Genomic DNA, 57671 nt, shown 5'->3' with positions numbered 1-57671 from the left:
AGTGGGGCGCGAAGGCCGAGCTGTCGCACGGCGGCGCGCTGTTCACCGCCGCCTACACCACCGCCGGCGGCGACACCAACATGCAGAACCCGTGGAGCGGTTATCCCGGTTTCACCAGCGTGCAGGTGGAGGACTTCAACCGCGACGGCGAATCGGCGTGGATGCTGCGCGCCGGCTACACCTTCCCGTGGATCAAGGGCGCGAGCGTGTATGCGCTGTACGTGGACGGCTCGGACCCGCAATCGCCCACCGAGTACGCGAAGGACGAATACGACGTCAACTTCCAGTGGGCCGTGCCCGACGGTTTCCTCAAGGGACTGCTGTTCCGCATGCGTTACGCGCACGTGCGCCAGGAAGGCCCGGTGGAAACGGACCTGGACGACTTCCGCCTGATGATCTTCTACGACCCGCCGGCGCTCTGAACCCCACGTTGCAGGAGGCAGCGCATGCAGTGGTTCGCCTCGACGCTGGCGCGGTATCCGGAGCTGGCGGTCTACCTCGCGCTGGGCATCGGCTACTGGATCGGCGGCATCCGCGTGCGCGGCTTCACGCTCGGCGGCGTCACCGGCTCGCTGCTGGCCGGCATGGTGCTGGGCTGGCTGTTCGCGGTGCCGGTCGCTGCGACGGCCAAATCGCTGGTCTTCCTCCTCTTCCTGTTCGGCATCGGTTACGAGGTTGGCCCGCGATTCCTGTCGGCGATGAAGGGCGACGGCTGGCGCTTCGCCGCGCTGGGCGTGTTCATGCCGGTGGTGGGACTCATCTCGGCGGTGATCGTCGCGAAGATGCTGCGTCTGGATCCCGGCCTCGCCGCCGGCATGATCTCCGGCGCGCTCACCGAATCGCCGGCGATGGGAACGGCCAGCGAGGCGATCCAGGCGCTGCCGATCGACGCCGCCACGCGCGAGCGCTACCTCGCACACATCGGCGTCGGCGATGCGCTGTGCTACGTCTCCGGCGCGCTCGGCGTGATCCTCACCTGCACCGTGTTCGGCCCGAAGCTGCTGCGCCTGGATCTCGCGGCGCATGCGCTGGAGGTCGAGAAGCGCTATGGCATCAGGCGCCAGCGCCACGGCGTCGCGCCCGCGTGGCAGCCGTTCGAAACGCGCGCCTACCGCGTTGCGCCCGCCGCGCCGATCGCCGGGCTGCCGGTCGCCGCCGCCGAGCGCCTGATCGTTGGCGCGCGGTTGTTCGTGCACCGCATCCGTCGCGACGGCGCGCTGGTCGAGGTCGACGCCGACAGCGTGATCCACGCCGGCGACGTCATCGCCGTGGGCGGGCGTCGCGACGTGCTGGTGCACGTGGTCGGCGAGCGCGGCGAGGAAGTCGACGACGCCGCGCTGCTCGACATCCCCATCGCCTCGCACGAGGTGTTCATCGGCAAATCGCGCTGGACCGGCCGCACGCTGGAGGAGATCGCCGCCAGCGACGAGGTGCATGCGGTGTTCCTGCGGCGCATCCGGCGCGGCAGCCAGGACATCCCCATCGGCACACGCACCACGCTCGAACGCGGCGACGTGCTGACGCTGGTCGGCCCGGAACCCGCCGTGCTGCGCGCGGCCGACGTGCTGGGCGAGATCGTGCACGCGAGCGACGCGACCGACTTCGTCGTGGTGGGCTTCGCGATCTTCCTTGGCGCGCTGTTCGGCATCGTCGCGTCGGTGCCGATCGGCGGCATCACGATTTCCGTCGGCACCAGCATCGGCGCGCTGCTGGCGGGCCTCGTCGTCGGCCACATCCGCGGACGACGCCCGCTGTTCGGCCGCGTGCCCGACGCCGCCGTGAAGCTGATGCAGTCCTTCGGCCTGGCCGCGTTCGTGGCGATGATCGGCATCGGCGCGGGGCCGCACTTCCTCGTCGCGCTGCGCGAATCCGGCATCGGCCTGTTCTTCGGCGGCCTGCTGGTGACGATGACGCCGCTGCTGCTGGGCCTGTGGTTCGGCCGCAAGGTGCTGCGGATCGACCCGCTCCTGCTGCTCGGCGCGATCTCCGGCGCGCAGACCTTCACCGCCGCCCTCGCCGCGGTCCAGGAGAAATCCGGCAGCCCCGTCGCCGTGATCGGCTACACCGGCGCGGTCGCCGTGGCGCACCTGTTCCTCACCACGTGGGGCACGGTGATGGTGATGGTGATGGTTTGAGCGTTCAGCCAGGCGGGCACGAAACCTGCCGGGCTTCGATGCCCCGCAGGTTGGGCCAAGGGCCAATTGAGCCGGCGCGCGATCGGCGTAGAAATCGGCGGTGGACGGGACGCATCGGACGAGCCGGGCGACCCACGCCGGAACCCACGAGGATCCATCGATGAACAAGCCGACGCTTCTGAAATCGCTGTCGCTCGCCGCCGCACTCGCCGCCGTCCTGGCGGCGTCGTCCGCCTCCGCCGCCGATGGCGACAAGAGCAAGATCAAGGGCCTCATCACGTCCGTGCAGGGCGACACCATCGTCGTCAAGGATGCGAACAACGCCGAGCAGACCATCACGCTCTCGCCCGCCACCACCTACAAGAAGACCAAGGGCCTCACCGGCGTGGTGCACGAGAAGGTGCAGCAGGGCGCGCTGATGCCCGGCCTGCCGGTGACCGTCGACGCGGTCGCCGCCGGCAGCGGTTTCAACGCGACGGAGGTGACCTTCAAGTCCGAGGACTTCCGCACCGCGCAGCAGGTCGAAGCCGGGCTCGCGCCCACCACCGCGCGCATGAACGAATTCGGCAAGTACGAGGCGCTGGCCACGGCCGAGGTGCTGTTCGATTCGGGCAGCGCGAAGATCAACGCCGCCGGCAAGTCGAGCCTGGACGAATTCGCCGCGAAGGCGAAGGAAACCCAGGACTACCAGGTCGTGCTGCAGGGCTTCACCGATTCAACCGGCAATGCCGAAGCCAACCAGAAGCTCAGCATGCGCCGCGCCAACGCGGTGGCCAGTTACCTGCAGCAGAACGCCGGGCTCCAGCCGGGCCGCGTGCGCGCCGGCGACGGCATGGGCGTGGCGACCGACGCGGGCACCGGCAGCAACGCGGGCGCGCGCAAGGTCGTGGTGAAGCTCATCGTCGACAAGGGCGTGCAGGCCGGCAAATGACGCAGCCGTCGCGAAGGCGGGCCACCTCCCCCACCCGCCTTCGCGCAGTGGAGGTTCCATGCGCATCCTGATGCTACGCGCGGCCATCGCCGCATTGTTGCTGGCGACACTCGACGTCGCCGCCTCGCCGCTGCAGGCGCCATCGACGCCATCGGCGGCGTCGAACACCGCGTCCTCCGGCACGTTCACCCGCGAGGAACTCGACCAGATGATGGCGCCGATCGCGCTGTATCCGGACGCATTGCTGGCGCAGATCCTGATGGCGTCCACCTACCCCGGCGACGTCAACGACGCGGTCGCCTGGTCGAAGGCGCACAAGGACGCCAAGGGCGAGGACGCGGTGAAGCAGGTCGCGTCGCAGCCGTGGGATCCGAGCGTGCAGTCGCTGGTGGCGTTCCCGCAGCTGCTGGCGGTGCTCGGGCAGGATCCCAAATGGGTGCAGCGCATGGGCGATGCATTCCTCGCGCAGCCTGATGCGGTGATGGAATCGGTGCAGCGACTGCGCCGCCAGGCCGATGCCGCCGGCAACCTCAAGTCGAACGAGCAGCAGAAGGTCACCAAGGAACCCGCGCCCGCCGGCAGCACGGCCGGCGCCGCGGCCCCGCAGACGATCGTGATCGAATCGGCGCAGCCGGACGTCGTCTACGTGCCCAGCTACAACCCGAGCGTCGTCTACGGCGCGTGGGCGTGGCCGTCGTATCCGCCGTATTACTACCCGCCGCCGGCGTACTACTACCCGGGCGGCGCGCTGATCAGCTTCGGCATCGGCATGGCCGTGGGCGGCGCGTTGTGGGGCGACCTGGACTGGGGCCACAGCGACATCGACATCGACGTGGACCGCTACAACGAGTTCAACCGCAACACCGAGCGCAACTCGAACCGCAACGTCAACCGCGATGGAACCGGTCGCGACCAGATCAGCCGCGACGGCAAGTGGCAGCACAACGCGGCCAATCGCGACGGCGTGCCGTATCGCGACAGCGCCAGTCGCGAACAGTTCGGCCGGCAGCTGGACGGCGCGGGACAGCGCGATGCGGCCCGTGGACGCGACCCGGCTCGCAATGCCGAGCGCGACCGCGCACGGCAGTCGATGGAGCAGCGCGGCTTCGAAGCGCCGGCGGCGAGCAACCGCGAGGCGCAGCAGCGCGCCGGCCAGGCCTCGCGCGATTTCTCCTCCGGCAACCGTGGCAGCGGCGACTTCCAGCGCCCGGGCAATACGGGCATGAACAACGCCTCCACCCGCCAGGCCGCGCGCGACCAGCACGCCGGTTCGCGAGGCGCGGGCAATTCCGGCGCCTTCGCCGGCGCCAGCAATCCCGCGATGTCCCGCAGCGATGCCGGCCGTGGCCAGCGCAGCATGCAGCAGTCGCAACGTCCGGCCGCCTCGCGCGGTGGCGGGCACCAGATGAGCCGTCCTTCGCGGCCGCCGATGCGCGGCGGTGGCGGACGTCGCCGTTGAGCAGGAGAACCCCATGAGCGCATCCGTCCGCTGGCTCCCGCTCGTCCTCGCGTTGTCGCTGGCGTGGCCGGCGAGCGCGCAGGAACCCTTCCCCACGCCCGATGCCGCCGCGCAAGCGCTGGTCGCCGCACTGGGCACGAAGACCGCCGACGAGGCGAAACTCACCGCGCTGCTCGGCCCGAGCTGGGAGCAGGTCGTGCCGCGTGGCAGCGTCGATCGCGAAGACGTCGATGCCTTCCTCGCGCGTTATCGCGAGAAGCACGCCTTCGTGCAGAAGGACGCCACGCACCAGATGCTGGCCGTCGGCAACGACGCGTGGACCCTGCCCGTGCCGCTGGTAAAGGGCGCAAGCGGGTGGACCTTCGACGTGAAAGCCGGCGAGCCGGAAATCCGTGCGCGCCGCATCGGCCGCAACGAACGCGAGGCAGAACAGGCCGTGCTCGCCTACCACGACGCGCAGGTCGATTACGCCTCCGCCGATCGCAACGGCAACGGCGTGCTGGAGTACGCGCAGAAGTTCGTCAGCAGCGACGGCCAGCACGACGGCCTGTACTGGGCGGACGACGACGGCGAGGAAAGCCCGCTCGGCCCGCTGTTCGGCGACGACACGCCCAACGGCGAATGGCACGGCTACCGTTACCGCATCCTCACCGCGCAGGGGCCGTCGGCGCCCGGCGGCGCGTACGACTACAAACTCGGCGATGCGATGAGCCGCGGTTTCGCGCTCGTCGCCTGGCCGGCGAAGTACGGCGACACCGGCGTGATGAGCTTCATGATCAGCCACGAGGGCGAGGTCTTCGAAAAGGACCTCGGCCCGCAGGGCGAGCAGGTCGCGCGATCGATGAAGGCCTTCGACCCCGACAGCAGCTGGGTCGAGGTGAAGGACGCCCAGACCGCGGGCACGTCCAGGTGATGCATGTGGAGAGCGCCATGAAGCTGCCCGCCCTCGCCTTCGCGCTGGCGCTCGCGCTGGCCGGAATGTCGCCCGCGCGTGCGCAGCAGGCGGCGGAAGTCGACCCCAAGGCCATCAGGGCGTTGTCGCAGATCGGCGAAAAACTGCGCGGCCTGCGCGAATACACCGTGTCCGCCGACGTGAAGACGCGCGCGCCGCTGGCGTCGGGGCAGTACAAGGATTTCGCCGGCACCGCGAAGTACCAGGTGCGCGCGCCGGACCACCTGCATGCGTCCATGCGCGGCATCGGGTTCGATCGCGACATCGTGTTCGACGGCCGCACCATCACCGTGTTCTCGCCGGCGCAGAAGCAGTACGCGCGCATCCAGGCGCCCGGCACGCTGTCCACGCTCGTGTCCACCGTCGAGCAGCGCACCGGTTTCCGCATGGTGCTGGCGCAGCTGTTCACCTGGGACGACCAGGCGCGGATGCTCGAAGGCGCCGAACGTGCGAGCTATTCCGGCGAAGCGCTCGTCGGCGGACGCCGCTGCGCCCATTACTCGTACAAGAAGGCGGGCATCGCGTGGGAGGTCTTCGCCGATGCGCAGCACCTGCCGTGCAAGCTCGCCTTCGTCGACACGCGCGACGCCGGCCTGCCCGGCTACACCGCCGAACTGTCGTGGGTGGAACGCGCGACGCTGCCGGATTCCACGTTCGTCTTCACGCCGCCCGCGGGGGCGAGCGAAGTCGGTTGGGACGCGTTCCGCGGGCGCTGAGCGCCGCTCTTCGCTGTTGCAGCTGTTGTAGCCCGGGTAAGCGAAGCGCACCCGGGGACCCGCGCGCCATCCCGGGTGCGCTGCGCTTACCCGGGCTACAAGAGCCACATGGGTGAAGCTCTAACACGACACCCTGAATCCGTCATCCCCGCGAAGGCGGGGATCCATGTGTCCGACGCGTCATGGCCGACGGCGAGTGGCGCGCATCCGGAGCAAGCTGTTGTAGCCCGGGTAAGCGAAGCGCACCCGGGGACCCGCACGCCATCCCGGGTGCGCTGCGCTTACCCGGGCTACAAGAGCCACAAGAAGCGTCACAGATCGCTACGACAGCAAGCGCCGCTCAATCATCGCCAGCCTCCGATTCCACCTCCGGATCGAACACCAGGATGTCGCCCGGCTGGCATTGCAGGTAGCTGCAGATCGCCGACAGCGTTTCGAAGCGGATGCCGCGCACTTTCCCCGACTTCAGCAGGGAGAGGTTCGACTCGGTGATGCCGATGTGCTGCGCGAGGTCCTTCGAGCGGACCTTGCGCAGGGCGAGCATGACGTCCAGGCGTACGATGATTCCCATGCCGCGCTCCTAGACGATGGACCGGCTGTCGTCTTCGAGCCGCGCGGCCTCGTCGAACAGGCGCGCCACCAGCCAGAACAACGCGGCGACCAGCAACGTCACCAGATCGCCGCCGTCCAGACGGAACCGCAACGCGCCCTGCGGAATCGACTGCGCCGCCATCGCCACGGCGGGCATCGCCGCGCGCGCCAGCGTGGCGAGCAGGAAGCACAGCGCGAAGCGTCGGAAATGCCGCGTGGCGTCGGCCGAGAACATGCGCTCGCGACCGACACGGCCGAGCATCCGCGCCAGTTCGAACATCGCCGCGCCGATCAGCAGCGCGATCGCGATGGCCGTGCACGCCGCCCAGGTCGTCGGCATGTCGCCGGCTTCCAGCGTCGCGGCCACGAAGCGCCCGCCCCAGCCATGCAGCGACAGCATCGCGGCGAAGGTCGCCATGACATAGAACGCGCCTGCCGCCAGCGCGGCGATGCGCAGCACGCGCGCATGCCGCGCCAGGCCCATTGACATTCCTGTATCACGCATATTAGTTTCTGTTTTACAATAATTTATATCCGATCAACAAATACTAACATGGCAACCCCCAGCACGCCCCGCTTGGCCCCGTGGGCCTTTTCGCTTCTCCTCGCCCATGGCGTCTGTGTGGCGGCCCAGCCGCCGGCGACCCCGGCGGCCACCGCCATTTCGCCCGCCTTCGAACAGGCACTGGACGACGCCGACGGGGGCGACGTCTTCGCGCTGGAACGCCACGGAACCACCAGCGCCGATGCCCGCCTGAGCGCGATTGCGAACGCGCGCATCGCCGCGGCACGACTGCGCGCGAAGGACGCCATCGCCCTCGCCCGTCCCGTCGCCGACGACGAAGACGCCCCGCCCGCGCATCGCGCCCGCGCCTTCGCGGTGCTTGCCGATGCGGCGTTCACCGCCGGCGATTACGCCGACGCGGCGACCGCCGCCGACGGCTGGCTCGACGCGCTGAACCGGACCCGCGCGCCGCAGTCCGAACGCGACGACGCGCAGCGCCTGGGCGCCTTGGCCCGCGCGTTGTCGACCGCGCCGAAACAGCGCATGCACTCGCTCGTGCCCGCGCCGGCCGCGACACGTCGCGACAAGGTCGGCCTGTCGCGCGCCGATGCCACGGTGAACGGCCACGTGCAGGAAGCGGTGCTCGACACCGGCGCCGGCCTGTCGGTGGTCTCTCAGCGCACGGCCACGCGGCTGGGCCTGCGCATGCTCGATGCGGCGGCCACGATCGACAGCGCCAGCCGCGACGCCGTGCCCACGCGCATCGGCATCGCCGAGCGTTTCGCCTTCGCGGGACTGGAGCTGCGCGACGTCGCCTTCCTCGTGCTCGACGACAGGCAGCTCGAGCTGCCGGTGCCGGGCGGTTACACGATCGACGCGATCATCGGTTTCCCGGTGTTGCGCGAATTCCGCCGCCTTCGCTTCGAACGCAGCGGTGCGCTGGTGCCACAGGCGCCGGTGCATGCCGAGGCGACGACGGAGAACCTGCGCATCGTCGCGAGCGCGCTGTACGTCGATGCGAAGCTGCGCGATGTACCGGTGGCGTTGCACCTGGACACCGGCGGGCCGCGCTCGTCCCTGTCGTCGCGGTTCGCCGCGCGCCATCCGCATTTCGCCGACGGGCTACCGCAGCAGGACGAGCGCATGGCCGGCGCGGGCGGTGCCACCACGCGCCGGGTCGCGCGTATCGCGGATGCGGCGCTCGACCTTGCCGGCCGTCGCGCGATGTTGCCCGAGTTGACCATCGTCACGAAGGACGGCGAAGACGTGCAGGCGCAGAACTTCGGCCTGCTCGGCGGCGACGTGCTCGACCAGTTCGATTCGTGGACGCTGGACTTCGATGCGATGACGTTCGAGTTGGGGGCGCCCCGATAGCCGTCATCCTCGCGAAGGCGGGGATCCATCGGTCCGGCGTATCGCGCTCGCGGGCGCGTGACGCGTGCACGCATGGATTGCCGCCTTCGCGGGAATGACGATCAGGAGCGGGCCGCCGCACACCAACGCCCTCGCTGAAGAATCTTCAACCCAGCGAAACATCTGCGAGCGCAGCCGTTTCGCGATGCGCCAACGCGCGCCGCACACCGCCGCACGCGATGGCATCGTTCTTGCGTTCTTCCCCTGCGTACGCCAAGGAGAAGATCGCGATGAGCCTGGACCTTTCCGATATCCGCGGCTGCCCCATCGAACGCCAGCGTTTCACCTGGCGCGAGCTGGCGGGCAAGCCGATCAGCAAGCTGGACGATGATGCGTTCACCCGCGTGCGCATCATCCTGATGAACGGGCTGGAGCTGGAAGCGCTTCGCTTCCAGCACGCCGCCGCACGCATGAACGCGGACCTGCGCCTGCCATTGGCGAAACTGCGGCGGGTCGAACACCACCAGGCCACGGCGATCAACTGGCTGCTCGGCGCCGATCATTCGCCGCTGGAAACGACCATCGCCTACGAGCAGGTCGCCATCGAAGTGACCGCCGCCGTCGCGCAACGCGAACCGGACCCGTACCTCGCGCAGACCTACCGCTACGGCCTGCTGGAAGACTTCGACCACATGTACCGCTATTCGGCGATGCTCGATCGACTGGAAGGCAAGGACGCCAACAACATCCTGCAGTGCTACACCGACATCCTGCCCGGGCGGCCCACGGTGGTCGAACACCGCGATCCCGAGGACGACCTGCGCACGCCGTTCGACGCGAAGACCGCCGATCCGCTGTCCAAGCTGCATGCGCTCACGATCATGGCCGCCGAGCAGCAGACGCACAATTACTACATGAACATCGGGCCGCTGTTCAGCGATCCACTCGCGCGCCTGCTCTATGCGGAAATCGCATCGATCGAGGAGCAGCACGTCACGCAGTACGAATCGATCATCGACCCCAACCAGACGTGGCTGGAACAGTGGCTGATGCACGAGCTGATGGAGGTCTACAACTATTACGGCTGCGCGCAGCAGGAGAGCAACCCGCGCATCAAGGCGCTGTGGGAACGCTTCCTGGATTACGAGCTGGGCCAGCTGCAGTTCGTGTCCGGCCTGTTCAAGGACATCGCGCGACGCGATCCGGCCGAGCTGATCCCGGCGAAGCTGCCCGACCCGATTCCCTTCGAGAGCCAGCGCGATTTCGTTCGCGAGACGCTGCTGGCGGAGGTCGACCTGCGCGCGCGCGGGCCGGACTACGTACCGAAGGAGGAGGAAGGCGAAGCGAGCCAGCGTTATCGCGCGCACCTGAACTCCGAAGGCTCGCCCACCGAAGCGGTGGCCGAGGATTACCGGTTCCACCCCGGAACCGAACTCAACCGGCGCATCGCATAGGAGGCTGTCATGCAGGACCGGATCAAACTCGGCGCGAACCGCACCGGAATCGCCAGCTCGCCCATGCACTCCGAGGCGATGCTCTCGGGCCTCGACCTGCAGGAAGGCAGCCCGCACCCCGCCATCGGCGCGGCCGACCTGCGCGCCTCGTATCGCGACGAAGCCGAACCCGTTGGCTCGATGCCGCCGCCCAACACGCTGCGCGGCGTGGTCGGCGCCGTCGGCGAATCGCTCAAGGGACGGCGCATGCACATCCTCCTCGACAAGCTCGGCGAACGCGCCGCGTACGAGCGCTCGGGCGTGCGGCTGTACGACGCGTTCCTGCAGCGTCTTTCGGCCGCCGTGGATGCCGCGTTGCCGGGCGATATGAGCATCGAGACGGTGCAGGCCATCCGCAACGACGAAGTGGCGCACTTCACGCTGCTGGTGGAGGCCATCGAGAAACTCGGCGGCGATGCGACCGTGCAGACGCCGTGCGCCGACATGACCGCCGTCGCCGGCATGGGCCTGATCCAGGCGATGAACGAGGCGCGCGCGACGCTCGCGCAGTCGCTGCAGGTGTTGATGACCGCGGAACTGGTGGACGTCGCGTCGTGGGAACTGCTCATCTCGCTCGCCACGCAGCTGGACCAGGACGAGCTTGCGCGGCGCTTCGCCGTCGCACTCGATCACGAAAACATGCACCTGGAACGCGTGCGCGGCTGGCTTGAACTGGCACTAGAAAACGATGTCGCACTGCTCGCGCCGGATCCGGACGACGCGTGATTTAACTGCGTTCCGACACGCATCGGACTGGCGTCTGGCGACGCCGGTCCGGCTTGTTCAGCCATTGGACGTGCCTTTCACATCGGCCGGCGCAGCGTCGTCATCAGTTCATTCGATGCGGCAGCGAGCCATGCCCTGCAACCAGCGCACAACGGCCGCCGTCCTGGCGGCCGCGCTGTTCTTCCTTCCCGAAGGCCACACCGCACCACCCGCCCCGCGCGATGGCGACTGGCCGATGGCCACGCTGGATTACGCCAACACGCGCTACAGCCCGTTGACGCAGGTCGACGCGCGCAACGTGTCGTCGCTCAAGGTCGAATTCACGTTTTCCACCGGCGTGGCGCGCGGCCAGGAAGCCGCGCCGATCATCGTCGGCGACACGATGTACATCGTCACGCCCTTCCCCAACGTCGTGTACGCGCTTGACCTGAGCCGACCGGGCGCGCCGACCAAGTGGAAGTACGAGTCGCGCCCGAGACCCCCCGCGCAGGGCGTCGCGTGCTGCGACGTGGTCAATCGCGGCGTCGTGTTCTGGGAAGGCCGGATCATCTTCAACACGCTCGACGGCCGCACCATCGCGCTCGACGCGAACGACGGCAAGCGCCTGTGGGAGACGCAGCTGGCCGACATCAATATCGGCGAGACCATCACGATGGCGCCGATGGTGGTGAAGGGAAAGGTGCTGGTCGGCAACTCGGGCGGCGAGTTCGGCGTGCGTGGCTGGCTGGTCGCGCTGGACGCGAAAACCGGCAAGACCGCATGGAAGGCGTGGAGCACCGGCCCCGACAGCGACGTGCTCATCGGCCCCGCCTTCAAGCCGTACTACGCGAGCGAACGCGGCAAGGATCTGGGCAAGACCACGTGGCCGCCGGACGCGTGGAAGATCGGCGGCGGCACCGTGTGGGGCTGGATTTCCTACGACCCCAAACTCGACCTCATCTATTACGGCACGGGGAACGCCGGGCCGTGGAATGCCGAGCAGCGCCCCGGCGACAACAAGTGGACGGCCGGCATGTTCGCGCGCGATCCCGACGACGGCCAGGCACGCTGGTTCTACCAGTTCAGCCCGCACGACCTGTTCGACTACGACGCGATCAACGAGAGCGTGCTGGTGGACCTCAACATCAACGGGCAGCTTCGCCCGGTGATCGTGCGCCCGGAGCGCAACGGCTACCTGTACGTGATGGATCGCGCGACCGGGCAGCTGCTGTCGGCCGACGCCTTCGTGCCGGTGAACGCCATCGATCGCGTGGATCTCAAGACGGGACGGCCGCACTGGAACACGGAGAAACAGCCGTCCAGCGGAAAGGTCACGCGCCAGATCTGCCCCGCCGCGCCCGGCGCGAAGGACTGGAACCCGTCCGCGTGGTCGCCGCAGACCGGACTGCTCTACGTGCCGCACAACAACCTGTGCATGGACTGGCAGCCCAACGAGGTGAACTACATCGCGGGCACGCCATACGTCGGCGCCGATGCGGTGTATTACGCCGGGCCCGGCGGGAATCGCGGACTGTTCACCGCGTGGGATCCGGTCGCGCGCAAGGCCGCATGGCAGATCAGGGAAGACCTGCCGGTGTGGAGCGGCACGCTGACCACCGCGGGCGGGCTCGTGTTCTACGGCACGATGGACGGCTGGTTCAAGGCCGTCGACGCGCGCAGCGGCAAGCTGCTCTGGCAGTTCAAGACGGACTCCGGAATCATCGGGCAACCGGTGAGTTATCGCGGCCCTGACGGGCGCCAGTACATCGCGGTGCTGTCGGGCATCGGCGGCTGGCCCGGCGCCGTCGTGGTGAACAACCTCGACACGCGCGATGCCACCGCCGCCGCCGGCTGGGGCAGCGCGTTGCCGGACCTCAAGGACCGCACGACCGCCGGGGGGACGCTGTATGTCTTCTCGCTGCCGCGTTGAACTCGTCGCGCTGGTCACCGCGATGGCGTTGATCGCCAGCGGTTGCGATCGCGAGCGCCGTGCGTACCACCAAGCGCCGGAGGGCACCAACCCGGGCCCGGCGCTCACCGATTTCCAGCCCGGCTCGCCGCAGCCGAAGGTGGCCAGCGCCATCGGCCAGCAGTACCAGCAGAACGCGTACCACATCACCCAGGGCGGGCGTCTGTACCGCTGGTTCAACTGCAACGGCTGCCACAACAACGGCGGCGGCGGCATCGGCCCGGCCTTGATGGACGACCAGTGGCGCTACGGCGGCAGCATCGACCAGATCCATTCGAGCATCATCGAAGGCCGCCCGAACGGCATGCCGGCGTGGCACGGCAAGCTCACCGACATGCAGGCGTGGCAGATCGCCGCGTACGTGCGCGCGATGTCGGGCAACGTGTCCAAGGCCGCGGCGCCGAGTCGTCGCGAGGGCCTCGCCGCGACGCCGCCGTTCACGCAGGTGCCGGAGCAGCCGCCGCGCGGCAGCGAGGCCTCCGCGCAGAGTCCGCCGCCGCAATGAAACGATGCCTCGCATTCGCCGCGTTGCTGATGCTCGCGCTGTCGGCGCACGCGGGCGTGCAGTCGATGCTCACGCCCGCGTCCGACCAGTCCGAAGCGATCGACCGCGTCTGGCAGATCATGGTGTGGGCGTGCAGCACGATCTACCTGTTCGTGCTCGGCGTGCTCGCCTGGGCGATCTGGCGCCGTCGTCGTGCGCTTGCGAGCGAAGGCGCGCGCCACGACCCGATGCTCGCGCGTGCGCTCGCCGCGTGGGCCGTGCTCGTCGTCGGGTTGCTGACGTGGTTCGTCGCCATCAGCTTCCTCGCCGATCGCCGGTTGCACGGGAGCGGCTCGGGCGATGCGAAGCCTGACCTGGAAGTGCGCATCACCGCGCGCCAATGGTGGTGGCAGGTCGAATACCTCGACCACGACGTCTCGCGTCGCTTCACCACGGCCAACGAGCTGCGCCTGCCGCGCGATCGCACGGCGCGGATCGAGCTGCGCTCGGGCGATGTCATCCACAGCTTCTGGGTGCCGGCGCTGAGCGGCAAGGAAGACCTCGTGCCCGGCCGCACCAACGCGGTGTGGATCACGCCGCGACGCGCCGGGGAATTCCGCGGCCAGTGCGCCGAATTCTGCGGACTGCAGCACGCGAAGATGGCGCTCGACGTGCAGGTTGCCGAACAGGCGCGGTTCGACGCCTGGCGCGCGCAGCAGCTCCAGCCGGCGCCCTCGCCGTCGAATGATCGAACCCTGCATGGATCGGAAGTCTTCCAGCGCTCGGCCTGCGGCAACTGCCACACGATCCGCGGCACGCCGGCCGGCGGTCGCACCGGGCCGGACCTCACGCACCTGGCGAGTCGACGCACGCTCGCCGCCGGCTCCTTGCCGATGGAACGCGACGCCCTCGCCCGCTGGATCGCCGACCCGCAGCATCCCAAGCCCGGCAACCTGATGCCCGCCGTGCCGCTCGCCCGCGAAGACGCCGACGCGCTCGTCGATTACCTGATGGAACTGCGATGAACGCCGCGACCGACCGCCTGCAGGCCACCTGGTCCGATCCGCCCGGCTTCATCGGCTGGCTCACCACCGTCGACCACAAACGCGTGGCCAGGCGCTACATCGCCACCGCGCTGGGCTTCTTCGTGCTCGCCGGGCTGCTCGCGCTGGCGATGCGCACGCAGCTGGCCGTATCGGAAAACTCGCTGATCGGCCCGGACCTGTACAACCAGATGTTCTCGCTGCACGGCTCGGCGATGATGTTCCTGTTCGCGGTGCCGGTGATGGAAGCCGTGGCGGTGTACGTCGTCCCGCTGATGGTCGGCACGCGCAACATCTCGTTCCCGCGCCTCAACGCCTTCAGCTACTGGGTGTACCTGTTCGGCGGGATCATGATCTTCGTCGCGTTCTTCATGGACGTGGGCCCGGAGGCCGGCTGGTCCGGCTACGTGCCGCTGTCCTCGTCGGACTTCTCGCCCGGCAAGCGCACCGATTTCTGGGCGCAGATGATCACCTTCACCGAAGTGGCCGCGCTGTGCGTGGCGGTGGAGATCATCGCCACGGTGATGACCATGCGCGCGCCCGGCATGACGCTGGCGCGCATCCCGCTGTTCGTGTGGGCGATGCTGGTGACCAGCTTCATGATCGTCTTCGCGATGCCGGCGGTGATGCTGTCGAGCAGCTTCCTGATCTCCGACCGCCTGGTCGGCACGCAGTTCTACAACGCGGCCGAAGGCGGCGATCCGCTGCTGTGGCAGCACCTGTTCTGGTTCTTCGGGCATCCGGAGGTCTACATCATCTTCATGCCGGCGCTGGGGATGATCTCCAGCATCGTGGAGACCTTCGCGCGCCGTCCGATCTTCGGCTACGTGCCGATGGTGCTGGCGCTGGTGGCGACGGGTTTCCTGGCGTTCGGCCTGTGGGTGCACCACATGTTCGCCACCGGCCTGCCGCCGATGGGCAACAGTTTCTACACCGCCGCGAGCATGCTGATCGCCGTGCCGGCCGGCGTGCAGATCTTCTGCTGGATCGCGACGCTCGCCACCGGACGGCTGCATTTGCGCGTCGCGCTGCTGCACGTGATCGGCTTCTTCGCGCTGTTCGTGCTCGGCGGGCTCACCGGCGTGATGCTCGCGTCCGTGCCGCTGGACCTGCAGGTGCACGACACCTATTTCGTCGTCGCGCACTTCCATTACGTGCTGATCGGCGGCGCGGTGTTCCCGCTGGTGGGCGCGCTGTACTACTGGTTCCCGAAGATCAGCGGCCGGATGCTCAGCGAGCGCATGGGGCGCTGGCAGTTCTGGCTGTTCTTCGTCGGCTTCAACGTGACGTTCTTCCCGATGCATTACCTCGGGCTCATCGGCATGCCGCGCCGCGTGTACACCTACCCGGCCGGCATGGGCTGGGACCTGTACAACTTCATCTCGACCGTCGGCTCGTACATGATCGCCGCGAGCGTGCTTCTGCTGGTGATCAACATCGCGCGCTCGCTGCGCAAGGGCGAGGCCGCACCGGCCGACCCATGGGGTTCGCCCGACCTCTCCTGGGCCGTGTCGAGCCCGCCGCCGTCGTACAACTTTGCGCACATTCCGGTGGTCACCGGCCGCCATCCCCTGTGGGCGGACGACAACGCCACGCCCGAGCCGCGCCTTCCCGTCGCCGAAGGCGTGCGCGAGGACCGACGCGAGGTGCTGCTCACCACGCCGGTCGATGCGACGCCTTGCTGCCGGTGGGCGCTGCCGGATCCGAGCATCTGGCCGTTCTGGAGCGCGCTGGCGATCACGGTGCTGTTCGTGTGGTCGATCTTCGACCAGTGGGGGATCGTGTGGGGCGCGATCCCGCTGGCGATCACGCTGACGATCTGGTTCTGGCCCAAGCGCTCCGACCCGAGCCTGAAGCACGACGAGGACGAACACACCGACGAAGGCCGCGACGACGGGGAGCCACGCCATGCGGCATGACCCCACCGCGCGCGAGCCCGTCGCCGTCACCAACGTGGCGGGCCTGCGCGACTACGCGTTCGGCTCGTCCACGATCAGCTGGTGGGGCGTGATGGGCTTCATGCTCATCGAAGGCACGGCGTTCGTGCTCGCGATCGGCGCGTACTACTACCTGCTGCACAACGAAACCACGTGGCCGCCGTCCTCGTCGCCACCGCCGCTGTTGTGGGCCACCGTGTTCACCGTCGCACTGGTGCTGACGGAAATCCCCAACGTGTGGCTCGGCCGCAAGGCGACGCAGAAGCAGAACGCGGCCGTGCGCTGGGGCCTGCTGCTGATGACGCTGCTGGGCCTGGCGACGCTGGTGCTGCGCGCGGTCGAGATGGACGCGATGAACGTGCGCTGGGACCGCACGGCGTACGGCTCGATCGTATGGGCGCTGATCGTGCTGCACACGATGCACATGCTCACCGACGTGTTCGACACCGGCGTGCTCGCCGCGCTGACGTGGTCCAAGCCGTTCGGCGGCCGCAAGCATTCGGGGGTCGCCGACAACGCGATGTACTGGCACTTCATCGTCTGGGGCTGGGTCGCGATCTACGTCGTCATCTACTGGACGCCGCGATGGGTATGAACGTCCTGGGCACCAGTCGCTTCGCGCCGTGGGCCGCGCTGGTCGCCGCGCTCGGCGGCGAGGCGCTGCACCACCAGCTGCTGGCGGACATGCTGCGTTTCCAGTGCGAGCTGGGCTCGCTGGTCATCGGCCTGGGCGTCGCGTCGGTGTCGTGGCTGCTGATGGCATCGGGCAGTGCGATCTCGTGGTTCGCCGTGCGCGGCGACGACGCGCATCCGCACCTCCAGACGCGCCGCTTCACCGCGCAGCTGGGCTGGCTGGCGTGCGCGCTGTGCGCCGTGGGCGTGGCGTGGCAGACGCTGGCGACGTGGCTGGTGCCGTCGTGCCCGTGATCGCGCGGCGCGCCGTTCGAAGCGTCGCGCTCGCCTGCGTCGCGGCCGCGATTCCGTCGCTGGCGCATGCGCACGGCGAACCGCTGAAGCCGCTGACGTGGACATTCGATCCCTGGATCGTCGTGCCGCTGCTGCTCAGCCTGGCGTGGTTCGTCACGGGCCATGTGCGGCTCACGCGGCGTTCGTCGAACCCGTCCGCGCATCGCGCCAGCCTGTTGTGGTTCATCGGCGGGTGGATCGTGCTCGCGGGCGCGCTCGTCACGCCGCTGCACGCGGCCGGCGAGCGTTCCTTCGCGGCGCACATGCTGGAACACGAACTGCTGATGCTCGTCGCCGCGCCGATGCTGGTAATGGCGCGTCCGGTCGCGACCGCGCTCTGGGCGCTGCCGCACGGGTGGCGCCTGGCCTGGGCGAACGCCGGCCGGCATGGCGCGATTGCCGGCCCGTGGCGCCTGCTCACCGCGCCGATCGTCGCGACGCTGCTGCAGGCCGCCGTGCTGTGGCTGTGGCACGCGCCGGCGGCGTTCGACCTCGCGCTCGCAAACCCCGCCTGGCACATCGTGCAGCACCTGTGTTTCCTCGTGTCGGCCCTGCTGTTCTGGTGGGCGATGCTGATGGCGCGCCCGCTGCGGCTGGGCGTGTCGGTCGGCTGCCTGTTCTTCACCGCGACGGTGAGCGGCGCGCTGGGCGCGTTGATGGCGTTCTCGCGCGGGCCCTGGTACGCCGGCTACAGCGCGCTCGGCCTCGATGCGTTCGGCATGAGCCCGACCGAAGACCAGCAGCTTGCCGGCCTGCTGATGTGGGTGCCGGGCGGGCTCGTGCACGCCGGCGCCGGCATCGCGCTGCTCGCGCGCGGGCTGGTGTCGGACACGGCGCGGCGTTCGGGCGTCGCAGGGCTCGTGCTGCTGGCGGCGTTCGCGGCGCCGCGTGCGCATGCCGACACCCTCTACGTCTCCGACGAAGCGCAACACGTGCTGCACGTGCTCGCCGACGACGGCCGCGTGCTGCGCACCATCGACACCGGCAAGCGCCCGCGCGGCCTGCATGCCAGCCGCGACGGCCGCTTGCTCTTCGTCGCCGCGAGCAACGACCACCGCATCGACGTGATCGACCTGCGCAGCGGCAAGCGCACCGGCGAGCTGCCGTCCGGGCCCGATCCCGAACAGTTCGCGCTGAGCCCCGACGGCCGCTGGATGTACATCGCCAACGAGGACGACGCGAAGGTGTCGTTCGTCGATCTCGCATCGCGCCGGATCGTCGCGGAGGTACCCGTCGGCGCGGAGCCCGAAGGCATGGCCGCGAGCCCCGACGGCCGCTGGGTGATCTGCACGTCCGAAACCGCGAGCGTCGTGCACTTCATCGACGCGCGGACGCGGCAGGTCGTCGACAACGTGCTGGTCGGCACGCGCCCGCGCGATGCGGTGTTTTCCGACGACGGCCGCTGGCTGTGGGTGTCGTCGGAAATGCGCGCGACGGTGTCGGTGTTCGACATGCGCACCCGCAAGCTGGTGCGCACGATCGATCTGGACCGCGACGACAACGCGCCGATCGGCGTGCAGGCGGTCGGCATCGCGCTCTCGCCGCGCTACGACCGCGCGTTCGTCGCGCTCGGCCGCGGCAACCACGTGGCCGAAATCGAGCCGGCCAGCGGGAAGATCCTGCGGTATTTCCCGGTCGGCCAGCGCACGTGGTCGGTCGCGTTGTCGCGCGACGGCAAGCGGCTTTACGCGGCCGCAGGCCTGTCGGGGGATCTGACGATCATCGACCTGGTGCGCAACGTGCCGATGAAAACCGTGAAGCTCGGCGGCAAGCCGTGGGGAATCGAGGTGACGCCATGAAACGGCTCGCGTGCATCGCCATGCTGTTGGCCGCCGCGAACGTCGCGGGCGCTCGCGAGCTGCGCGTGTGCGCCGACCCGAACAACCTGCCGTTCTCGAACGCACAGCGCGAGGGGTTCGAGAACGCGATCGTCGAGGTGATCGCGCGCGATCTCGGCGCGGACGTCGAGTACATCTGGTGGGCGCAGCGGCGCGGCGCGTTGCGCAACACGCTCAACGCCGGCAAGTGCGACGTGGTGCCGGGCATCGCCAGCAGCATGGAGATGCTCGCGACCACGCGCCCGTATTACCGCGGCACGTACATGTTCGTCGCGCGGCGCGATTCGCCGTGGCGTGCCGTGGCGACGTTCGACGATCCGCAGTTGCGCGATGCGACGATCGGCGTGCAGCTGGTCGGCGACGATGGCGCGAACACGCCGCCGGCGCATTCGCTCGCGCGGCGCGGCATGGTCGCCAACGTGCGCGGCTTCACCGTGTACGGCGATTACGCGCGGCCGGATCCGCAGGCGGCGATCGTCGATGCGGTGGCCGATGGCCGCGTCGATATCGCGGTGGTCTGGGGCCCGACCGCCGGCTATTACGCCGCACGGCACGGCGATGCGCTGCAACTGGTGCCGGTGCAGCCGTGGCTCGACGGTCCGTTGTGGCCGATGACGTTCGACATCTCGCTCGGCGTCCGCCGCGACGACCGCGAACTACGCCGCGAGCTGGATCGCGCACTGGAGCGCAACGCGGCGGAGATCGCGGCGATCCTGGCGCGATTCCACGTCGGCAGCGTGGCGCCGCCGTGACGCTGTTGTAGCCCTTATGCCTTTGTAGCCCGTATGCCTTTGTAGCCCGTATGCCTTTGTAGCCCGTATGCCTTTGTAGCCCGTATGCCTTTGTAGCCCGGGTAAGCGCAGCGCACCCGGGGAAACGTGGCGGTTAGCGTGACAGCCCCCGGGTGCGCTGCGCTTACCCGGGCTACAAGAGCGCGCCCCGCGAAGGTGTGGAGCACGATCCCGTGCACGCCGTGCACGGTGCATTTACCGGCGACCAACGACGATCGTCCCGACGATTGCGGATAGACGGGAGCGCACGCCATGGCCGGATCCGGCCGCATGGTGGTGGTCGCCGCGCTGCTGGGCAACGCGGCCGTGGCGGCCACCAAGTTCGTCGCGGCGGCCTTCACCGGCTCGTCGGCGATGCTCAGCGAAGGCGTGCACTCGCTGGTGGACACCAGCAACCAGGTGCTGATGCTGCACGGCATCCGACGTGCGGCGCGCCCGCCCGATCCCTCGCATCCGTTCGGCTACGGGCGCGAGCTGTACTTCTGGGCGTTCATCGTCGCGCTGATGGTGTTCGCGCTCGGCTCCGGCATCTCGTTCTACGAGGGCGTCTCGCACCTGCGGCATCCGCGCGAGATGGCCAACCCGCTGGTGAACTACATCGTGCTGGGCGCCTCGCTGCTGTTCGAGGGCGTGACGTGGTTCATCGCGCTGCGTTCGTTCCACGCGGCGAAAGGCCGGCGCGGCTGGATCCAGGCGTTCCGCGACAGCAAGGACGCGAGCACGTTCACCGTGCTGTTCGAGGACACCGCCGCGATGCTCGGCCTGCTGATCGCGCTGGCGGGGATCACGGCCACGCAGCTCACCGGCGATCCGCGCTACGACGGCTACGCCTCGCTCGGCATCGGCGTGGTGCTGGCGGTCACGGCAATCCTGCTTGCGCGCGAGACCAAGGGGCTGCTGCTGGGCGAACTGGCGACGCGGCAGGTCGTGCAGGACATCCTGCGCATCGCCGGGAGCGACCCCGACGTGCGCTGCGCCAACGGCGTGCTCACGCAGCAGCTGGGCCCCGAAAGCATCATCGCCGCCCTCAGCGCCGACTTCCACGACGCACTCACCACGCCGCAGATCGAGGCCTGCGTGATGCGCATCGAACGCGCCGTGCAGCAGACGCATCCGGACGTGACCGCGCTGTTCGTCAAGCCGCAGACGGCGGAAACGTGGGCGAAACGGCGGCTCCGATGGGATCCGGACCGGGTGACGCCGGATGGGATCGATGCGTCGTAGGGCGCACGCCTATGCGCGTCCCGACGCCACGCCCTGCCCTCCGTCATCCGAGCGAAGCCGGGGATCCAACTCCCCGACGCATCACCTCCTCCGCCGAGCGCGACACGCGCACGGCTGGATTCCCGCCTTCGCGCGAATGACGGGCGTGGAGCGGATGACGAACTATGCGAAGCACCGGTGAAGACGACTACGCCACCGCGTCACGCCTGTCGAACGACGCCGGTGCGAGCGTGATGCGGGACATGCGCACGGAGCGGACCATGAGCGATTTCAAACCCATCGAACAGCAGGTCATCGTCATCACCGGCGCCAGCAGCGGCATCGGGCTGGCGACCGCCGCCGCGGCCGCGCAGCGCGGCGCCGCGGTCGCGCTGCTCGCGCGCAGCGAACAGACGCTGCATGAGCTCGTCGACGACATCAATGCCAGCGGGGGTCGCGCGATCTCCATCACCACCGACGTGGGCGACATCGACGCCATGCACGCTGCGGCGCAGGCGGTGGTCAACGCGTTCGGCCGCATCGACACCTGGGTGAACAACGCCGGCGTGTCGATCTACGGCATGCTGGAGAACACCAACCTCGAGGACGCGCGACGCCTGTTCGACACGAATTTCTGGGGCGTGGTGCACGGCAGTCTCGTCGCCCTGCCGCACCTGCGCGCGAATGGCGGCGTGCTGGTGAACGTCGGCAGCGAGGTGTCCGAGGCGGTGATCCCGCTGCAGGGCCTCTACGCCGCCAGCAAGCACGCGGTGAAAGGCTTCACCGACACGTTGCGCGTCGAGCTGGAGAACGTCGAGGACGCCAACGTGTGCGTCGTGCTGATCCAGCCCACCGCGGTCAACACGCCGTTTCCCGAACACGCGCGCAACACGATGCCGCGCGAGCCGAAGCTGCCGACGCCGCAGATCGATCCGGGCCAGGTCGCCGACGCGATTCTGCATGCGGCGCAAAAAGGCGGCCGCGACGTCAAGGTCGGTGCGATGGCGCGCGTGAACACCGCCGCGTCGTACCTGTTCCCGAAGCTCGCCGATCGCATGTCGGCCAAGCAGGCCAGTCGCCAGCAGCGCGACGAAATGCCGCGCAATCCGATGGGCACGCTGTACACGCCGGGCGAAGCCGGGCGCATCCACGGCGTCGGCGGCGAATGACCGCAGCGGGACGAGGCGTGCGCCGGCACGCCCCGCTCCGCCGCGTTACTGCCAGCGCGCCGTCAGACGGAAATCCACGCGCACCGAATCCTGCTCGTTCAGCACCTCGTCCAGCGGATGCGAGACGTCGACGCTGGCCGAGAACCAGCGCTTCTGGAAGCTCGCGCCGATACCGGTGCCGGTGATGTCCTGCGCGCCGGGGAAGTCGCTGCTCACCGAGCCGTGGTCGACGAAGGCGTAACCGTCGAGCGATTCACCGAAGCTGCGATGCAGTTCCGCGCCGACGAAATAGCCGCGCGGGCCCGACAGCACGCCGCGTTCGTAACCGCGCACGCTGCCCACGCCGCCGATCTGGAACAGGTTGCCTGACGGCAGCACGTCGTCGTTGCTGTACTGCCAGCCGGAGTTCACGCGCACCAGGTAGCGGCTCTGGCCGATCTTCTGCAGGTAGCCGAGCCCGCCGACCGCGGTGACGAAGCTGCGCGAACCGAGCAGCGGTTCTTCCGACCGCAGGCGCGACACCACCTGCGTGAGCGTCCACTCGCGGCCGGGCGAGCGACGCGACGCGCTCGCGCCGAGCGTCGCGATGGTGGATTCGGTCTCCGAGATGCGCTCGTCGGCGATGTCGGTGCTCGACTCGGTGCGGCCGGCCGACGCTATCGCCTGCACCAGCCAGGTGCGCGTGGCGACGAGCGGCTGCGTGAAATCGACCGTCAGCGCCTGCGATTCGCCGGTGATGTCGAGGTCGCGGTAGGCGCCGTTCACCAGGTTGATCTGGCTGCGCGACCAGCTCAGGCCGAGGCGCCCGTTGCGGCGGTTCACGATGCCCGAATACGAGGCCTGCCCTTCCAGGCCGCCTTCGGCGTAGGCGAGCGAGGCCGACAGGCGATCGTTGATGCCGGCCAGCCCGTTGACGAAACCCTGCAGGCCGATGCGCTCGCGGCCCGTGCTGTCGACGCCGGCGTTGTCGACGAACACGTCGAGGTAGCGGCGGTCGACTTCGTTCGCGTGCAGCACGACGTCGGTCTGCCCGACCTGCGCGCCCGGGCGCAGCAGCGCCTGCGCCTGCACGTCGGAGGTGCGGTTGAGGTAGACCAGGTCGTCGCGCAGGCGGTCGCTGTCGACCACGTCGCCCGGTTGCTGGTGGATGCGCTTGCGGATGAAGGCCTCGCGCGTCTGCGCCTCGCCCTCGATCTGCAATTCGCCCAAGCGACCTTCGACCAGCTCGACCTGCAGCACGCCGCCCTGGATCGCCTGGTGGCCGAGCACGGCGCGCGCGGTGGTGACGCCGCGCTGCGCGTAGCGGCGGTTCACTTCGGCGACGAGCGCCTGCAGGTCGGCCATGCCGACTTCGCGCCCGGTGTACGGCGCGGCGATGGCGGCGAGCTCGTCGGCCGGCAGGAACGCCGACTCGCCGAAACGCACCTCGCGCAGCACGAAGCGCACGTCGCCTTCGGCCGGTGCGGTCGTGGCCGCGGGCGCGGTGTCGGCGACCGGATCGGCGGCCGGCGCCTGCGGCTGCGATTGTTCGCGTTGCAGGTAGTAGCGCTCGGTGCGCTGCTCCTGGCTTTGCAGCGTCGAAGGCTGCGTGGTCTGCGGCGCGGCCAGTGCGTGGCCGGCGGTCGCGGCGATGAGCAGGCCGACGGCCGTGCGGGTGTGGTGCTTCATGCGGTACTGCATCCCCTGTTCGATTGCCGCGCCGCGTCCCGGCAGGACGCGACGTTGATGACGGCCGGCGCTCACGGGCCGACCGCCAGCTTCACCGCACCGTCCACGCTGGGCAGCAGCGGATCGTCGCGGTCTTCCTTCTCCTCGCCGTCCTCGCCGGTCTGCGCGTCGTGGTACAGCGCCTGCTCCAGCGAGCGCCAGGTGAAGCGCAGCGCGCTTTCGCCGAGGTAATCCAGCTCGCCCCACTGGTGCGCGGCGTCGAAGTTCGGCACCTGCACCGCGAAGCCCGGCGCGAAGCGGATGACGTACGCGTCGGTGTAGGTGTGGCGCTGCGACTGCAGCAGCATGAAGCGCTTGTCGAGCTCCAGCAGCTGGACGTCGGCGGCGATGAGCTGCGCGCGGGCGTTGTCCATCCACACCGAGGCGAACGGCGTGGTCAGGCGCATGGTGTCGCCGATTTCGCCGTCCACGATCGACACGTTCGGCGCGGTGGTGTCCAGCTGCGCCTGCATCGCCGCGAGGCGTTCCAGCAGCCACATGTCGCGCGCTTCCACGTCGAGCACGACGCGGCGCGCCATGCCGCCGCGCCAGCCGGTGAGCACCATCGAGAGCGGACCGCTGCCGGTCTGCTCGACGTTGGCGAGCACGTCGGTCGCGGCGAGGTTAAGGCGTTCGTCCACGCGGGCGAGGTCCAGCGAGATCGCATCGCGCGCGGAGAACTCCGCACGCGGCGCGTCCACCAGGCCGCCGGTGAGCGAACCGCCGGCCGCTTCGCCCCACAGCGAGGTGTCGCTGTGCAGCGAGGCGAAGCGCAGGCTGCCGCCCGAAAGCAGCGTCTGCGAACCGGCGCTGCGGCCGTTGCCGATGGTCGTGTCGTTGCCGGAGGTCACCGCGACCGTGCCGCCGACATCGAAGTCCGCCAGGTGCACGTCGTGCGCGGCCTGGAGCGATGCGTTGCCGCCGATCGCCATCGACCCGCCCAGCACGTCGCCGCGACGCGAACGCAGGCCAAGGTTGCCGCGCGTTTCCAGGTTCTGGAACCCCAGCGTGTTGCCGGCGGCGAGTTCGATGCCGGTGCCGGCGCGGATGCCGGCGACCTGCAGCGATTCGCCCCCATCCATCGACACCGTGCGGCCCGCGTCCACCTGGCCGACGCGGATGTCGCGCGCCGCCTGCACGGTCGCATTGCCGCCGGCGTTGATGTCGCCGCCGAGCACGTCGCCCGTGACGCTGCGAGCGGCCAGATCGCCGCCGCTGGAGAGCGAGGCGAACTGCAGCGTCTGCTGCGCGGTCGCGGACAGGTCGCCGCCGGCCGTCACCTGGCCGAGCGTCATCGTCGTGCCCGCGTCGAGCATCGCGTTGCCATCGACATTCGCGTTGCCGAGGGCGAGCGCGTTGCCGGCGTTGGCGATGAGGTCACCGTTCGCCTCGATCGAATCGACCGACAGGTCGCGGCCCGCGTCGAACCGCGCGTCGCCACCGGCGACTACCCGACCGAGCACCACGTCGCGGCCGCCCTGCACGGTCGCGTTGCCGCCGGCGTTCACGTCGCCGCCGAGCACGTCGCCCGTGACGCTGCGAGCGGTCAGATCGCCGCCGCTGGTGAGCGAGGCGAACTGCAGCGTCTGCTGCGCGGTCGCGGCCAGATCGCCGCCGGCCGTGACCTGACCGAGCGTCATCGTCGTGCCCGCGTCGAGCGTCGCGTTGCCGCCAACGTTCGCGTTGCCGATGGCGAGCGCATTGCCGGCGCTGGCAACGAGGTCGCCGTTGGCATCGATCGAAACGACCGACAGATCGCCGTGCGCGTCGAGCGTCGCGTCGCCGCCGGTGTTCGCGTTGCCGATGGCGAGCGCGTTGCCCGCGTTGGCGATGAGGTCGCCGTCGGCCTCGATCGAATCGACCGACAGATCGCGGCCCGCGTCGAACCGCGCTTCGCCACCGGCGACTACTCGACCGAGCACGACATCGCGACCGCCCTGCACGGTCGCGTTGCCGCCGGCGTTGATGTCGCCGCCGAGCACGTCGCCCGTGATGCTGCGGGCCGTGAGATTGCCGCCGCTTGTCAGCGACGCGAACTGCAGCGTCTGCTGCGCGGTCGCGGACAGGTCGCCGCCGGCCGTGACCTGGCCGAGCGTCATCGTCGAACGCGCGTCGAGCGTCGCGTCGCCGCCCGCCTGCGCGTCGCCGACGACCATCGCGCCCTGCGCGACGGCCACGAGCGCGCCCCCGGCCCTGACGCTCCCCAACGCCAGGGCCGAGGCCGCGTCGATGCGGGCGTCGCCGCCCGCGCTGGCGTCGTCGAGGTCGATCGCGCCCTGCGAATCGACCGACAGATCGCCTGCCGCCACCACCTGCGCATACGTGAGATCGCCGGCGGCATCGACGGTCACGTTCCCCTGTCCGGCACGGATCGTGTCGCCGGCGACCGAGCGCAGCATCCGCAGGTACACATCGCCCTGCGTCGCCGTCGCGCGGGTCAGTTCCGGCGCATCGACCGTGAGGTAGTCCTGCGCGCTGCCGATGCCCTGGCCCGCGTCGATCGTGATCGGCGCGGCGTTGCCGGTGAGCAGGTTCGTGCGGCCGTCGCCGTTGGCGAGCACGCGGCCACCGGCGACGAGTTCGAACTGCGTGCCGGCCAGCGCCGAATCGTGGTGCAGCTGGCCGAGCGTCATGTCGCCGGCGGTGTGCAGGCGCAGCGTGTCGGCGGCGGCGATCGTCGTGCCGGCGCCCATGTCGAGCGCGCCGGCGTGCAGGTCGAACGTGCCGTCCGCATCGATGCGGCTGCCCTCGCCCATGACGACGGCGCCGTCGGCGTCGAGCGCGACCGCGGCCGTGCTCTCGATCGTGCCGCGCGCACCGAGCGCGATGGACGCGCCATCGAGCAAGACGCCGTGGCCCGAAAGCCGCGCGTCGTCGGCGACGTCGATCGCGCCGCCGGCCTGCACGTCGAGCGTGCCGCCCGCGTTCGCGTTCGTGCCGATGCGCAGGTCGCCCACGGCATTGAGCGCGAGGTTCGCGCCGGCCTGCGCGTCGCCGATGTCGGCGTCGCTGCCGGCCGACGCCGTGAGCGCGCCACCGGCGGCCAGGCGCTGCGCGTCGAGCGAGCCGGCGCCGGTGACGGTGAGCTCGCCCTGCGCGTCGAATCCGCCGATGGCGAGGTCGAGGTCGCTGACGATCCACGCGTTTCCGCCGGCCGAGCCGTCGAGCTGGCCGAGGCTGCGCACGCGCATCGGCGAATCGATGCCGGTCGCGCTGGCGTCGCGGCGTCCGCCGATGTCGCCCTGCGCGGTGAGGCGCACGTCGCGGCCTTCGACCGCGACCACGTCCAGGTACGACAGCAGGCTGCCGTCGCGCGCTTCCAGGTCGACCGAACCGCCGGCGAACACGCTGCCGACGACGAAGTCGCCGTTGATCTGGCGCAGCAGCGCGTCCTGCCCGGCCGAGGCCGAGAGCAGCTTGCCACCGATGTCGACCACCAGCGGCGAGGCCGCGTCCACGCCGTTGGACGCGGTGCCGATGCTGCCGTTGCCGGCGAGCAGGATCAGGTCCTGGCCGGTCGTGATCGCCGCCGTGCCGTCGTGCTTGGCCGAGGCGATGTTGCCGCCCGCCGCCAGGCGCACGCTGCCGCCGGCCGTGACGTGGTCCACGCGCACGTCGCCGTTGGCCTGCACGAAGGCGTTATTGGTCGCATCCACCGCGAGCGAGCCGGTGACCTCGACGAACAGCGGCGAGGTGCGCTTCACGCGGACCGTGGCGATGGCGCCGTTGCGGATGTCGTCCTCGCCCAGCGCTTCCAGTTCCGCGCGCGTCAGCACGTGGCCGTCCGGCGCGACGAGCGACACGTCGCCCGGCGCGTTCGCCAGCGCCAGCGCGAGCGCCTGCTCGACGTTGACGTTGCCCGACGCGAGGTCGGCATAGGCGACGTCGAGGTCGCTGGCAAGGCGACCGATATCGCGCGCGTTGAGCGACACGTTGCGGCCCGACACGTTCGGATCGGTCTCGCCGACCGCGCCGCCGGAAGGCTGCAGCGCGTTGGCGTTGATCGCGTAACGCAGCTGCTCCTGCGTCCACACCGCGTTGCGGGTGAGGTCGGTGTACAGCTGCGAAGTCGTGTCCACCGTGTAGGCGTAGTTGGCCGCCTGCGACTGGAACTCCGCACGCTGCGCCCAGCCGTCGCCGTAGGCCTGCTGGAACAGCAGCGCGATGCTGTCGTAGCGCGTGGCGACGTAGGCGCGCACTTCCGCGTCGGTCAGGCCGGCACGACCGGCGGCCGCCTCGGCCTGCGGGCGGAACAGCGCCAGGCGCGCGTCGTCGAGCACGAACTGCCCGCCGACCACGTCGCCCATGCCGAGCAGGCGCCAGTATTCGGCGTAGCGCGCGGTGACCTGGTTCTCGTAGGCGCGCACCGAATCGTCGCGACCGCTGCCGTCCAGCTGCAGGTCGTCCCAGATGGTCTGCGCCTGTTCCGGCGTGAGCGTGTCGGCGGCGGTGCGCAGGCTCGCGTCGAGCAGCGCGCCGTTAGGCGCGTCCAGGCGCACGTCGCCGGCTTCGGAGACGATCGAGCCGACCCAGAAATCGCCCGCGTGGTCGCGCAGCGCGATGTCGCCCATCGCGGTCGCGTTCACCACGCCGCCGCTGGTGCCGCCGTCGTAGAGCGCGGTTTCGTGCGCTTCCAGGTTCAGCGGATTGGCGAGGCTGCCGATGTCGCCGTAGCGGCTACGCAGGGTGATGTCGCGGCCGACGATGTCGCGGCTGTGGCCGGCGATGCCGGTCAGGTCGCCGTTGGCGACGACGTTGACGTCGCCGTAGCCGACGGTCGCGTTGCCGGCGGTGATGTTCACCCTGGCGTCGGAGGCGATGTCGAGGTTGACGCCGCGGTTGCCGGAGATCGCGGTGATGCTGCCGCCGTCGATCAGCGTCACCTGCAGCGGGTTCACCACGTCGTGCACGCCGATGCCGCCGGTGGCTTCAAGGCGCAGGTCCTTCGCCAGGATTTCCGACGTGTCGCCGGCGCGGACGATGTCGCCCGCGCCCGACGCGCCGCCCTGCCCGTTGGCGGCCAGGCGCGTGTCGCCGAACTGGTTGGAGATGCGGCCGTCCAGGTACAGGTCGCCGCGCGCGGAGACGTCGATGTTCGCCTTCGTGTTGCCGCTGAAGTCGATGGCGATGCGGTTGTCGGCCTTCACCGACGAGTCCAGCGTGATGTAGCCGCGGGTGGGCATGTAGTAGCGCCACCACGTTTCCCAGCCGCCCTTGCCTTCGTTGCGATCCTCGGCCCAGTGCATGCCGTTCGGCGGCGTCGGGAAGCCGTAATTGCAGTCGCCGTCGCCGTCGCAGCCGTAGCTGACGCGCGTGCCGCTGCCGCCGGTGAAGCCGCCGGTGATGGTTTCCTGGAATGCCGGGCCGCCCGCCGTGCCGAGGTAGAAACCGGCGTTGCGGATGTTCCACTGCTGGCCGTCGTCGATGCCGCCGCCGGAGGCGTCGGTCCAGTACCAGTTGCTGCCGGTGCTGTCGCGGCCGACGTACGCCGTTTCCTGCCAGCGGTAGCGCATGCCGGCGGTCGGGTCGTAGCCGGTCGCGTCGCCCAGCTGGAACGCGTTGTCGTAGCTGCTCGCGCCGTTGCGGTTGTCGTAGGCCACCGCGTCCTGGCCCTGCCGGCTCACGTACCAGGTGGTGTACGGACGGCCGTTCTGCACGGCCTTCTGGCGATCGACGATCTCGATCACGCCCACCGCGCCGTTGCCGACGTTGATGTCCTGCACGGTGACCGGCAGCGCGACCTGGCTGTCGATGCGCACGTCGCCGTAGCCGCTGTTGACCTTGATCTTGCCGTGCGGCGTGCTGGAGACGATGCGGCCGTCCAGGTACACGTAGCCGCCGCCGGACGCGTTGACGTCGTCGACGAGGATCCGCTTGTTGGTGGCGTCGTACCAGGCGTGGATCAGGTTGGAATCGGCGCCCATCGTGGCGAGCATCGCCTCGGGGATCTCGTACAGCCCCGTGCCGCCGCTCGCGTCGATGCCGCTCATCCAGCTGCTGGCGGCCGCGTCGATGCGCAGCGACCAGTTGGTGCCGGCGCCGGCGTTGATCTCGCTGTTGATGTCGATGTACGCCGCGCGCACGTAGATCTGCTGGCCGCGGAAGCTGCTGCCTGCGGCGTTGGTCGCCGCGCCGGAGGACTCGTAGCCCAGCGTCTGGCCCAGCGTGCGGCCCGGCAGGTACGGCATGGCGCGACCGTGGAAATCCACCGTGCCGTACGGGCCGACGCCGCAACCGTCGTTGCTGGTGTACGGCCTGCAGGCGCCCCACAGCACGGTGGACTGGCCGGCGAAGTCGCCGTTCGGCCCGGCCTGGTACAGCAGGTTGCTGGTGCTGCCGTACACGTAGTTGCCGATGTAGGCCACCGCGTCGTTGGCGCTGCCCGGGCGCAGCATAACGTTGCGCCAGTCGGACTGCGGGTTGGAGCCGGAGAACCAGTTCGCGTTGATGTCATTGAAGGTGACGATGCCGTTGGGCGCCTCCACCATCTGCTGCTGCGCGTAGGTGGTGCCGAACTGGCCGATGGAGCCCTCGTCATTGCGCACGTGCACCAGGCCGCCGATGTTGCGCACGTCTTCCATCATGAAGATCGCCGGGCCGTTGCTGCCGGTCCACGCGTTGTGCACGAACACCTTCGGCTGCGCGCCGGAGGCTTCCTGGGTGAGCGCGATGCCGCCGGCGGTGTTGCTGGTGCCGGTGAAGCGCACGCGGCCGCCGGAGTAGTCCGGCGTCTCGATCGAATCCAGGATCAGGTAGCGGCTGGAGTTGTTGACCACCGAGATGCTCGGCGCGCCCTTCGCCGTCGCCGTGCCGCTGCCGGTGATGCTGTCGCCGTGCAGGAAGACATCGCCGCCGGAGGCGAACATCGGCCCCAGCTGCCAGTAGCCGGTCAGGCCGTTGTAGACCGAACCGCGCAGCGCGCTGAGCGCCTTGCAGCCGTCGCTTTCCGAGCCGCCGCAGCTGAGCGCGTCCAGGAACTGCACCGGGTTGAACGTGCCGGTGGTCGCCAGCACCGGCATGCCGGCGTTCTGGGTCAGGTTGCCGGCGGCATCGATGACGATGTCGAGCTTGTTGTAGCGGCCGGCGAGCAGTTCGCCGTTGAGGTTGAGCGTGCCGCGGCCGTACGTGTTGCTGTCGCTGTCGTGTTGCGTGACCGGGATGAAGCCCAGCTGGTAGCCGTGGCCGGTGCCGTCGACCTCGTTGCGCAGCTCGCCGGTGTACGCGCCGGCGGTGACGTTGCTCGCGCTGAGCGCCTTGCTGCCGGCGGCCATGCTGACATCGGACGTGCTGCGCGAATCGGCCGACGCGCTCGCATCGGGGATCGCGATCAGCCCGCGCACGTAGCCCTGCGCCTGGCTGGTCGCCGTCAGGCGCGTGTCGTGCAGGTTGCGCGCGTCGCGGCCGGCGGTCAGGTAGATGTTGCGGAACGCCTCCAGCGTCGCGTTCGCGCCGACGCTCACGCCCTGCGTCGAATCGAAGCTGACGTCCGCATGCGCGCTGCCGACCGCCGCCAGGCCCCAGGTGTTCACCAGCGCACGGCCGGTGGAGGCGGCCTGCGTGTAGGTGCCGATGTTGAGGTAACCGAAGCTGTCGAGCGCGGCGCCCGCGCCGATCGCCACCTGGTTGTCGAAGTCGCCTTCCACGTCCACGCGCACGATGGCCACGTCGATCGCGCCGCCGGTGCTGAGGCTGGCGGTGTCGTTCGTGTCGGCGATGGTGCTGGCGATCACGTCGATCTCGCCCGGCTGCGTGCCGGTGCCCATGCCGGTGAGCAGCGTGGCGCCGGTGCCGATGTCGGCGCGCGTGCTGCCGGCCAGGCGCGTCTGGATCAGCGCCGCGCTGCCGTTGATGACGCCGCCGCCCGCCGCCGACACCGAGGTGTCGGTGACGTCGCTGTGGAAGGCGTTGTTGGCGAGCACCGCGATGTCGCCGATCGCATCGAGCGTGGCGCCATTGCCGACGCTGGCGCGCACGTCGGCGTCGGCGCGGTTGTACGCCGCCGCGCCGCTGCCGCCGACGACGGCGGCGTTGGTCGAATCGGCCAGGCCCGCGTAACGCGAATCGTGGTCGGCGTTCACGTCGATGCGCGTCGCGCGGACGGTCGCGTCGGCGGCGACGGCCGCCTCGACGGTGGAATCGGCCGAGGTCGTGGCTTCCGCCGCCGAACCCGACACGACACCGCCGCTGCCGGCGGTGGCGTTCGCACGGTTGCGGTCGAGGCCTTCGGCCGACACGCGCACGTCGCCGGCGTAGACGTACACCGGGTTGCCGTTGGCGCCGTTGACGATGTTGCCGTTCGCGTCGCGCTGCACGTCGCGCACGCTGGCGTTCTCGCCCAGCGTCGCCGTGGTCTGCGTGTTGGACGTCGCCTTTGCGACGGACGCGCCGACGGCCAGCACGCCGACCGCGACGCCGAGGCTTTCGGCGCTCTGCGAGGTGGTGTTGTTCGCGGCGATGTCGAGATCGCCGGTGAGGATGGTCACGTCGCGGCCGGTCGTGGCCGAGACCTTCGAATCGCCGTGGGCTTCGGCTACCGACGCGGTGGCGCCGAGCAGCGTGCCGCCGGTGCCGGCGACGGCCTTCGCGTAGGCGCCCGGCGTGCTGCCGTCGGGCGACGCGCTGGCATCGACGTTCACCGAATTGGCGCTGAGCACCACGTTGTCGCCGACATGCGCGGCCACGTCGACGTCGGCGCGCGCAATGGCGACCGACGCGCCCAGACCCGCCATGCCGCCGACCGTCACGCCGAGCGCATCGGCCGAGGCCTGCGGGCGCGCGGATGCGGTGACGTTGAGCGCCTGCCGCACGGCGACGATCGCGTCGTCGCCGATGTCCGCACGCACGCGCGAGGCGTCGCGCGCGGTGACGCCGACGCCGTTCGCCGCGACGCTCAGGCCGCCGCTGGCACCGATGCCTTCGGCTTCCACGCGGCCGCGGCTGCGCGCCTCCACGGTGAGCGAATCGAAGCCCGACACGCGTGCGGAGCTTGCGAGCGCGGCATTCACCTGGCTCGACTTGCCGGCATCGGCGACCACCACGCCGACCGCCGCACCGCCGGCCGAACCGCCGTACGCGTGGGCCTGCGCTTCGCTGTCGTCGCTGGCTTGGATGTTGAGATGACCGTGGCCGGCGAAGGTGCCGCCCGCGCTCGCGGCGACGAGCTGGTCCACGCGCGTCATCGCCACGCCGGCGCCGAGGCCGACCAGGCCGATGCCGCCCACGTAGCTTTCCGTCAGCGCCGCCGGGCCGTTGCCGTTGCCCGCGCTGGCGGTCACGTCGATGTGGTCGCTGGTGACGGTCGCGCCGGCGATTTCCGCCTGCGTCGTGCCGTACAGCGCGGTGTAGCCGAACGAGCCGCCGATGCCCACGCCGAGCCCGGCGCCGAGCGCGCCGACGCGGTTCTCCGCATGCACCGTGCTTTGCGCGTTCACCGCGAGCGAGGCCGCATCGATGCTGCCGCCGTGCACGCTGGCGTACACGCCGTCGTGGCCGCCGCCGACGGCGTCCTTCAGGCCGAACGAAGACCGGTTGTTGATGCGCTGGCGCTCGCTTTCGCTGAGCGCGTCGCCGACCAGCGACGAATCGACGCGGCCAAGCTTCGCCAGCTCGTCCAGGCGCGAAACCGTGCCGTCGCCGTCCGCGTCGAGTTCGTTGTCGGCATCGCCGCGTTCGCCGTCGCCGATCATCACCAGCGACGCCGCGCCACCGATGCCGGCGGTCTGGCCGACGCCGGCGGTGATCGTGATCGAATCCAGCTTGCGGTCGCTGTCGGCGTCCACGCGCATGGCGCCGGCGACATCCACGTCGCTGTCGACCACGGCCGCCGAGACGTTGCTGCCGAGCACGGCGACGTTCGCCGCCGCGCCCACGCCGTAGCCGCCCAGGCCCACGCCCAGTGCGCCGGAATACGCGCGCAGGTCGAGTTCCTCTCGCGCGGTGACGTCGAACGTGCCGCCGACGCGTGCCGTCGCGTTCTGCAGCCACGCCTGCGTGTCGTTCTGCACGACGTTGACGATCGCCATGCCAGCCACGCCGGCCGCGCCGCCGACCGCGCCGGACACCGCGATGCCCTGCATGTCGTTGCGCGTGGTCGCGCTGATGTCCGCATCGCCCGACAGGGTCAGCGTCGTCGCGCTGTCGGCATCGCCGACGTAGGCCTTTGTGGTCGTCTGGCCGACGTTGACCAGGAAGCTGCCCGCCACGCCGACCGCGCCACCTGCACCGCTGCCGGAGATCAGGTTCACGTGCGTGGTGTCCAGCGCGATCACGCCGAGGTTGCGGGCATCGACCGACCCGCCTTCGACGAACGCGCGCGTGTCCGCGTCGAACAGGTTGATCGCGCCGCTGGCCGCGCCGCCGACGATGGCGCCGGCCACGCCGGCGGCGATCGCCACCGAGTTCTGGCTGGCTTCCGCGCTTACGTTCACGTCCTGCGCCGCATCCACGGTGGCGTTGCGCAGGTAGGCGCTGGTGCCCTGGTCGAACACGGTGGTCGCGATCGCCGCCGTCGCGCCGACATCGGTGGTGCCGCCGGCGGCACCGAAGATGAAATTGGCGCTCATGACGTGGCTGCCGGCGCGCACGTCGACGTTCTGGTCCGACGCCGCACCCGACGCCTGGTTGATGCGCGCGCCGTCGATGCCCGCCGTCGTGGTGCCGCCCAGCACGTTGGTGCCGGAAATCGCCGCCAGCGCGAAGGAGCCCTTCGGGTTGAACGACAGCGCCAGGCTCGCGCCCAGCGAGGTGACGTGCTGCGCGCTCGCGGCGTTCACCGCGATGCCGTTGACGGTGGTCGTGCCGAAACCGAGGTCCGGCGCGACATAGTCCTCGACGTTCTCCAGGTCCATCGCGTTCACGGCGTCGGGATTGGCGAGGCTGCCGTTCGACACCGTGCGACCGTCGCCCTTCGCCAGCGCGCTGACCTGCGTGGTGCTGCCGCTGATGAGCGCGCTGGTGTCGCCGGTGATCTCGTTGACCACCGCGCCCAGGCCGATGCCCGCGCGCATCAGGCTGATGCCCGCGCTGCCGGCGAACACGTCGATGCCCTGGCGGTTTTCCGCGAGCACCGCGACGTTGTTCTGCGCCAGCACGTTGGCACCGTTGCCGATGCGCGAGGCGATGTCGCCGTCGATCAGGTTGACCGCGACCGACGCCGCGCCGCCGACGTCCACGCCGCCGCCCACGCCGATCGCGATGGTGCGGATGTTGGCCGAATCGTCGGCGTTGCGGTTGGTGCCGCGCGCGCTGACGGTGACGTCGCCCGCGTGGTACTGGCGGTTGTCGGCGCCGCCGTCCAGGTACGCCGTGACGTCCGTGCCGACGCGGTTCACCGCGACCGCGACGCCGATGCCGGCGTTCTGCGCGACGCCCACCGCGCCGGCGAGCGAGTCGATCTGCGAGGCGTCGTGCGCCTGCACGGTGGTGAGGTTGCCCGCCTGCGCGAGCGAGGTGTTGGCGATGCCCGCCTCGACCACGCTGTCGATGGTGTTGGTGCTCGCCGAGCCGGAGAATCCGACCGTCTGCGCGCCGCCGCCGGCGACGGCGATGGTTTCGATGGTCGCCTGCGAACCGGCCGTGACGTCCACGCGGTCGGTCACGGCGAGGACCGAGTCGGTCACCACCGCGCGCGTGCCGCCTTCGATCATGTTGACGCCGACCGCGCCGCCCACCGCGACGCTCTTCGCGGCGGCCACGGCGCCGGCCAGCGAATGCGCGGCGAGCGTGTTGGTGGCCTCCACGTCGAGCGTGCGCGCGCTTGCGGCGGCGTTCGCGCCGGTTCCGCGCACGCCGTCCACTTCGGCGGTCACGGTGTTGTCGATGAAGTTGTCGGTGTTGGACCCGCCGACGGCGACGTTCTGCGACACCGCGCCGGCGACCGCCAGCGAGTACACCTCGCCGGTGCCTTCGGCCGCCACGCGCAGCGCGTCGTCGATGGACAGGCCCGAGTCGAGGATGCGTGCGGTCGTCGTGTCGCTGACGTCCACGACGTTGAACGCGGCGCCGATGGCGGCCTGCTTCGAGATCGCCACGCTGCCGGCGAGCGTCTTCAGGTCGGCGGCGTTTTCCGCGCGGACGGTGAGGTCGCCGGCGGTGACGTCGCTGCCTTCCACCGTGCTGTCGACGGTGCTGTCGCTCTCGGTCCAGCTGAACGAGCCGGTGATCGCCACGCTCTGCGACGCCGCGCCCGCGACGGCGCCGGCCATCACCTGCGCTGCGTTGACGGCGGTGAAGTCGGCGGCGTCGTCGATGTCGAACGTGCTGCCGCTCGCGTGCGCCTGCACGGTGTTGGCGATGCTGTTGTAGGTCACGGCCGCGCCGACGGCGGTGTTGGCCGAATAGCTCACGTTGCCGGCGAGCGAGTCGATGCGCGAGGCGTCTTCGGCCTTCGCGCTGAGGCTGGCGCCGGTCAGCGAGGAATCGTTGATGAGCACGCGGTCGATGTTGGCGATCTGGTTCGCCGTGGCGTTGCCGATGCCGGCGAACTTGCCGGTCGCCACGCCCACGCCGACCGACAGCGAGACGATGCGCGTGTCGTCGCTGGCATGCAGGTCGAGCTTGCCGCCGTCGGCATCGAGCGTGGCCGAGTCGATCTGGACCTCGTGCGTGTTGTGCACGTCGCTGCCGACGAACGACAGGCCGATGTTGTTCTTGCCGACCTGCACCAGGCCGGCGACGGAGACTATGGACGTGCCCGGCAGCCCGGTTTCGCCGGCGTTGTCGTACAGGCCGTTGCCGCTGAAGTCGTAGCCGGACCGGTTGCTGATGCCCCCGTCGATCAGTGCGTCGAGCGCGCCGATCGGCGCGCTCGCACGCGCGCTCACGGCGATGCCGTCGGCGCCGGTGGTGCGCAGCACGGCGCCGTCGGTGATCGACGCGCGCGTGGTGTTGCCGATGTCGTTCCACACGAACGCGCCCGCCAGGCCGTTGGCCTGCGAGCCGCCGCCGCCCATCGCCGCGGCGGTGCCGATGAGCGCCGAATCCACCGCGCGCACCTGGATCGCCTCGAACGAGGTCAGGCTGCCGCCCTTCACGAACGCCTGCGTCTCCTCGTCGGTTTCGGCGTAGGTGAACGCCGCGCCGATGTTGGCGTTGGAGCTGGAGCTGGTGGTGTTGACGTACAGCGCGCCGCCGCCCAGGCCGATGCGCGTGCGGTCGTAGGCGGTGATTTCCACGTCGCCCGCGCCGGTGCCGGTGACGGTCGTGTCGTCCATGCCGGCGCGCGTCGTGTTGGCCGACTGGCCGATGGAGAACGAACCGGTGACGCTGGCGCTGGCGCTGTTCCCGCCGGAGGCTTCCACGCCGACGCTGATGCCGATACCGGTCTGCTCGCCGGCGCTGAGCGCGCGCAGCGTGACGTCGCCGGCGTTGGCGATGGTCGAATTCGTCGCGGTGGCTTCGGTGGTGTTGTCGATCAGGCTGTAGGCGACGGCGCCGGCCATCGCCGCGTTGAACTTGCTGCTGGGCGCCTGCGAACGCACGATCGCCGCCGCGCCGCTGGCGCTGACCAGTTCGGCCGAATTGGTGGCCTGGATCGAAGTGTCCTGCTCGGCGCCATTGCGGCCGACGACGTTCGCGCCGTCGAGGTACGCACGCGAACCCAGCTTGGCCATGTTGACGCTGGCCGAGCCGGAAATGCCGATGCCGAACTTCGGCTGGGCCTTTTCCGTCGCCGGCGGCTGGTCCTGCTTGCCGCGCACGCTGTCGGCGACCTTGTTGAGCAGCGGCAGGTTGGTGAACTTGTCCGCCGCCTTGCCGCGCAGGCCGTCGATCTTGCCGTTGACGGAGGTCTTCAGGCGGTCGATGAAGCCCGGCGGCGAGTCCGGCGGCGAGCTGCTGGTGTAGCTGCCCGCGACGGTGACGGCGCCGGCCTGTCCCCTGGTCAGCGCGTCGATGTCGAGGTCGTAGGTCGCGACCTGGCCGCTGGCCGCGGTCGACGTGGTACCGGTCGCGTCGTCGCCGCTGTTGTCGCCGACGAAGGCGCGCGTGTCGGCGTCGAGGTTGTTGATGCCCACGCTCAGGCCGATCGACACCGAGTTGGCCATCGTCAGCGCGCCGGCGACGGACCACACGAACAGGTCTTCCTGCGCCGACAGGTCCACCGAATCGGCGGCCACGGTCGCCTTGTTGCTGATGGACGCGTGCGTGGCGTTGTCGACGTCGACGATCGCGACGGTGCCGTTCACGCCGATGCTGGCGCCCTTCCCCGCCACCGGCGCGACGGTGACGATGTGGTCGCGGCTTTCGGCGCGCACGGACAGGCCGTCGGCGGTGGCGACGTTCGCGCCGGCGGCGATGCCGGCGACGGTCTTGCCGGTGTAGATGGTGTCGGTGAACGCGCCGCCGACCGCCGCGCCGTCCTGGCCGGATTCCACCGCGACCACCGGGATCGGCAGGCCGATGCTGCCGGCCACGTGCACGGCACTGACTTCGTTGATCGCCGCGACGTCGATGGACTGCGCCCAGTTGGCGGTCCTGCCCGACGCCAGCGCGGTGGACCACGCGTCGTCGCCGGTGGCGCGCGCGGTGAGGCGCGCGTCGTCGTCGATCCACGCGGTGCTGTTGTTGGTCACCTGGTGGTAGTTGACCGCGCCGCCGATGGCGAGGTCGCCCGCCTTGCTCTTGGCGCTGGTGTAGCTGGTGAGCACCTCGTCGGCCACGCCGAGCGTGGAATTGAGCTTGCCCAGGATCTGGTCGAGGCTGGAGAAGTCGGTCCAGGTGATGTTCACCGGCACGCGCGTTTCCGACCCCACCGCGATGCGCGCGGCGTCGATCGACGCGCCGCGGCCCACGCGCGCGCTGGCGTTGTGCCGGTAGTTCGCCCAGTTCACGCCGGCGGACATCGAGACGTTCGACATCGAGCCGTCTTCGTTCTTCTGCTGCGTGTCCGAATCCACCGCGCTGTTTGCGTGGGTGCGGATCGCGCCGTCGGTCACGCCGGCATGCACGGTGACGTTGCCGCTCGCGGTGATGCTGGCGTTGTCGGACAGCTCGGCGCTGGCATCGTGCTGCGCATCGGTGTAGGCGAGCGCGCCGCCGAGGCGGAACGGCGTATCGCTGGCGTGCGTGGTCGACTTCTGGTCGCCGATCTGGCCGGAGCTGTCGCGCATCGCGCCGGTGACCTTGCTGCCGATGGCGTCCATCGCATCGCCGGCCACCTGGTACATCTTCATCGCCATGCCCTGGCTGGCGACGCCGACGCTGGCGGTGGTGGCGTTCTTCGACGTGGTGGTGTCGGCGTCGATCAGCAGCGAGCCGATGCCCGCCATCGAGGCGCCGTTGGTCGCGGTCGCGTTGACGTCCTGCAGGCTTACCGCGCCGGCGATACCGACCTTGCCGGTCGGGTTGGACATCGCGGTGGCGGCGGTGGAGAAGCTGTTCCTGTTGGCCGCGCTGATCTCCACCGCGTTGCCGGCGAGGTCCGCGCCGGCGGCGACGGTGGCCGAACTGTCCACGTCGATGTCCGACCAGGCGATCGTCGCCACGAACGGCTGGTCGCCGGTGGTGATCGACTTGGCCGAGATGTCCATCGTGTTGTCGGTGCGCGCCTGGATCGACAGCGCATCGCCGGCGCGCACGCTGGCGCCGCTGGCGACGGCGACGGTCGCATCGGCGTCGATGGCGCCGTAGACCGACGCCAGGCCGGCGTACTTGTTCACCGGACCGCCGCTGCCGAGGTTGGACGCGGAGGTCTCCACCTTGTCGATGGCCTCGGCCTTCAGCGTGAGGTCGTCGCTCGCGCGCAGCACGGCGTGCTGGCCGATGTCGACGCTCGCGTTCGAGGTCGCATCCAGGTAGCCGAGCGTGATGTTGCCGGCCAGGCCGAGCAGCGTCGCGCCGGTGCCGAGCACCGGATCGACCACGTCGCCGTTGGCATCGAAATCCCAGCCCGACACAGCTTCCGAGCGCGCCGTCACCGACACGTTGCGGCCGCGCAGCGTGCCGTCGACCGACACCGAGCTGGTCGCGTCCGCGTTGCCGGTCTGCACCTTGTCGAAGGCCGACGCGGCCAGCGTGACGTCGCCCGCGGCGCGGCCGTTGTTGCCGAACGCGAGCACGCGCGCGCCCTGCTCCACGTCGATCGTGCGCGCGGCGACGGTGACGTTGCCGGAGTCGCCGGTCGAAACCGTGGCGTCGAGCGACGCGTCGGCGGCGCCCGCGACCTGGCGCGTGTTGACCTGCGCGGTGCCGGCGAGCGTCACGGCGTCGTCGGACTGCAGGATCACGTCGCCGCCCTGCGTGCGCAGCGTGCCGGACACGTCGATGGAATCGGCCGCGACCAGCAGGATCGTGTCGCCGTCCTGCACCAGGCGCGTGCCGGTGCCGGCGCCGGTGTTCACGGCGATCTGCGTGTCGAGCTTGTCCTCGCCGTTGCCGCCTTCGATCCACAGCACGCCGGAGGCGTCGATGGCGTGCGCCTGCACGCGCACGTCGTCCAGCGCGTTGACGCGGCCGGCGAGCGTGACGCTGCCGTCGGACAGCTCGACGTCGCCCTTGAGCAGGCGCGCGATGGCGCCGTCGCCGGTGCCGTCCATCAGCACCGAGTTCATGAAGCCCGTCGTCGGCGTGGAGATCGACAGCGCGCCGACGTTGATCACGCCCTGGCTGCCGAGCACGAAACCGTGCGGATCGGCGAAGAACACGCGCCCGCCGATCTGGTTGTTCGACAGGTAGCTGTTGAGCGTGCCGTTGACCAGCGCCTGGCTGTCCCACACCAGGTTGATCAGGTTGCGCGTGCCGCCGGGCAGGCGCAGGTTCACCGTATCGCCGCTGCCCACCTGGAAGTGCTGGAACGAGTTGATCGCGTTCGCGCCGCGCGTGGTGGTCGTGTTGACCTCCAGCGTGCCGGTGCCGGTGCCGGTCACCGTGGTGCCGGTGCGGCCGTCCGCCACGACGTTGGTCGCCTGCGCCCAGGCCTGTGCGGGCAGGCCGATGCCGAGCACCGAGGCGATGGCCGCGGTGAGGGTGCGGACCGTGGCGGCCTGCGTCGGAAGGTGGGCGGTGTGGCGATCGTTGCGCGTCATGTGCGTCCCCGGGCGCCGGCCTGCGTGGCCGGCGTCGTTGCGTGTCCAGTGCGGTGGTGGTGCGGCGCGGGCGTGGCCCGCGACCGCTGCTTCAGTGCGAAGGTCAGTGCGTCGGCGCGCCGCCGCGGGCGTCGAGCCGCGCGGTCAGCCGCTCGATGCGCGCCAGCGAAACCAGGTGCGCGTAGATGAAGCCCAGGTCGCCGGACTTCATCAGTTCCTGCAGCGGCTTGCCCTTCAGCGCTTGCAGGCGGGTCTCGTCGACCACGCTGAAGCCCTGCATCTGGAAGGCCTCCGCGCCCTGCGGCTCCACGCGCACGACCTTGGGCACGAGCAGGTCGAGTTCCTGCAGGCGCGCGACCAGCTCGCGCGTGCGGCGCAGGTGCTGCTGGTATTCGGACAGGAAGTTCACCGCGTTCTTCAGTAGCGGCGAATCCTCGCCGGCTTCGTCGAACAGCGGCTCGCCGTCGCCGCCCAGGCCGGAGAACGCGGCATCCAGGCACACGGTGAAGTCGTCGCTGTCGGGCTTCTCGGCCAGCACGAACGGATAGCGGCGCAGGAACGCCGGCACGTAGGCGCCGTCGCGCCAGCGGCCTTCGGCGTCGGTCATCAGGTTCTCGTTGACGCGCAGGCCCAGCAGCGCGGCCGGCACCGGCGTGCCCTCGCCCGCGAAGACGATGGGGAAATCGGCGCTCGCGCGGGCGAACTCGGTCGCCGCCAGCGGCACGGAGTTCACGTGCGCGGCGAAGCGGAAATCGCCCGGCGTGGCGTGCACGCGCAGGTGGCGGTGGATGTCGCGATTGAGCGGCGTCGGGCGCTCGTAGATCAGCAGCTGCTTCATGGCTTCCCCCCTGAGGATCGAACGGCAACACGGGGGCCCCACGCGCATGCGCACTCCCCCTGTATTGGATAACCGGCAAAAGCGGCGCGGCCCTATCACGCCGTTTCGATGTTTGTGTCGGGGCGCGCTGTTTGGTCGAAGCGCACCGGCGCATTGCCCTCACCCCCACCCCTCTCCCGTGGACGGGAGAGGGGCTATGAGCGCTGCCTCTCCGCCTGGGCAGCCCCTCTCCCGCCTGCGGGAGAGGAGTTGGGAGGAGGGCAGACGCCTTCGACGCTCACCCCTTCGACAACCGCCCCTCCAGCGCCTGCAACCGCTGCAGCGGCTCGGCGCCTTCCACCAGCGCCGCGCGCAGCGGCGCCTGCGCCAGTTCCGCCTCACGACGCGCCTCGTCGCGCCGACCGCCCCCCAGCAGCGATTCCGCATACGGCACGCGCGCCTTGGCGGCCATCACCGGATCGCGCCCGCCGTTGCCCTCGACCACCTTCGCCCACAGCGCCTGCGCCTGCGGCCAGTCGCCGCGACGCTGCGCGATGTCCGCGCGCAAGCCCAGCCGGCGCAGCGCGAGGTTCGGCGATTCCTCCGGCAACGCCGGCGTGCGGTCGAGCAGCGCCTGCGCCGCGTCGAGCTGCCCGTCGCGCGTGTACCACTCGACCATCCCGAGCATTGCGATGACCAGTTCCGGCGTCGGCTTGTCCGACTTGCGGCGCCACTGCTCGATGCCCTGCTCCAGCACCGGCCGCGACTCGCGCATCTGCCCGCGGCGCATCTGCAACCGCGCGAGGTTGCCTTCGGCGCGCACCACGCTGCGGTCGTCCGGCGGCAGGTTCGCCCGGCGGATCCGCAGCGATTGCCGGAACGCCGCTTCCGCCGCCGCCAGCTCGCCGCGCGCTTCCAGCAGCGTCGCCATGTTGTTGAGGTCGATCGCGTACTGCATCGTCCCCTCGCCGCCGGACTCGACGGTGATCTCCAGCGCACGGCGATAGTTCGGCAGCGCGTTGGCGTAGTCGCCCATGTCCTGCAGCGTGCTCGCCAGCTCGCTGTGCGCGCTGGCCATGTGGTCGCCGCGATCGTCGTACAGCTCGCGCGCCAGTTCGACGTTCTGGCGCAGCAGCACGGCGGCTTCGGCCTGGCGGCCCTGGTCGTTGAGCGATTTGGCCAGCCCGTCGCGCGCCACCAGCACGCCGTAGGAGCGCTCGCTGTCGCGGCGACGCAGCGCCAGCGCCTCGCGGTACATGCGCTCGGCGCGTTTGTACTCGCCCTGGCTGCGATGGACCATCGCCAGGTTCTGCAGCGTGACCGTCACCGCCTGCGCGTCCTTGCCGAGGTATTCGCGCCGCGTCGCCAGCGCCTTTTCCAGCGCGGCGACGGCCGCGTCGGTGTCGCCCTGCGTGTTGAGCGCGATGCCCAGCGAGTTGTACGAATCGGCGATCGCCAGCGGCTCGGCGCCGATGCGTTCGCGCAGTTCCAGCGAACGCCGGCCGACGGCGACCGCATCGTCGCCGCGCTTGTCGTTGCCCAGCAGCACCGCCAGTTCGCTCAGCACGGCGGCCGCTTCGGCCTCGGCGCCGACGGCGATGAGTTCGTCGGCCGCGCGACGCATCAGCGGTTCGGCGCGTTGCGTCTCGCCGAGGTTCTGGTACGCCATGCCGATCACCGCACGCTGGCGGGCCAGCACGTCGGGCGAACCGGTCATGCGTTCGAGTTGCGCCGCGCCGCTGTCGAGCACGTCGCGCGCGGTGGTGACCTGCGTGCCACGGGCGCCGCGCGCCTTCGGATCGGCTTCGGCGAAGGCCTTCAGCAGCAGGTCGCTGACTTCCTTCGCGACGGCCGCCTCGTGTTCGGCACGCTCGCGCTGCTCGCTCAGCTGCCAGACGAACGCCGCGCACAGCGCCAGCGCGAGCGATGCCGCGATGCTTTCCTTCCAGCGCCGCGCAAGAAAGCGCGACGCGCGATACCCCGGCGCCTGCGGGCGCGCGAGCACGGGACGACGGTCGAGGTACCGCTGCAGGTCGCCCGACAGCGCATCGACCGTGGCGTAGCGGCGTTCCGGATCGGCATCGCAGGCCTTGAGCACGATGGCGTCCAGGTCCCCGCGCAACTCGCCGTGCCACGGCGTGGCCGCGGTCGCCATCGCGCTCGGCGCGCGCATGCGGCCGTCCTCGACCACCGGTGCGCGGCCGGCGATCAGCCGACACAGCAGCGCGCCCAGGCCGTACACGTCGCTCGCCACGCCGATGCGGTCGCCGGCGAGCTGTTCCGGGCTGGCGTACCCCGCGGTGCCGTAGCCGGCGGCGGAATCCTCGCCGTGCTCGGCCAGCAGCCGCGCAATGCCGAAGTCGAGCAGCACCGGCTCGCCGTCGCCACGCACCAGCACGTTGCCGGGTTTGAGGTCGCAATGCACCACCAGTTGCCGGTGCGCCGCCGACACCGCCGCGCACACGCGCTGGAACAGGGCGATGCGCGCGCGAAGGCGCAGGTTCTGCCGGTCGGCGTATTCGTCCAGCGGCAGGCCGTCGACGTACTCCAGCACCAGGTACGGCTGGCCGGTCGGCGTGGTGCCGCCGTCGTACAGGCGCGCGATGCCGGGATGCTGCAGGCTCGCCAGGATCTGCCGTTCCGCCGCCAGCCGTTGCGCCGCGACGGGTCCGGCGAAACCGCGCAGCAGCTTGATCGCCACGCGATGCTTGAACAGTCCGTCCGCGCGATCGGCGACGAACACGCTGCCCATGCCGCCGCTGGCAACGCGTTCGCCCAGGCGCCAGCCGTCGAGGCGATCGCCCGGCTGCAACTGCGCGTCGGGCAGATTCGCCAGCAGCGTCGCGACCGGGCCGGACGCGCGTTGCAGCTGCATCGTCTGCGCGTCGAGCAGCGACAGCACTTCGTCGATGGTGGCCGGATCGGCGCTCATCGCGCGCAGCGTCGGCTCCCAGCGCGAGGGCGGAAGCTCACACACCGCGTCGAACAACTCCCTGATTTCCTGCCAGCGTGCCGCGTCCATCGCCCTCCCCCTGGGCTCGTTGTCGTTCGCCCGCGCTCGCGCTCAGGCCAGTTCCCGGTTCAACCACGCCTTGGCGAAACGCAGGTCGCGATCCACCGTCGGCACCGACACGCCGATCACCGCGGCGATCTCGTCGCGGTCCATGCCGCCGAAATACGCCATCTCGATCGCCCGCGCCGCGCGCGCGTCGCGCTCGGCCAGGCGTTCGAGCGAACGGTGCAGCGCCAGCACGTCGAACTCGATCGCCTCGCCCTCGTGCTCGGCGTGCGAGAGCGTGAGCAGCTCGACGTCGCCGCCGCGCTTGGCCGAGGCCATCGCGCGTGCGTGGTCCACCAGCACCGCGCGCATCTTCAGTGCCGCCACCGCGAAGAAATGCGCGCGGTCGTTCCACTCCACGTTCCGCCCCATCAGGCGCAGCACGGCCTCGTTGACCAACGAGGTCGGCTGCAGCGTGTGCGCCGCGCCGCCGCGCAGGCGCGCGACCGCGATTTCGCGCAACGTCTCGTAGACGAGGTCGAAAAGCGGATCGAGTGCCTCGTCGTCGCCGGCACTCCAATTGCGCAGCAGTCGCGTAATTTCCTGGCTCACGTCAGGAACCATGATGGCGTCGGATGAATGTGACCGCCGTCTCACCCGCGGCGGTGCACCGATGTTACCGAAATTGTCGCTTCGCGCGTGAAGGCCCCGCGCGGCGCGGCGGCGCACGTGGCGTTCCGGGCGGGGTGACGCGAATGGGCAACTTCGGCAAAACGCGGGCACCCGCCGATGGCGTCGAGGCGCCGCTACACGCCGATACAAAACCCCGCCGCGCCGAACACAAGCGGGATACGCCCCTTCGCGAACCTGTGCTCCGCCGGCCAATCGCGCCGCATCCACCACCGGAGCTTCGAACATGGACACGCCCGCTTCCGACCGCATCGATCCGCAACGCCGCCGCTTCCTCGGCACGGCCGCCGCCGGGCTCGCCGCCGCCTCGCTGGGCCTGGTCGCCGGCCGCGCGCAGGCCGCACCGCGTTCCGTCGCCCCCGGCCCGATCCGCGCGACCCGCGCGGCCTTCGGTCCGGTGAAGCAGATCCGCGCCGGCGTGCTCGACGTCGGCTACGTCGACGTCGGCCCCGCCGACGGCGCGCCGGTGCTGCTGCTGCACGGCTGGCCGTACGACATCCACAGCTATGCCGACGTCGTGCCGCTGCTCGCCGCGGCCGGCTATCGGGTGATCGTCCCGCACCTGCGCGGTTACGGCAGCACGCGCTTCCTTTCGCCCGACACGCCGCGCAACGGGCAGCCCGCCGCGCTCGCCGACGACGTGATCGCGCTGATGGACGCGCTCGGCATCCCGCGCGCGGTGATCGCCGGGTACGACTGGGGCGGCCGTTCTGCCGACATCGTCGCCGCGCTGCACCCCGAACGGGTGAAGGCGTTGGTCGCGGTGAGCGGCTACCTCATCGGCAGCCAGCAGGCCGCGCAGGCGCCACTCGCACCGGAGGCCGAGCTGCAGTGGTGGTACCAGTTCTACTTCGCGACCGAGCGCGGCCGCGCCGGCTACGCGGCCAACCGGCACGACTTCGCGAAACTGATCTGGAAGCTCGCCTCGCCGAAGTGGGCTTTCGACGATGCGACCTTCGACCGCAGCGCCGCCGCGTTGCAGAACGAGGACCACGTCGACATCGTCATCCACAACTACCGCTGGCGCCTGGGCCTGGCGCAGGGCGAGCCGAAGTACGACGCGATCGAGCGGACGCTCGCGACGTTCCCGTCCATCGCGGTGCCGACGATCACGCTGGAGGGCGACGCCAACGGCGCGCCGCATCCCGCGCCGGCGAGCTACGCGAAGCGCTACACCGGCAAGTACCAGCACCGCCTGCTCACCGGCGGCATCGGCCACAACCCGCCGCAGGAAGCGCCGCAGGCCTTCGCGCAGGCGGTGATGGATGCGGATCGGATGTGAGGTTGCTTGAGCCCCTCTCCCATCGGGAGAGGGGTTGGGGTGAGGGGCGGGACGCTCGATGCGTCGAGGTTCGCTTACGCGGCAAGCGCGACAGCCTGGGTCCCGGCCTTCGCCGGGATGACGTGACTGCGGGCGCGCGTGCGCACCCGTGAACGCCATCCACCATGGACAACGGCATCACGTCGGCCGCCCGATATTCCGGCCATGAAAGAACGTTTCCCCGTAGAACGCAGCCTCATCCGCCTGCGAGTTCGCGAACATGCCGCCTACGTCAGCGCAGCCGACACGGTCCTGACCACCGGCACCACCGGCTTCATCGATGGCGGCGAAGAAGGCCTCTACGTGCGGCAGACGCGCATGCTCAGCCGCTATCGCTGTTTCATCGGGCGCAGGCGGCCGCATCCGGTGACGCTCAGCAGCGTCCGGCAGGACAGCTGGATGGGCTACTACGTCGTGCCCGCGCCCGGTGTGGGCGAGGCCGATCCGGACGACCTCGCCTCGGCGGCAGCACAACAGGCGCTGGAGCTGCGCCTGTCGCGCTGGGTCGGCGACGGCATGCGCGAGGAATACGCGCTGACCAACTACACGCGGGAAACGGTGCGCTTCCGCTTCGCGCTGGAGATCGATTCGGACTTCGCCGACATCGAGGAAACCCGCGGCGAGCGCCAGCAGAAAGGCACGCGCAAGCGTCGTTGGCGTCGCGGCGAAGATGGCCGCTTCGAACTCGCCTTCGATTACAGCGTCGCGCGCACCGTGCAGCGCGACGGCAAGCGGCAGCGGTTGCGGTTCGACGCGGGCATGACGTTGCAGATCGATACCGGCGAGGTCGTCCCGAAGCATCGCGACGGCCGCATCACCTTCGACATCGAACTGGCGCCGCAGGACACCTGGTGCGCGAAACTGCTGTGGCTGGCGCGCTTCGGCGACGAAACGCTGCCCTGCCCCGAGGCCGACCGCGAACTCGACGGCGTGGACGAGCAACAGAACCCGCAGGGCGCCTACCTGCGCGAGGCCACCGTGATCGACGCACTCGAACGCGACACGCTCGCCAGTGTCGTCGACAGCGCCGTGCATCGCGCGCGCCTGGACCTCGCCGCGCTGCGGCTGCCGCGTTTCGACGTCGCGCCCGATGCCTGGACGGTGGCGGCGGGCCTGCCGATGTACGTCGCGCTGTTCGGCCGCGACACGCTGACCACGGCGCAGCAGGTGGCGATGCTCGGCCCGGAAGTACTGCGCGGCACGTTGCCGGTGATGGCGCAGTGGCAGGCGCGCAAGGACGATGCGTGGCGCGACGAGGCGCCGGGCCGCATCCTGCACGAAGCGCATCCGGGCCCGCTGTCGCTGCTGCAGTTCAAGCCGAAGGACCGTTACTACGGCACGCTCACTGGGCCGGGCCTGTTCTGCACGGCGCTCACGCACCTGTGGCACTGGACCGGCGATCGCGACGCGGTCGAGCCGCTCATCGAGCCCGCGCTCGCCGCGCTGCGATGGCTGGACGAATCGGCCTGCGACAAGCAGCACGGCTTTTACGCCGTCGCGACGCGCTCGAAGGACGGGCTGAAGAACCAGACGTGGAAGGACTCCGACGACGGCATCGTCGAGGAAGACGGCCGCACCGTCGAACATCCCGTCGCGACGTGCGAGGAACAGGGTCTGGCGTACGCGGCCAAGCGCGGCATCGCGCAGGTGCTCGACGCGCTGGGCCACAAGCGCGAGGCGCAGCGCCTGCTGCAGGAAGCGCAGGCGTTGCAGCAGCGGTTCGACGAGGCGTACTGGATGGACGACGTCGGCTGCTACGCGATGGCGCTGGGCGGCGACGGTCACCAGGTACGTTCGATCGGCTCCAACGCGTTGCGCTGCGTCGGCTCGGGCATCGTGCCGGACGAGCGCATCCCGCGCCTGATGGAGCGCGTGTTCGCGCCGGACATGTTCAGCGGCTGGGGCATCCGCACGCTGTCCAGCGACCATCCCGCGTACAACCCCTACGCCTATCACCGCGGCACGATCTGGCCGGTGGAACACGGCGCGATCGTGCGCGGCTGCTTCCACCACGGGCAGATCGAACGCATGCAGCAGGTGTGCCGCGCGCAGTTCGAAGCGGCGTCCGCCTTCGACCAGTACCGGCTGCCGGAATGCTTCAGCGGCCACATGCGCGACAAGCACCATCCCTTCCCCGCGACGTACCCGCCGGCGAACTCGCCGCAGGCGTGGTCGGCCAGCGCCGTGCTGATGTACGTGCAGTCGCTGCTGGGCCTGCAGCCTTACGCCGCGCTGCGCCTGCTGCTGGTCGATCCGCACCTGCCGCCGTGGCTGCCGGCGCTCACATTGACCGGCATGCGCGTCGGCGAGGCGCGCGTGAGCCTGCATTTCTGGCGCGACTCCGGCGGCGAGAGCCGCTTCGAGGTGCGCGAACTGGAAGGCGAACTCACCGTGCGCGCCGAGCACGCGACGTGGCGCGAGGTGATGGCGATGGAAGGCGAACTGCGGGAGCGGTTTGCGCCTTGAGGTGCGGCTGCCCGGTGGCCATGCGTCCTGTGCTATCCGACCGTCATCCCCGCGAAGGCGGGGATCCAACCTTCCGACGCATCACGCGTTCTGCAACGCGGGCCACGTCTGTGCGCCGCTGATGGTCATGGACGACGTGATACTCGGACCGTTGGATTCCCGCCTTCGCGGGAATGACGGCTTGGCCCGGGTAAGTTGACGCCGCACCCGGGTGACGCGCCGGCCGACGTTTGAGAGCCCCCGGGTGCGCTTCGCTTACCCGGGCTACAACCGCCCGGTGGCCAGGCGTCCTGTGCTATCCAACCGTCATCCCCGCGAAGGCGGGGATCCAACCTTCCGATGCATCACGCGTTCCGATGCATCACGCGTTCTGCAACGCGGGCGATGCGTCACCGCACCTTCGGAATCACCTCGCGCGCAAACGCGTCGATGAACTCCCGCTGCCAGCGATTCACGTTGTGCAGCTGCAACGCCTCCACGCCGAGCGCGGCGTACTCGCGCAGCCATTGGACATGGCGTGCGGGATCGGCCGACACGTTGACCGCTTCGGCGACCTGCTCCGGCGTGACCTGTTCGCCGAGCGCCTCGTAGGCCTGCGGCGTGCTCACGTCCTGCGTGAGCGACGGCTCGACCACGTTGGTGCGCCATTGCTCGTGCGCGCCGCGCAGCGCGTCCTCTTCGGTCTTCGCGTACGACAGCTTGACCTGCAGCTGCACGGGTTTGCCGTCGCCGCCATTTTCGCGGAACGCCTCGACGATCGGCTTGAGCTTGTCCATCGGCTGGCTGACGGTGATGAGCCCATCGGCCCAGCCCGCGCCCCAGGCGGCGGTTTCCGGCGACAGCGCGGCGACGTAGACGCGCGGCGGCGTGTCCGGGCGCGTGAACAACTGCGCATGCGCGACGCGGAACTCGCCGGCGTGGTTCACCGTTTCGCCGCGCCACAGCGCACGCATCACCTCCACCGCTTCCAGCAGGCGGCGATTGCGTGCGTCCTTCGACGGCCATTCCGCGCCGGTGATGGTCTCGTTGATGGCCTCGCCGCTGCCGACCGCGATCCAGAAACGCCCCGGAAACATCGACGCCAGCGTCGCCGCGGCCTGCGCGATCACCGTCGGGTGGTAGCGGCCGACCGGCGAATTCACCACGCCAAAGCTCGTGTCCACGCGCGCCATCGCCGCGCCGAGCCACGTCCACGCGTGGCCGCTGTGTCCCTGCGCGCGCGACCACGGATGGAAGTGGTCCGAGCACATCATCGCGTCGAAGCCCGCCTCGTGCGCGTGCGCGGCGAGGTCGAGCAGCTCGCCCGGCGGGAACTGTTCGTGCGATGCGTGGTAGCCGATCTTCATGCGTGCCGCGTCGTTGCGCCTGTATCGACGAGCGTACGCACGCGGCGTGAACGCGACGCCTTCGCGCGTGCCGTGACGCGGCCTTTCCGCCGTGCGTGATAGACCGCGCCCATGGACACGAAGATCGGAAAGACGCGCTGGGCGATCGCCGAAGGCTACATTCCCGGCCGCAGCAACGGGCCCGCGCCGGAGCTGGAAAGCCACGAGGCGTGCTGCATCCTGAACACGACCGACGACGATGCGACCATCCGCATCCACGTCTATTACGAGGATCGCGAACCGGCCGGCCCGTACACGCTCACGGTGCCGGCGCGCCGCACCAAGCACCTGCGCTTCAACGAGCTCGACGATCCCGAGCCCATCCCGCGCGATACCCCGTACGCGAGCGTCATCGAGTCCGACGTGCCGGTGATCGTGCAGCACACGCGGTTGGATTCGCGTCAGGCCGAAAACGCTTTGATGAGCACCATCGCGTACAGCCAGGGTTGAGGCAGCGCGGCCGACGTATACGGAAGCGCCACGTCGGCGTGACTACGCTGCAGCGGACTGGACTGGAGGTTCGATGCGATGCGCCAATTCCTGCGTAACAACGGGCTGTCGCTGGTGCTGCTCGCGTGCCTGATCGTGCCGCTCGTGGGCCAGGTGCTCACCGGGCACAAGGTCTACAACGAGGAACTCGTGCGCGAAGGCGGCGCGCCGCTGTCGATGGCCGCGTACCTGCACAGCGGCCACCTGATGTCGTCCATCTTCGAGAACTGGGAAAGCGAGTTCCTGCAGATGGGCATGTACGTGCTGCTGACGGTCTCGCTGCGGCAGAAGGGTTCGGCGGAGTCGCGCCCGATGTCCGAGCCGGACGAGGACGAGCCGACGCTCGAACCCGGCCCGACGCCGTGGCCGGTGCGCGCCGGCGGGATCTGGCGCACGCTGTACGGGCACTCGCTGGCGATCGCGTTCGGCCTGCTGTTCGCGATGTCGTTCGTGCTGCACTGGTCGGGCAGCTGGCGGCGCGAACTGGTCGACCGTGCGTTGCGCGGCGAGGCGCCCATCACGATGCTCGATTACCTGACCGAGCCGGAGTTCTGGTTCGAGTCGTTCCAGAACTGGCAGTCGGAATTCCTCGCCGTGCTCGCGCTGGTCGTGCTGAGCATCTGGCTGCGCCAGGACGGCTCACCGCAGAGCAAGCCGGTGGAAGCGCCGCATTCGCAGACGGGGACGTGAGCTTGTGCCCTCTCCCGTCGGGAGACGCGTCGGTGTGAAGTGCCGGCAAGCGTGAGTGTCCCCGGGTGCGCTTCGCTTACCCGGGCTACAACTGCCTGGCCACGACCGCTCGGAATGTCCACCGTTTTGATAGCCCGGGTAAGGCGAAGCCGCACCCGGGGTGACGCGCAGGCAGCGGGACTACCCGGGTGCACTTCGCTTACCCGGGCTACAACAGCTACTGAGGCACGACCCTCCCCTGCATCCGCAAGGGAGGGCGCGATGCCGCATCACACCAGCGGCGGATCCTTTTCGCGCACCCAGTGGCGGTGCTGCGACATCGCGTCGATGAATGCCGCGATCGCCTCGTCGTCATCGTCCTTCCCGGCGATGATGCCCGGGTCTTCGGTGCCGTCGTCGAGCATCTTCGACGCGCCCGCGCCTTCCAGGAGCGTGCTCGATGCGCCCAGCGCGAGGATCGGCTTGCAGTGGCGGTACTGCTCCTTCACGAACTCCGCCGCGCGGCCGTCGACGGCCAGCGCCTTCACCGCGCGCTCGCCATCGGGCAGCACGAGCGCGTCGAACAGCACCGCCGGTTCGTTCTCCATCGAGGCGTCGGCCTGCATCGTCTCGCCTTCGGCGGTGATGAACGGACCGATGCGCGGGCCGACCAGGCGCGGCACCGCGCCGGCTTCGAACAGCGCCTGCTGCGCGGCCGCCAGCGATTCGCCGATCACGCCATCGCACACGATCAGCGCAATCTTGCGCGACCGGATGCTGCCGTCGCCCGGATGCGCGAGCAGCGACAACGCCGCCGACTGACGCACCTCCGGACGCGGCACGCGTGCGATCGCGCGCGGCGTCGGCTGGACCGGGCCCATGCCGAGCCCCGCGGCAACCGACGTCGCCAGTTCCTGCGACACGTTCATCAGGTTCGCCACCATGCGTTCGCGGATCGCAGGCACCGTGACCTTGCTCAGCTCGAACCGGAACGCGCCGATGATGTGCGCCTTTTCGGCCTCGCTCTGGCTGTCGTAGAACAGCGTGGCCTGGTTGTAGTGTTCGGCGAACTTCTCCGGCCGTCCGCGCAGTTCCTCGGCGCGCACCGGTTCGGGGAACGACACGAAGCCCGCCGAACCCGCCTGGAACGGACAACCGCCGGCCAGGCTGTTGGGTTCGTACGCGACGCGGCCTCGGTTGATCGCCTGGCGATGGAAACCGTCGCGCTGGTTGTTGTGCACCGGCGCGATCGGCGCGTTGATCGGGATCTCGTGGAAGTTCGGCCCGCCAAGACGCGTCAGCTGCGTGTCGACGTACGAATGGATGCGCCCGGCGAGCAGCGGATCGTTGGTGAAGTCGATGCCCGGCACCACGTGCGCCGTGCAGAACGCGACCTGTTCGGTCTCGGCGAAGAAGTTGTCCGGATTGCGGTTGAGCACCATGCGGCCGATCGGCTCCACCGGCACCAGTTCCTCCGGCACGATCTTGGTCGAATCGAGCACGTCGAAGCTGAACTTGTTCGCCTGCTCCTCGGTGAAGATCTGCACGCCGAGTTCGTACTCGGGGAACTCACCCGCCTCGATCGCTTCCCACAGGTCGCGACGATGGAAATCCGGATCGGCGCCGGAGATCTTCACCGCCTCGTCCCACTGCAGCGAATGCGTGCCTAGGCGCGGCGTCCAGTGGAACTTCACCAGCCGCGACTCGCCTTCCTCGTTGACGAAGCGGAAGGTATGCACGCCGAAGCCCTGCATCATGCGGTAACTGCGCGGGATCGCGCGGTCGCTCATTGCCCACAGCAGCATGTGCGTGGATTCGGGCATCAGCGACACGAAATCCCAGAAGGTGTCGTGCGCGGTCGCGGCCTGCGGCATCTGGTGGTGCGGCTCGGGCTTGACCGCATGGACCAGGTCGGGGAACTTCATCGCGTCCTGGATGAAGAACACCGGGATGTTGTTGCCCACCAGGTCCCAGTTGCCTTCATCGGTATAGAACTTCACCGCGAAGCCGCGCACATCGCGCGCGGTGTCCTTCGAACCGCGCTCGCCCTGCACGGTCGAAAAACGCACGAACACTGGCGTGATCTTGCCGTCTTCCTGGAACGGCGCCGCACGCGTGATGCCGCGCAGCGAGCGGTAGCACTCGAAGAATCCGTGCGCGCCGGAGCCGCGCGCATGCACGATGCGCTCCGGAATGCGCTCGTGGTCGAAGTGCGTGAGCTTCTCGCGCAGGATGAAATCCTTCAGCAGCGCCGGCCCGCGCAAACCGGCCTTGAGCGAATCCTGATTCTGCGAAACGGGCACGCCCTGGTTGGTCGTGAGGCGCTGTCCGCCGGAATCCACGCGCACGCGGTCCAGCGGCAGCACCGTGGGATTCGTACCGGGCTGCGCCTGCGTGCCCACTTTGTCGGAGGTCTGCGATTCGGTCAGCGTGCTCGCGCCCGCAAGCGGCGTCGGCGTGACGTGCGCGCCTTCCGGCGGCGCGAGGGCGTTGTCGCGGCCGTACTCGGCGGCCTTCGTCGGGTTGTGGTCGAACGTCGCGGCGAGCGCCTGTGCGTCCAGGCCCTGCTGCACGGCCGGATCGTCGGCGCCTTCGCCCGACATCTGCGCAGGACCGCTGTCGGTCGGTGCGCGGCGCGCGGATTTGGCGGCGGTGCTCTTCTTCGCGGCGGAGGACTTGCGTGCGGGCGTCTTGGATGCTGGCTTCTTGCGGCTGGCCATCGGGCGATCTCCTGAGAATGTGTCGAGCGGATGCGCGGGCAGGAAAACGCACGACGCGCCCTGACCTCCAGCAAGCTTGGCGTCACGCAGGTCGACGTTGCGTAACGCAAACGCCGCGGACGTTCACGTTGGCGAAGATGGCGTGGTGATGGCGAGTGCCGGCAGCAAGCGGGCTGGGCGATTCGGACGCCCCAGTTCTTCATCGCCGTACGCACTTTCTTCCCACTGCGGAATTGCCGCGCGTCGCGCGGCGCCTGCAAGCCGCGTCGGTGCGTTCCCGACCGGCTGGCACGCACCTTGCGTCACGCCTGTCGAGCATCACGCATCCACAGGGGACATCGCATGCACGAAGGGGACCTGCCGAAGGGCTGGCGCATCTATGCCGAACCGGCGACGGTCGATGGACGCTGCCGGCTGCGCCTGATCGCGCCCAACGGAATCAGCAGCACCTGGTGGGTGCGATCGAACATGACGTCCGGACAGGTCGTCTGCGCGCTGGCGCAGGACCAGAGCCGGGCCGGCATGCACCATCGCCCGCGAGGCGTGATCGACCGCCGCACCCAAGAGGTCGACGACGTCGCGCACCGCTGATCCGCGCGTCGGGACGCTGAACACAGGCTGGCAGGAAACCCGCGCGCGGCCGGTGCGCTCACGCCGGGGCGACAGAAGGCGCCGCAGATTCATGGCGCCATCACTACCCCGCCCCCCTGGATGCCCGACGACGCCGGCACGCGCGACATACGTCTTTTCGACAGCAACGGAAAGGTCGAGGCGATCGATCTGGATGCCGCGAACCTGGACAACCTGCAGGAGCACCAGCTCCTGTGGATCGACCTGGAAGGCGGCGGCGATCCGTCGACGGCGCAGGTGCTGCGCACGCTCGGCCTGCACGAGGACATCGTGGGCGCATTCTGCGACCGCAGCGCGATGCCGGAGCTGCGCGTGAACAACGGGACGTTCTTCGTCCGCGTGGTCGCGGTGCGCAACGATGGCGACCTGGCGTTCAACGGTTCGGTGCTGGCGATCCTGACCGGCCACAACTTCGTGATCACCGCGCACCAGGAGCCGATGGACTTCATCACGCAGCTGCGCGAGCGCGAGTCCGACGACTCCGGCCTCGGCATGCTCAGCGCCGACAGTTTCACCGCGTCGCTGCTCGACTGGCACCTCAACACCTACTTCGAGGCGGTGGCGGATTTCGAGAGCGCGGACGAGCGGCTGGAGACCGACATCCTCGATGATCGCCACGGCGAATGCCTGCACAGCCTGCGCGGCCTGCGGAAGGCGGCGTCGCGATTGCGCCGGATGCTGTCGGCGCATCGCGGCGTGTTCTCCGCGATCGCACGGCCGGACTTCCGCCCCGGTGCGGAGGGCGAAGTGAACCGCCATTTCCAGACCGTCGACACGCACTTCCAGCGCGCCATGGAAGCGGTCGAGAACGCGCGGGAGGTCGTGATCGGGTCGTTCGAACTTTTCAGCAACCAGACCGCGTTGCGCACGAATGCGATCATGCGCGTGCTGACGATCCTGACGGCGGTGATGGGCGGCCTCGCGGTCGTCGCCGGCGTGCTCGGCATGAACTTCCAGGCGCCGTTCTTCGATACCGGCCTGGCGGGATTCCTCATCGCCGTCGGCGCGATGCTCGGCATGGCGCTGGTGGGACTGTGGTGGGCGTGGCGACGCAAGTGGCTGTGACGGGCGGCGCCGGGCGAACGTCCCGTCGCCCGGCCCCTGCCCGCCAAACCGTCAGGGCGTGAGCACCACCTTGCGGCAGTTGTCCTGCTTCTTCTCGAAGAGCTCGTAACCCTTCGGCGCGTCCTCCAGCCGCATGCGATGGCTGATGATAACGTCCGGGTGCAGCTCGCCGTTTGAGATGTGCTCCAGCAGCTTCGGCATGAACTGCTGCACGTGCGTCTGGCCCATGCGGAACGCCAGGCCCTTGTCGAACGCATCGCCGAACAGGAACCCGTGGATGAAACCGGCGTACACGCCGGGCACGCTCACGACGCCGCCGCGGCGTGTGGCCGCGATGCACTGGCGCAGCGCCTTGCCGCTGGAACCTTCCAGTTTCAGCGTGGTCATCGCGGTTTCGAGCTTGCTGCCCTTGGCCTCGAAGCCCACCGCCTCGATCGACGCATCGACGCCGCGGTTGTCCATCAGCGACACGATGCGCTCGGCGGGATCCTCCTCCTCGTCGAAGTTGATCGTCTCCACGCCGTAGGTGTCGCGCGCGAATTCCAGCCGATACGGATGATGGTCGATCATGAAGATGCGTTCGACGCCGAGCAGGCGCGCGCTCGCGGCGGCCATCATGCCGACCGGGCCCGCGCCGAAGATCGCCAGCGACGAGCCCGGTCCAACCGCTGCGTTGATCACGGCCTGGTAACCCGTCGGCAGGATGTCGGACAGGAACAGCACCTGCTCGTCGCTGAGCGTGCTGTCGGGAATCACCAGCGGCCCGACGTTACCCTGCGGCACGCGCACGAACTCGGCCTGCCCGCCGGCATAACCGCCGTAAAGATGCGTGTAGCCGAACATGCCCGCACCGGAGCGCGCGTCCTTCTTGTTGAGGATGGCGCCGCGGTCGGGGTTGGTGTTCTCGCACGCGGCGAAGAGCGCGCGGCTGCAGAAGAAGCAGTCGCCGCACGAGATCGTGAACGGCACGACGACGCGATCGCCGCGCTTCACCCGCGTGACGCCCGGGCCGACATCCTCGACGATGCCCATGAATTCATGGCCGAGGATGTCGCCGTCCTTCATGCCCGGGACTTTGCCGCGATACAGATGCAGGTCCGATCCGCAGATCGCCGTGGCGGTGACGCGCAGCAGCACGTCGGTGTCCTCGATGATCGTCGGATCGGGCAAGTTCTCGATGCGCACGTCGTACGAGCCGTTCCAGGTCAGCGCTTTCATGAGCAAGCTCCTTGTCGTCGGGTTGGAATTACACCGCGCAAGACGCGTGCCACTCGCGCGACCGCACAGGCGGCCTCGACGGCAAGGCGCCGATGAAACGGCTTCGTCGCGCCAGAAACAACTTCATGTCGCACATCGAGACGGCGCGCAGCGTTACTGCGCGGTGCCGCCCATCTTCTTCTGCAGCGCCTGGCCGCGTTCCAGGTGCATCGCCACGTGTTCGCGCGAGTTGGTG

Annotated in this window: 36 protein-coding genes (2 of these 36 cut by a window edge); 25 read left to right on the top strand and 11 right to left on the bottom strand. The window is 69.8% G+C overall.

Annotation, left to right across the window (positions count from 1 at the left end):
* The 6 genes from LA521A_RS08290 to LA521A_RS08265 all read left to right on the top strand — a co-directional run.
* Positions 1-422: the 3' end of an OprD family outer membrane porin gene (locus tag LA521A_RS08290; RefSeq protein ID WP_281781821.1), read on the top strand. It extends 970 nt beyond the left edge of the window; 422 of the gene's 1392 nt are visible here — the last part of the coding sequence; the start codon falls outside the window, past its left edge; the stop codon is at positions 420-422.
* A gap of 24 nt (positions 423-446) precedes the next feature.
* Complete coding sequence (locus LA521A_RS08285; protein WP_281781820.1) at positions 447-2135, top strand: aspartate-alanine antiporter-like transporter; 1689 nt, start codon at positions 447-449, stop codon at positions 2133-2135.
* A gap of 160 nt (positions 2136-2295) precedes the next feature.
* On the top strand, positions 2296-3066 hold the full coding sequence (locus LA521A_RS08280; RefSeq protein ID WP_281781819.1) for an OmpA family protein: 771 nt from the start codon (positions 2296-2298) through the stop codon (positions 3064-3066).
* A 58-nt stretch (positions 3067-3124) separates the two neighbouring features.
* Positions 3125-4525: a DUF3300 domain-containing protein gene (locus LA521A_RS08275; RefSeq protein ID WP_281781818.1), complete on the top strand. Its 1401-nt coding sequence runs from the start codon at positions 3125-3127 to the stop codon at positions 4523-4525.
* Positions 4526-4538: 13 nt separating this feature from the next.
* Entirely contained in the window at positions 4539-5438 is a 900-nt protein-coding gene (locus LA521A_RS08270) for a DUF2950 domain-containing protein (RefSeq protein ID WP_281781817.1), read from the top strand.
* Between the two features lie 17 nt (positions 5439-5455).
* Positions 5456-6193, top strand: a complete 738-nt coding sequence (locus tag LA521A_RS08265) for a DUF2092 domain-containing protein (RefSeq protein WP_281781816.1) — start codon at positions 5456-5458, stop codon at positions 6191-6193.
* A 340-nt stretch (positions 6194-6533) separates the two neighbouring features.
* Here LA521A_RS08265 and LA521A_RS08260 read toward each other — a convergent pair whose 3' ends face one another.
* Positions 6534-6764: a helix-turn-helix domain-containing protein gene (locus LA521A_RS08260; protein WP_281781815.1), complete on the bottom strand. Its 231-nt coding sequence runs from the start codon at positions 6762-6764 to the stop codon at positions 6534-6536.
* Positions 6765-6773: 9 nt separating this feature from the next.
* A complete protein-coding gene (locus LA521A_RS08255) occupies positions 6774-7274 on the bottom strand; it encodes a DUF2975 domain-containing protein (protein ID WP_281781814.1) in 501 nt (166 codons plus the stop codon).
* A gap of 132 nt (positions 7275-7406) precedes the next feature.
* Here LA521A_RS08255 and LA521A_RS08250 point away from each other — a divergent pair, with 132 nt between their 5' ends.
* From LA521A_RS08250 to LA521A_RS08190, 13 genes are all read left to right on the top strand, one after another.
* Positions 7407-8663: a pepsin/retropepsin-like aspartic protease family protein gene (locus tag LA521A_RS08250; RefSeq protein WP_281781813.1), complete on the top strand. Its 1257-nt coding sequence runs from the start codon at positions 7407-7409 to the stop codon at positions 8661-8663.
* A 269-nt stretch (positions 8664-8932) separates the two neighbouring features.
* A complete protein-coding gene (locus LA521A_RS08245) occupies positions 8933-10096 on the top strand; it encodes a hypothetical protein (RefSeq protein WP_281781812.1) in 1164 nt (387 codons plus the stop codon).
* 9 nt (positions 10097-10105) lie between these two features.
* On the top strand, positions 10106-10861 hold the full coding sequence (locus LA521A_RS08240) for a ferritin-like domain-containing protein (protein ID WP_281781811.1): 756 nt from the start codon (positions 10106-10108) through the stop codon (positions 10859-10861).
* A 130-nt stretch (positions 10862-10991) separates the two neighbouring features.
* Complete coding sequence (locus LA521A_RS08235) at positions 10992-12770, top strand: methanol/ethanol family PQQ-dependent dehydrogenase (protein ID WP_281781810.1); 1779 nt, start codon at positions 10992-10994, stop codon at positions 12768-12770.
* On the top strand, positions 12748-13314 hold the full coding sequence (locus LA521A_RS08230; protein WP_281781809.1) for a c-type cytochrome: 567 nt from the start codon (positions 12748-12750) through the stop codon (positions 13312-13314). The genes LA521A_RS08235 and LA521A_RS08230 overlap by 23 nt, the downstream gene beginning before the upstream one ends.
* Entirely contained in the window at positions 13311-14318 is a 1008-nt protein-coding gene (gene coxB, locus LA521A_RS08225) for a cytochrome c oxidase subunit II (RefSeq protein ID WP_281781808.1), read from the top strand. The genes LA521A_RS08230 and coxB overlap by 4 nt, the downstream gene beginning before the upstream one ends.
* On the top strand, positions 14315-16255 hold the full coding sequence (gene ctaD / locus LA521A_RS08220; RefSeq protein WP_281781807.1) for a cytochrome c oxidase subunit I: 1941 nt from the start codon (positions 14315-14317) through the stop codon (positions 16253-16255). The genes coxB and ctaD overlap by 4 nt, the downstream gene beginning before the upstream one ends.
* Positions 16245-16868, top strand: a complete 624-nt coding sequence (locus LA521A_RS08215) for a cytochrome c oxidase subunit 3 (protein ID WP_281781806.1) — start codon at positions 16245-16247, stop codon at positions 16866-16868. Before ctaD ends, LA521A_RS08215 begins: the two co-directional genes overlap by 11 nt.
* Entirely contained in the window at positions 16859-17200 is a 342-nt protein-coding gene (locus LA521A_RS08210; RefSeq protein WP_281781805.1) for a hypothetical protein, read from the top strand. The genes LA521A_RS08215 and LA521A_RS08210 overlap by 10 nt, the downstream gene beginning before the upstream one ends.
* Positions 17176-19038 carry a PQQ-dependent catabolism-associated beta-propeller protein gene (locus LA521A_RS08205; protein ID WP_281781804.1) on the top strand — a complete coding sequence of 621 codons (1863 nt, stop codon included), beginning with the start codon at positions 17176-17178 and terminating at the stop codon, positions 19036-19038. The genes LA521A_RS08210 and LA521A_RS08205 overlap by 25 nt, the downstream gene beginning before the upstream one ends.
* Positions 19035-19829 carry a quinoprotein dehydrogenase-associated putative ABC transporter substrate-binding protein gene (locus tag LA521A_RS08200; RefSeq protein WP_281781803.1) on the top strand — a complete coding sequence of 265 codons (795 nt, stop codon included), beginning with the start codon at positions 19035-19037 and terminating at the stop codon, positions 19827-19829. Before LA521A_RS08205 ends, LA521A_RS08200 begins: the two co-directional genes overlap by 4 nt.
* A 291-nt stretch (positions 19830-20120) precedes the next feature.
* Complete coding sequence (locus tag LA521A_RS08195) at positions 20121-21092, top strand: cation diffusion facilitator family transporter (RefSeq protein WP_281781802.1); 972 nt, start codon at positions 20121-20123, stop codon at positions 21090-21092.
* Between the two features lie 260 nt (positions 21093-21352).
* On the top strand, positions 21353-22240 hold the full coding sequence (locus LA521A_RS08190; protein WP_281781801.1) for an SDR family oxidoreductase: 888 nt from the start codon (positions 21353-21355) through the stop codon (positions 22238-22240).
* A 45-nt stretch (positions 22241-22285) separates the two neighbouring features.
* Here LA521A_RS08190 and LA521A_RS08185 read toward each other — a convergent pair whose 3' ends face one another.
* From LA521A_RS08185 to LA521A_RS08165, 5 genes are all read right to left on the bottom strand, one after another.
* Positions 22286-23908 (bottom strand): ShlB/FhaC/HecB family hemolysin secretion/activation protein, encoded by a 1623-nt coding sequence (locus LA521A_RS08185; protein WP_281781800.1) that lies wholly within the window; start codon positions 23906-23908, stop codon positions 22286-22288.
* 71 nt (positions 23909-23979) lie between these two features.
* Positions 23980-40968 carry a leukotoxin LktA family filamentous adhesin gene (locus tag LA521A_RS08180; RefSeq protein WP_281781799.1) on the bottom strand — a complete coding sequence of 5663 codons (16989 nt, stop codon included), beginning with the start codon at positions 40966-40968 and terminating at the stop codon, positions 23980-23982.
* Positions 40969-41071: 103 nt separating this feature from the next.
* The gene (locus LA521A_RS08175; RefSeq protein WP_281781798.1) at positions 41072-41806 is read right to left on the bottom strand and encodes a SapC family protein; all 735 of its coding nucleotides are present in this window, start codon (positions 41804-41806) and stop codon (positions 41072-41074) included.
* 277 nt (positions 41807-42083) lie between these two features.
* Positions 42084-44807 carry a tetratricopeptide repeat protein gene (locus tag LA521A_RS08170; protein WP_281781797.1) on the bottom strand — a complete coding sequence of 908 codons (2724 nt, stop codon included), beginning with the start codon at positions 44805-44807 and terminating at the stop codon, positions 42084-42086.
* Between the two features lie 42 nt (positions 44808-44849).
* Positions 44850-45395 carry an ECF-type sigma factor gene (locus LA521A_RS08165; protein WP_281781796.1) on the bottom strand — a complete coding sequence of 182 codons (546 nt, stop codon included), beginning with the start codon at positions 45393-45395 and terminating at the stop codon, positions 44850-44852.
* A 304-nt stretch (positions 45396-45699) separates the two neighbouring features.
* On the opposite strand from LA521A_RS08165, the gene LA521A_RS08160 reads away from it, so the two are divergent.
* The gene (locus tag LA521A_RS08160; protein WP_281781795.1) at positions 45700-46755 is read left to right on the top strand and encodes an alpha/beta fold hydrolase; all 1056 of its coding nucleotides are present in this window, start codon (positions 45700-45702) and stop codon (positions 46753-46755) included.
* A 204-nt stretch (positions 46756-46959) separates the two neighbouring features.
* Positions 46960-49260 carry an amylo-alpha-1,6-glucosidase gene (locus LA521A_RS08155; RefSeq protein WP_281781794.1) on the top strand — a complete coding sequence of 767 codons (2301 nt, stop codon included), beginning with the start codon at positions 46960-46962 and terminating at the stop codon, positions 49258-49260.
* A 389-nt stretch (positions 49261-49649) separates the two neighbouring features.
* Here the strand turns inward: LA521A_RS08155 and LA521A_RS08150 are convergent, their stop codons facing one another.
* Complete coding sequence (locus LA521A_RS08150) at positions 49650-50606, bottom strand: TIGR03885 family FMN-dependent LLM class oxidoreductase (protein ID WP_281781793.1); 957 nt, start codon at positions 50604-50606, stop codon at positions 49650-49652.
* A gap of 111 nt (positions 50607-50717) precedes the next feature.
* On the opposite strand from LA521A_RS08150, the gene LA521A_RS08145 reads away from it, so the two are divergent.
* A complete protein-coding gene (locus tag LA521A_RS08145) occupies positions 50718-51095 on the top strand; it encodes a sensory rhodopsin transducer (RefSeq protein ID WP_281781792.1) in 378 nt (125 codons plus the stop codon).
* Between the two features lie 78 nt (positions 51096-51173).
* Positions 51174-51824, top strand: coding sequence for a DUF6766 family protein (locus tag LA521A_RS08140; protein ID WP_281781791.1), 651 nt, complete (start codon positions 51174-51176; stop codon positions 51822-51824).
* A gap of 269 nt (positions 51825-52093) precedes the next feature.
* Here LA521A_RS08140 and LA521A_RS08135 read toward each other — a convergent pair whose 3' ends face one another.
* Positions 52094-54523 (bottom strand): catalase, encoded by a 2430-nt coding sequence (locus tag LA521A_RS08135; RefSeq protein ID WP_281781790.1) that lies wholly within the window; start codon positions 54521-54523, stop codon positions 52094-52096.
* A 342-nt stretch (positions 54524-54865) separates the two neighbouring features.
* On the opposite strand from LA521A_RS08135, the gene LA521A_RS08130 reads away from it, so the two are divergent.
* Positions 54866-55114, top strand: coding sequence for a hypothetical protein (locus LA521A_RS08130; protein WP_281781789.1), 249 nt, complete (start codon positions 54866-54868; stop codon positions 55112-55114).
* Positions 55115-55234: 120 nt separating this feature from the next.
* Entirely contained in the window at positions 55235-56218 is a 984-nt protein-coding gene (locus tag LA521A_RS08125) for a magnesium transporter CorA family protein (RefSeq protein ID WP_281781788.1), read from the top strand.
* A gap of 51 nt (positions 56219-56269) precedes the next feature.
* Here LA521A_RS08125 and LA521A_RS08120 read toward each other — a convergent pair whose 3' ends face one another.
* Complete coding sequence (locus LA521A_RS08120; protein WP_281781787.1) at positions 56270-57436, bottom strand: zinc-dependent alcohol dehydrogenase; 1167 nt, start codon at positions 57434-57436, stop codon at positions 56270-56272.
* 153 nt (positions 57437-57589) lie between these two features.
* Positions 57590-57671, bottom strand: partial view of a DUF4142 domain-containing protein gene (locus tag LA521A_RS08115; protein ID WP_281781786.1) — the final stretch only. Its footprint extends 638 nt past the window's final position; only the last 82 of its 720 coding nucleotides appear in the window; its start codon lies beyond the right edge, outside the window; it ends in the stop codon at positions 57590-57592.

The organism is Lysobacter auxotrophicus (assembly GCF_027924565.1).
Lineage (GTDB): Bacteria > Pseudomonadota > Gammaproteobacteria > Xanthomonadales > Xanthomonadaceae > Lysobacter_J > Lysobacter_J auxotrophicus.
This window is presented reverse-complemented; position numbering and strand designations above follow the sequence as displayed.

What these genes read in the sequence shown, in the direction of transcription:
- LA521A_RS08285 (WP_281781820.1), top strand. Translation starts at nt 447, where the DNA reads ATGCAGTGGTTCGCCTCGACGCTGGCGCGGTATCCGGAGCTGGCGGTC.
- LA521A_RS08280 (WP_281781819.1), top strand. Translation starts at nt 2,296, where the DNA reads ATGAACAAGCCGACGCTTCTGAAATCGCTGTCGCTCGCCGCCGCACTC.
- LA521A_RS08275 (WP_281781818.1), top strand. Translation starts at nt 3,125, where the DNA reads ATGCGCATCCTGATGCTACGCGCGGCCATCGCCGCATTGTTGCTGGCG.
- LA521A_RS08270 (WP_281781817.1), top strand. Translation starts at nt 4,539, where the DNA reads ATGAGCGCATCCGTCCGCTGGCTCCCGCTCGTCCTCGCGTTGTCGCTG.
- LA521A_RS08265 (WP_281781816.1), top strand. Translation starts at nt 5,456, where the DNA reads ATGAAGCTGCCCGCCCTCGCCTTCGCGCTGGCGCTCGCGCTGGCCGGA.
- LA521A_RS08260 (WP_281781815.1), bottom strand. Translation starts at nt 6,764, where the DNA reads ATGGGAATCATCGTACGCCTGGACGTCATGCTCGCCCTGCGCAAGGTC.
- LA521A_RS08255 (WP_281781814.1), bottom strand. Translation starts at nt 7,274, where the DNA reads ATGTCAATGGGCCTGGCGCGGCATGCGCGCGTGCTGCGCATCGCCGCG.
- LA521A_RS08245 (WP_281781812.1), top strand. Translation starts at nt 8,933, where the DNA reads ATGAGCCTGGACCTTTCCGATATCCGCGGCTGCCCCATCGAACGCCAG.
- LA521A_RS08240 (WP_281781811.1), top strand. Translation starts at nt 10,106, where the DNA reads ATGCAGGACCGGATCAAACTCGGCGCGAACCGCACCGGAATCGCCAGC.
- LA521A_RS08235 (WP_281781810.1), top strand. Translation starts at nt 10,992, where the DNA reads ATGCCCTGCAACCAGCGCACAACGGCCGCCGTCCTGGCGGCCGCGCTG.
- LA521A_RS08230 (WP_281781809.1), top strand. Translation starts at nt 12,748, where the DNA reads ATGTCTTCTCGCTGCCGCGTTGAACTCGTCGCGCTGGTCACCGCGATG.
- coxB (WP_281781808.1), top strand. Translation starts at nt 13,311, where the DNA reads ATGAAACGATGCCTCGCATTCGCCGCGTTGCTGATGCTCGCGCTGTCG.
- ctaD (WP_281781807.1), top strand. Translation starts at nt 14,315, where the DNA reads ATGAACGCCGCGACCGACCGCCTGCAGGCCACCTGGTCCGATCCGCCC.
- LA521A_RS08215 (WP_281781806.1), top strand. Translation starts at nt 16,245, where the DNA reads ATGCGGCATGACCCCACCGCGCGCGAGCCCGTCGCCGTCACCAACGTG.
- LA521A_RS08210 (WP_281781805.1), top strand. Translation starts at nt 16,859, where the DNA reads ATGGGTATGAACGTCCTGGGCACCAGTCGCTTCGCGCCGTGGGCCGCG.
- LA521A_RS08200 (WP_281781803.1), top strand. Translation starts at nt 19,035, where the DNA reads ATGAAACGGCTCGCGTGCATCGCCATGCTGTTGGCCGCCGCGAACGTC.
- LA521A_RS08195 (WP_281781802.1), top strand. Translation starts at nt 20,121, where the DNA reads ATGGCCGGATCCGGCCGCATGGTGGTGGTCGCCGCGCTGCTGGGCAAC.
- LA521A_RS08190 (WP_281781801.1), top strand. Translation starts at nt 21,353, where the DNA reads ATGAGCGATTTCAAACCCATCGAACAGCAGGTCATCGTCATCACCGGC.
- LA521A_RS08185 (WP_281781800.1), bottom strand. Translation starts at nt 23,908, where the DNA reads ATGAAGCACCACACCCGCACGGCCGTCGGCCTGCTCATCGCCGCGACC.
- LA521A_RS08180 (WP_281781799.1), bottom strand. Translation starts at nt 40,968, where the DNA reads ATGACGCGCAACGATCGCCACACCGCCCACCTTCCGACGCAGGCCGCC.
- LA521A_RS08175 (WP_281781798.1), bottom strand. Translation starts at nt 41,806, where the DNA reads ATGAAGCAGCTGCTGATCTACGAGCGCCCGACGCCGCTCAATCGCGAC.
- LA521A_RS08170 (WP_281781797.1), bottom strand. Translation starts at nt 44,807, where the DNA reads ATGGACGCGGCACGCTGGCAGGAAATCAGGGAGTTGTTCGACGCGGTG.
- LA521A_RS08160 (WP_281781795.1), top strand. Translation starts at nt 45,700, where the DNA reads ATGGACACGCCCGCTTCCGACCGCATCGATCCGCAACGCCGCCGCTTC.
- LA521A_RS08155 (WP_281781794.1), top strand. Translation starts at nt 46,960, where the DNA reads ATGAAAGAACGTTTCCCCGTAGAACGCAGCCTCATCCGCCTGCGAGTT.
- LA521A_RS08150 (WP_281781793.1), bottom strand. Translation starts at nt 50,606, where the DNA reads ATGAAGATCGGCTACCACGCATCGCACGAACAGTTCCCGCCGGGCGAG.
- LA521A_RS08145 (WP_281781792.1), top strand. Translation starts at nt 50,718, where the DNA reads ATGGACACGAAGATCGGAAAGACGCGCTGGGCGATCGCCGAAGGCTAC.
- LA521A_RS08140 (WP_281781791.1), top strand. Translation starts at nt 51,174, where the DNA reads ATGCGCCAATTCCTGCGTAACAACGGGCTGTCGCTGGTGCTGCTCGCG.
- LA521A_RS08135 (WP_281781790.1), bottom strand. Translation starts at nt 54,523, where the DNA reads ATGGCCAGCCGCAAGAAGCCAGCATCCAAGACGCCCGCACGCAAGTCC.
- LA521A_RS08130 (WP_281781789.1), top strand. Translation starts at nt 54,866, where the DNA reads ATGCACGAAGGGGACCTGCCGAAGGGCTGGCGCATCTATGCCGAACCG.
- LA521A_RS08125 (WP_281781788.1), top strand. Translation starts at nt 55,235, where the DNA reads ATGCCCGACGACGCCGGCACGCGCGACATACGTCTTTTCGACAGCAAC.
- LA521A_RS08120 (WP_281781787.1), bottom strand. Translation starts at nt 57,436, where the DNA reads ATGAAAGCGCTGACCTGGAACGGCTCGTACGACGTGCGCATCGAGAAC.